The sequence below is a fragment of the Vibrio sp. MMH1-50 genome (assembly GCF_022347645.1).
Classification (GTDB): domain Bacteria; phylum Pseudomonadota; class Gammaproteobacteria; order Enterobacterales; family Vibrionaceae; genus Vibrio; species Vibrio harveyi.
This window is the reverse complement of sequence record NZ_JAKRGG010000014.1, coordinates 57,672-115,342: the sequence shown is the minus strand read 5'-3', so window position 1 is coordinate 115,342 and position 57,671 is coordinate 57,672. Positions and strand designations below refer to the sequence as shown.

Sequence of the window (57,671 nt, the reverse complement as noted above, 5' to 3'; positions counted from 1 at the left end):
TTTGCCAGACAGCAGAACGGTTTCACCAGTTTTCCACTCTTGGACTTCTTCTTTGGTGACCGTATCAAGATTAACGCGACGTGTGTTCTCGCCTGCTTCCCAAGTAATGTCTGGCCAATCTTCCAGTTTTGGCGGCGTCAACTCTGCCGGTCCCTTGCCATCAAGAGTGAAATGCACGTGGCGTGTCGCTGCACAGTTCGGGATCAAGCACACAGGTTTCGAAGCGGCGTGAGTCGGTGCAGTTTTGATTTTCACATCAACAACTGTCGTTAAACCGCCTAAGCCTTGAGCACCGATGCCAAGTTTGTTTACACGATTGAAGATATCAAGACGAAGCTCTTCTTCCGCATTTTGAGGACCACGGTCAATCAACTCTTGAATGTCGATGTGTTCCATTAGAGATTCTTTTGCCAGTACCGCTGCTTTTTCTGCAGTGCCGCCGATACCAATGCCAAGCATACCTGGAGGACACCAGCCAGCGCCCATACCTGGTAGCGTTTTCTCTACCCATTCTGCAATGTCATCTGACGGGTTCAGCATGACCATCTTAGTTTTGTTCTCAGAACCGCCACCTTTCGCAGCAATTTGAATTTCAACTTTGTCTCCAGGCACCATATTAATGTGCACGACTGCTGGCGTGTTGTCTTTGGTATTGATTCGCTTACCAGCAGGGTCCATAAGAACCGAGGCACGCAATGGGTTATCTGGGTTTGTGTAAGCCTGTCGGACACCGTCATCCACCATTTGTTGTACCGTCATATCGGTCGAGTCCCACTGGACGCCCATGCCGATGTTCACGAAACAAGTCACGATCCCCGTATCCTGACAGATCGGTCGATGACCTTCTGCCGACATACGAGAGTTAATTAGGATCTGAGCGATGGCGTCTTTTGCCGCCTGGCTCTCTTCACGGTGGTAGGCTTTTTCAAGGGCTTGAACAAAGTCTAGCGGGTGGTAGTAAGAAATATACTGTAGCGCATCAGCAACACTGCTGATGACATCCTGCGTGCGTATTACCGTCATTGCATGCCTCATTATTGTTATGCTTTGCTTCCATTATTGGCTTGGCTTCAATCGTGTTTGTTGAGCTTATTGCTCTTGATGAGCTTTGTTTTTATAAACGTTTATTTTTAAACCATGTTTTATAAACAATTGTCGAACGGCTGATATCGACACACGAGTAAATGAAGTCGCCTTCTTTTATAGTAAAACCACCTCCAAGCCTTTGTATAGAGGTAGTTTGGCTATACAAGGGTTTATGATACTCTTGCTGCCCATGACATGCCATGCAGTGAATGAACTCTTTGTCACAATTTAAACAAATGAACAACATGGATACGCAATTGCTTGATTTTAAGGCATTGGATTACGCCAACGACCTCGCTCTTTCGCTATTTTCCCGTATTGAAAGCCAACCTTGGGTGATGCTTTTACGCTCTGCCTCGCAGACGCACATCGATAGCCGGTTCGACGTATTAGTCGCAAACCCAATCGCTACCCTTGAGACAGTGAGCAGTGACACACAAGTCACCACATCAAACGAAAACTACGTTTCCCAAGATGACCCATTTTCTTTGCTAGAAGACCTTCAGCAGCGGCTACTACCACAGGTTGAAGCTGACACGAAATGGGATGTACCGTTTGTCGGTGGCGCACTGGGTTACTTCAGCTACGATTTAGGTCGTCGAGTCGAATCCATGCCTGATCTGGCAGACAAAGATTTGCGTACTCCAGACATGGCTGTAGGTTTGTATGAATGGGCGCTGATCGTTGACCACAAGCTAAACAAGGCGTGTATGGTCGGCAGAAACATCGAGCAAGCATGGCAATGGCTCAATGCGCAATCGAGCGCGGATGTTGAAGACTTCAAGCTGATTAGCGACTGGCAATCCAATATGACGCAAGCGTCCTACGCTTCTCGTTTTGAGCGTGTGCAACAGTACCTACTGAGCGGCGACTGCTACCAAATTAACTTAGCACAACGTTTTAACGCCGCCTATCAAGGCAGTGAATGGCAAGCTTACAAAAAACTGGAAGAAGCAAATCAAGCGCCTTTTTCCGCGTTCATTCGTATGCCTAAATCAGCGATTATTAGCGTGTCACCAGAGCGTTTTCTAGAGCTTAGAGATAACGTTATTGAAACCAAACCGATCAAAGGCACTCGTCCTCGCAGTCAAAATCCACATCAAGATTCCGCCAACGCGTTTGATTTACAGACCGCAGAGAAAGACCAAGCAGAGAACTTGATGATAGTCGACTTACTTCGCAACGATATTGGTCGGGTCGCGGCACCAGGTAGCGTACATGTACCGAAGCTATTTGATATTGAGAGCTTTCCCGCAGTGCATCATTTAGTGAGCACCATTCGGGCCAACTTAGATATTCGCTACTGCGCTGCAGATCTGCTTCGTGCATGTTTTCCCGGCGGTTCGATCACTGGTGCGCCGAAAGTACGGGCAATGCAAATCATTGAAGAGTTAGAACCTCATCGACGCAGCGCTTATTGTGGCAGTATTGGCTATATTTCCCGTCATGGGCGTATGGACACCAGTATTACAATCCGCACTTTGGTCGCAGAAGACAAACGGCTCTACGCATGGGCTGGTGGCGGTGTGGTCGCAGACAGTGACTGCGCTGCAGAATATCAAGAGACCCTGGATAAGCTCTCAAAGATACTACCAGCGCTCAAATCATGAGCAAAAAACCTCAATCGAAATAAACAAAGCGGCACTGCAACATAACCGTGCCGCTTCTCTTTATATGTTCTCGTGCTCTCTATTCGTCTAACCACTTACACATCATCTGCTCAATATCCGCAGCAGTATATGGTTTAGTTAGGATGTCATCCATCCCAGACTCCACGCACTTTTGTCTTTCCTCAAGGGTGGTGCCTGCTGTTAGTGCAATAATCGGTCTGTGAAAGCCATTTTCTCGAAGGTGTACCGTTGCTTCATAGCCATCCATTTCCGGCATCCGACAATCCATAAAGATCAATTCGTAATCTTTCTCTTTCACCGCATCAAGCGCTTCTAACCCATTGTTTTTCAAATCTGGAGTAATATCGAGCTTTTTCAGCATTTGAGTCACAATCACTTGGTTCATGCGAATATCATCCACCACCAACACTGAACGCCCGGACAGATCTATCTGATGACCAATTAAAACATCGCCAGCCGCTCTGCCCTGTGCTTGTCCTTGTTTCAGTGGCAATTTGACTTTAAAGATAGTGCCCTTGCGCGGCTCACTGACAAAGCTGATTTCGCCGTCCATCAAATCAACCAAATTCTTACAAATCGCAAGTCCAAGCCCAGAGCCTTCAAAACTTCGCTTGGTAGAGCGGTCGGCTTGCACAAAGGGGTCAAATAAAGCTTGCTGCGCTTCCAGCGGGATACCAATCCCAGTATCTTCCACTTCAAACAGAGCGCAGCCATCGCTCCATTCGACACGAAGCACCACACCTCCAAGATTGGTAAACTTAATCGCATTACCAATCAAATTGACCAGAATTTGCGTAATACGTTCAAAGTCTCCAATCAAGTACTCAGGAATACCCAACTTCTTATCAATAGAAAAGTGAATGCGCTTTTCCGCAGCTTTGGCTGCAAATACGCCGGTCAAAGCATTTTCTAGGTCTTTCCAAGCAAATACTTTGTTTATGATTTCCATCATACCCGCATTCATCTTACTGAAATCGAGCAAGTCGTTAATAATAACGCGTAGCAAATCGCCTGATTGACTTAGATTACCAAGGTATTGAAGCTGCTCTTCCTCCAAGGGGGTTTTACTTAACAGCTCCGCGCTGCCGAGCACACCATTTAATGGCGTTCGCAACTCATGGTTAATCATGGCAACGAATTCTTTGGTCGCCTTTTCCGATGCTTCGGCACGCTTACGTAATTCAACTTCGCGTTCTAGGCTCAAGTGACGGCTAATAACGCCATGAACTAAATCAGACACTAATACCATTTGCTTGGAAATGAATTCTTGGTCAACTTGTTCAAGATCCACGGAAAACACAAGCTCGCCTAAAATCATTGAATCGATAATAATTGGCAGGTAAAGCTTCTGCGCTTGCCAGCGAGGCTTGGCATCGATGGGCGCATCATGAGCAAGATTAAGATGACCAAATTGATGACGACGCAACGAAGATAAATGCGTATCGCTCAAATACAGGTACGCACCCGACACAACCGAATTAGATGTCAGTTGCTCCAAAAAGCTGGCAATCATGGTTTCATCAAAGGTGCTAGAAAGGAAGGTACGACCAAACTTAATCAACGTGGCATCGATTTGCTCTTCAAACTCAAACTTGCGCAAGTCGTGCTCTGACTGCATTTCCAGCTTTTTTAAGGCTACGCTCAGTTGCTGATTCGCCTCGTACAACTCTAAGCTTTTTTGCTCCAACAGTGTTTCTGCTGCTTTTCGCGATGCCACTTCTCGTTTGAGTTTCCTTTCTAATGAGGAACTTCCTGTCATATTGCCTTATTGAGCCTCCAGCCAAAAACGAACTTGGCTTCCATCTTGCGACTGATTTTGGTGCTTAATGATCACCGTTTCATCAAAGTGAGTGGCACAGCCTTTAATTAACCCCACACACACATGCGCCATGCAGCGCGCACTCCGATAATCGAACACCATCTCCGATTGAGTTTCACTGATAAAGTCAAATTGCGGTGGATTGGCATCTGGATAAAGCTTTTTCACTTCCACGTGAATAAAGTCTTCCACATGACGCACAAATTGAAACGTAGTGGAGCATTGCTGCAAGCTGGCATGGTTTGGGATTGATTTGAGCAGGTTTTGAAACACACACTCACCAAACACTTCTTGTAACTGCTCCGGTGGAATGTTGGATATTTTGCTGAGGTTGACAATCAACTTGACCAAATCACGATGATCATAACTGCCGACCGAGGTGTAGATGCCTTCATCATTAGATAAGTCGAGCACTTGGTCCAAAACTTCCAGACCAAACTTCTCTTCCACTAACTCCATGAACTCTGTGAAAATAATCCCTTTCATCGTCTTCAACTAACCTTATAGTGACGCCTTAAAATAAAGAATGGTGTATAAAGGTATAACTTTCAAATTAATATGCTTCAGCACACAGGTGTTTTCGGTAAAAGGATTGAGCATTGGTTATTGATAAATCGACATTACTGCAGAACTTCCAACTGCAAATGCCCACAGGCTATCATCGTGAGTCTTTGGGACGCTTAGCGCACTTAGAATCATTGAAGTTGAGAGAAGCGGCCGTATTGATTGGCTTTGTCGAACGTGAACAAGGTCTGCAAGTGATTTTGACCAAGCGTGCCGAGCACTTAAAGCATCATCCAGGGCAAATCAGTTTTCCTGGGGGCAAATTTGAAGATGACGATCAAGTACTTGTAAATACCGCCCTTAGAGAAGCAGAAGAGGAAATTGGTATTCATCAAACAGATATAAGGGTGTTTGGTCAGTTGCCCAAGCTACCTACTATTAGCCAGTTTAATGTGACGCCATTTTTAGCCTTTGTCTCACCAGGCTATTCGACTCAGATCGACCCAAACGAAGTCGCCGAGGTTTTTGAGGTACCAGCAGACCATATTTTGAACCCCAAAAAGCTTTACAGTACAAAATTCAAACTAAAAAACACCAGTCACCGTGTGTTTGCAATCCCCTATCAACAGCATTTCATTTGGGGAATGACAGCACAAATTATCGAATCGATGCAAAAACACATCATTTCTAACTAACTGTCTTATCAATGATAATCTTGCTTCTATAGCAAATATCATGTGCATCAATATTAATAAAAGGTTATTTTTCAAACATTCGTTCACATTAGTTTAATTTGGATTTTATATCGCAAACGCTTGCGGTGAGATAAATTTATACAATCGCCCCTTCAGATAAGTTTTTCTAATTTTACTCATTAGCAATAATCACGTGTAGCACGCCGTTTTCGTGATAAAAAGCAGGTTTTTGACATATCATTCAATAAGCTCGAGCAATACATGATTTAGATCTAATTTTCCTAGTGCAAAATCTTGCAAAATTGCTCCCGACTTATTTCCTGTTCCCAAAATGAGTAACTCAAAAATGAATACAACTACTTCTGCGGCTTCGACCGCACAATCGTCTAGTAAGTTTTCTTACAAAGACTTCACTTGGTGTCTGTCCCTGTTTGGTACAGCAGTAGGTGCAGGTGTACTTTTCCTTCCTATTAAAGCAGGTGCTGGCGGTTTCTGGCCATTAGTTATCCTAGCGCTAATCGCGGCACCAATGACTTGGTTCGCACACAAATCTCTCGCTCGTTTCGTACTTTCTGCGAAAAACCCTGAAGCGGACATCACTGACACAGTAGAAGAGCACTTCGGTAAAACTGGCGCAAACCTTATTACTTTTGCCTACTTCTTCGCTATCTACCCAATCGTACTTATCTACGGTGTTGGTATCACAAACACAGTTGACTCTTTCCTAGTCAACCAAATGGGTATGGAATCTATTCCTCGCTGGCTACTGTCTGGTGCACTTATCGCAGCAATGACAGCAGGTGTAGTATTTGGTAAAGAACTAATGCTGAAAGCAACATCAGCAATGGTTTACCCACTAGTATTTATCCTACTAGCACTTTCTTTCTACCTAATTCCTGATTGGAATACATCAATGATGGAAGTATCACCAAACTGGGGCGAAATGCCGACCATCGTTTGGCTAGCAATTCCAATCATCGTATTCTCTTTCAACCACAGCCCAATCATTTCTCAGTTCTCTAAAGAACAACGTCGTGTATACGGTGATGACGCAGTGAAGAAAACTGACGCTATCACTGGTGGCGCAGCAATGATGCTTATGGGTTTTGTAATGTTCTTCGTATTCTCTGTAGTACTTTCTCTATCTCCAGAGCAACTAGCATCTGCGCAAGAACAAAACATCTCAGTACTGTCTTACCTAGCTAACGTTCATGAGTCTCCACTTATTTCTTACATGGGTCCTCTAGTAGCGTTTGCGGCGATCACTTCTAGCTACTTTGGTCACTTCCTTGGTGCGCACGAAGGTCTAGTAGGTCTAATCAAATCTCGCTCTCAAACTCCTGTCAGCAAGATTGAAAAAGTATCGCTACTGTTCATCGTAATCACAACTTGGATCGTTGCTATCGTTAACCCAAGCATCCTAGGCATGATTGAAACAATGGGTGCACCGATGATCGCGGCAATCCTATTCTTGATGCCTGTATTCGCAATGCAGAAAGTACCAGCAATGGCGAAGTACAAAACTTCAGCACCTGTACAGATTTTCACAGCAATCTGTGGTCTTGCGGCAATTAGTTCTGTAATCTACGGCGCTCTTTAATCACTGCTGCTTTATTTAGCGTGATTAATCCAAGAATATAACGATAATAAAAAGCCTCCCAACTCTCCTTGGGAGGCTTTGTTCTGAGGTAATCGATATGATTAGTGTTTTTGACATCTATAAAATCGGTGTTGGTCCTTCAAGCTCACACACTGTAGGTCCAATGAAAGCGGGTAAAGAATTTATTGATGATCTTCGTGCAATGGGAAAACTGCGCGACATCACTAAAATCACCGTTGACGTTTATGGTTCACTATCACTGACAGGGAAAGGTCACCACACGGATATCGCGATCATCATGGGTCTTGCAGGCAACTCCCCTGAGAAAGTAGATATCGACTCTATTCCGGGCTTTATCGCTCGCGTAGAAGAAACTGAGCGCCTACCTGTTGGCATGCACTGTCATACAGTATCGTTCCCGAAAGATGGTGGTATGAACTTCCATACCACTAACCTTGAGCTACACGAAAACGGCATGCAGATCCACGCTTGGATCGATGACGAAAAAGTATACTCAAAGACTTACTACTCTATCGGCGGTGGTTTCATCGTTGATGAAGAGAATTTCGGTAAAGAAGTAGAGAACCCTATCAAGGTTCCTTACGAATACACAACGGCAGAAGAGTTAGTTCACCAGTGTAAAGAAAGCGGTCTTTCTATCAGCGCACTTGTGATGAAAAACGAACACTCTCTGCACTCTGATGAAGAGACTCGTACATACTTCGCAAACATCTGGCGCACAATGCGCGAATGTATGGATCGCGGTATGAACGAAGAAGGTATTCTGCCTGGTCCACTACGCGTACCTCGTCGTGCAGCAGCACTTCGTCAGCAACTGCTTACTTCTGAAAAGACAACTAACGATCCAATGTCGGTTGTTGACTGGGTAAACATGTTCGCTTTCGCAGTAAACGAAGAAAACGCTGCCGGTGGTCGCGTTGTTACAGCACCAACGAACGGTGCGTGTGGCATCATCCCAGCGGTACTGGCTTACTACGATAAGTTCATCCAGACAGTAACTGAAAAAGATTACATCCGTTACTTTGCGGCTTCTGGTGCAATCGGTGGTCTTTACAAGCGTAATGCATCTATCTCTGGTGCAGAAGTTGGTTGTCAGGGCGAAGTTGGCGTAGCGTGTTCGATGGCTGCAGCTGGTCTTGCTGAGCTGATGGGTGGTAGCCCTGAGCAAGTATGTATGGCAGCAGAAATTGCGATGGAACACAACCTAGGTCTAACTTGTGACCCTGTAGCGGGTCAGGTTCAGGTTCCATGTATCGAGCGTAACGGCATCGCGGCAGTAAAAGCGATCAACTCAACTCGTATGGCACTACGTCGCTCATCTGCACCTACGGTTTCTCTGGATAAGGTTATCGAAACCATGCTAGAGACCGGTAAGGACATGAACGCAAAATACCGTGAGACATCTCAAGGCGGTCTAGCAATCAAAGTGATTTGCTAATCCTCCCCTCTCAATTGAAAAGCCCGAGCACATTGCTCGGGCTTTTTTTTCGTTTCTGCATTCTTAATCCGCCGAAATACAACTAGATTGAGCTTTATAAAAAAATCTAAAATGGTCACTATATCCAGAAGTTTAGGATATGCCCGTAGAAGGTCACATACCTGATACATCAATATTGATAACGTATTCAAAAAATTAATCCTGGAGCGCAATAACACATGATTAGGTTTGAACTCGGAAACCAAATCTGCGTTTGCCTGACCGAAAAAGAACTTTCACTACAGCTCAATCATTCCATCCACTCTTCTATTCCTGTAAACCGAATCGAATATTTGATCCTTAGCACCATCGCCGCTTTTGGCAGCCTAAACGCGCCTATTAGCCAGAGGAAAATCGAAAAGAAGTTATCAGCGCAACATCATTTGATGTTGCCGGAAAATGGATTTAAGAACGCTGTTGCGTCGGTACGAAAGAAGTTCAGGCAACTGACAAAGAATCACGTAGAGGCACCTAAGTCTCTGATCGAAAACATCCACCGAAAGGGATATTTTGTGCCATACGATAGCCAACATGCACAAAAAGACGGACTTCTGCAGCAAGCGCGGATCCATCAACAAGCGACACACAGCATAAGAAGAGCAATAGGCATCTGCTTACGCAGTCGTGCGCTGTACTTGAATCTACTGTTTTTTCTCGTTTTTACTATCATCTTGTATGTTGCGATTTGCTTTTACACAATCAGTACGATTGTCAGGCAAAACTATTTTGATGATGCGATGGACTTTGCCCATGATCTGGCACAGCGTAGCTGCTTTGAGCATGAAGACCGCTTACGTGGTTTGTTCGATAATATCCAACTGGTCGAGTCCGCCTTAATGACGGACAAACACAATATTCGTTGTTTGGTGACACCAGAAGCCGTCGTGCCGGTCAACGAGAGAGACCGCAACCTTTGGCTCAATAACGAAAGTTACACCACGCATTCATTTTTCTTTGACGGCGCAGAAGTGTTGGTGCGAGTGAAAAACATCAATCTAGCGAATAGCATAGAGAGCCACATGTCGCGGATGTTTTTGTCGGGAATGAAAGTGTGTACTAACACCGGTACAGCGCTCGAAATTGGCGATACCCAGGGCAACTCGTTTTTATATAACGTCAATGATAACGGCTACAAAGAGATCTATTACGTATCCGGACCGATCACAAGCATCCTTGTTTTGAGCTTTATACTAATGTTTATTACCAGGCATAAAAAGCTGCGTTCGCTGGTCTCCTACCTATGGGCAATTCGTCAGTTCACCCTAAAGCTTGAACCTATCCATAACACATCAAATCGGCAAAATATTCACTATGAGGTACTGTCACGTTTTAAAGTTAAAAACACTCAGCGATTTATTGAACGTTTGATTGCCAATGGCTTACTGATCAATCACACCTTACTGGTGATAAAAACCGTCTATGGCGACGCAAAGTCATTACTCGCCCCCCTCAGCATCAACGTATGTCCTTCTCTTCTCATTGGGCGCAATTTTACGCGTCTTTATCGTCAGTTGTCCCAGTTAGACTGTACACTGCTGACCATCGAGATCACGGAAAATGCCTCGATGTATTACACGCGCGAGATATTTGACAACATCAGTAAGCTCAAACAGCTTGGTTGTAAAATCAGCATTGACGACTTTGGTACTGGGAATAACAATGTTGAGCTGATTAGCCACATTACTCCGAATTACCTGAAAATTGACCGTCTGTTTGTCATGAACTTAAAGCAAGACGACAAAAAGGTTGAAACTCTGCGCCAGCTAATCGCGATGGGACACACTTACCACTGCACAGTGATCGTAGAAGGTGTTGAAACTGCAGAATGCGCGCATCTACTCACCACTCTTGGCGCGCACATCCATCAAGGGTTTTATTACCCATTGTGCCGCTAGCGGCTTCTATTTATTGACAAAATCTGCACATAACCAGATTGCGTACTTTTTATATCCACAACTATAATGGCGGTATCGACTTTACCGCCTCTAAATAGATTCAGCACATGATCGCTATTAAACCAGCCAAGCTGAAAGATTTTGCCAGCTTGATGCAAATGGATGTGCACGACGATCAAAAAGGATTTTTCAAGCCCTTTGAACAGGCTTACCAACAACGCGCCAAATCGGAAGTGTTTTACACCATATTCCACGACTATTTGACTGTGGGGTATTTGGTGATTGATAAAGCATTTGCTCAACATGCGCCTTTTGCTAAACGTCATGAACTTGGGTTGACCTACCTCATGATTGATAAACGCTTTCAGCGCCAAGGGATAGGCAAAGCGACGCTGCAAAAGTTGATGGTGTATGGTTACGCTATTGATGCCGAAAGCAACTCGATATGTGCGACGATCACCAGCACCAACCAAGCGGCGATCAAACTGTTTGAGACAACTGGGTTTGAAAATACGCAAAAGACCATTTACGACGCTCAAGGTAAAGCGCTGATCATGCGCCATGCATTGAGTTAAGTCGAAAACAAACCACCGAAATAAAAAATGGGCAGTCTATATTGGACTGCCCATTTCACTTTAAACTGCCATGACTTCAGCTTGCCAGCCATAGCCAATGTATTCTTTCGCCAATTCTTCGGCAACAAACGTCGATACTACGACTTCCACCCACATGCTATGTGATCCCGCGCGATAACGCAGTTTCATCATCTTCATTGTACACCTCTCCGCAAGGTGAAAGAGGCTTAACTTGCTCGCCATTCACCCAAATGATAATAAAAAATGACCGTATCCATGCAGTTGGAGCCCTTTGCCCATACGTGCGTGAACTCTCTCCTTGAGATAAAATGGATACCGTATATGTGATTCGAAAAACTTCGAATTATTGCGGGAGCAATTTTGCAAAATGATAGGGCAAGGGTGTAGAGTAAAAATACTGCATTTATAAAAAACGATAAGATGGGCCAACTTTTATGGGCAGTGATATAGGTAACACCACCAAATCCACCAGTTTTGATGCGTTGATGATACGTCAAGCGAAGCTTTTAACGTCCGCACATGCTGACGAATGTGAAAGCTACCTCAAGCAGTTTATGCTAGAAGCCATGGAATGGTTTGAAATCGATCGTATGACAATGTTTCCCAACTCCATGCTGTTTTTCAATCAAGGGAAAACGCTTTCTGTTGCTCGCGAGCCACACCAAGTTCTGACGACTAAGCAAGTCGGGGTCGAAGATGGCGAACGCTACCTGCGCTTAATTGGTAATTCTGAGAAAACCCAGTTTTTCGATAAAAACGCTTTAGCCAACAGTGATGTAGTGGTATTGCGCATGCTGTCAGCACAAGGCGCGTGTTGCCATTACACTATTCCACTCGTCCAATTTGGTCAGCGCTGGGGCGGTCTCTCTTTTACTCTCTTTGGTAGCAACAGTTGCGGCTTATCCGAAAGCCAGCTTGAACAGGTTAGCTTCATCTCTCATATGTGGCTGTCCTTTTGGCAACATTCAAAGCTACATCGTAGTTTGCACCGTCCAGACATGAAAACCGACCAAGAAAATCACCGCATGCTACGTTTGAGTCACCGTCAATGTGACGTGCTGGGTTTGCTGGCTAAAGGATTATCAGCAAAAGAAATTGCCACAGAACTCAATCTAAGCCCAAGAACGATCGAATCTCATAAATATCGGTTGCTAGACATGCTAGAGCTGGATAGTCATGCAGATTTAGTTCAGTTTGCACTGAGAAATGGCATAGGCTATTAAACGCCCACTAATAAATTCTTGATAAAGAAAAAGGCAAGCCGTTTGGCTTGCCTTTCTTGTATGCATGCAGAAGACGATTACTCACCTTTGTAAATACAACCTGCGGTACACGTCTCTTTGATCTCTACTTTACTAAGCAGAGGTAAGCTTGGCTTAAGTTGTTGCCAAATCCATTTTGCTAGAACTTCGCTGGTTGGGTTTTCCAGACCTTCAATGTCGTTCAAATAGTAATGGTCGAGACGGTTGTAGATAGGTTTGAATGCGGCTTTGATTTCAGCAAAATCTACAACCCAACCTGTATGAGGGTCTACTTCACCTTCTACATAAAGACGAACAAGGAAAGAGTGTCCATGTAAGCGTCCACACTTATGACCTTCAGGTACGTGTGGCAAGTGGTGTGCCGCTTCGAACATAAACTCTTTGTACAATTCTGTTTTCATCTTGATTCTCAGGCTTTAAAAAGACACGCAATACTAAGGAATTCACCCTTTAATGACAACCTTTATCAATAGCGCCCGCTATGAATAGCAAGGCAAACGATAAAGCAGTAAATCATGACGTATTGAAATTGAAAACACGGGCGCCATTATCTAACCAAGTAGAAAATTTTTGGCATTAAAAGATCTTAAAAAAACACCGTGCCGTTTTTTTGTCACCACGTCAAAGTTTTGATTACACACCACTTACATCACATTTACATAACCACAAAATGTTTGGGGTCACATTCAGTTAGCCAATTCATCGCTCAAGTGCAACTAACCTCTTAATATTGTGGGGTTCGTTCCAATAACACTTATAAAAATATGCGCTCAACTATTACCTTTAAACTCCTACTCGCCCTGATCGTCGTGTTCACATGTGTTCTTGCCGTGTCCACTGGGTATCAGTACTACCAACAAAAAACACTTATTAATGATGTACTAAGCGAACAGTTACACGACAAAGCCAGTAACTACTTCGACAGCTTAAACATGATGATGCTGACAGGCACGATGTCGCAGAAAGAGACACTACGACAAAAAGCGCTGGCACAGGAAGGCATTGAACAAGTACGCGTGTTGCGTGCCGATGCCGTGTCAAAGTTTTATGGTCAAGGGCAAGCCAACCAACAACCTCTCGACGACATCGATCAACGGGCACTGAGCGGAGAATTGGTCATTGAACCCATCAGTGCTGAATGGGGTAAGGGCTTGGTCGTCGCTCTACCAATGAAATCAAGTGAGGACTATCGAGGCACAAATTGCGTGTCCTGCCATATTGCTCCTAAGGGCGAAGTGCTTGGTGCTATTCGTCTTGAATACAACATGAGTCACGTCAACACACTGATTAACAAGCAAGCCGTGTTTGCGATGGGGATCATGTCAGTGATCGCATTTGTTGGCTTCCTCATCACTATGGGACTCATCCGAAAAATCATCGTCCGCCCTATTCAAAATACATCACGCTTTATGTCTAACGTTAGTGCCAGTAAAGATCTCTCCAAGCGTTTGTCAGGCACACAAAATGATGAAGTCGGTCAATTGTCGGATTCCATCAATTCGTTTATGGATACTGTGTCAGAGAGTTTAGAACGCGTTCGAGATACCTCCCACTCTCTTGCAGACTCAGCAGGAAGGCTGACTGATGTAGCTCAATCGACCGATGAAGCTGCTGATAATCAACAAGTCGAAACCAATGAAGTGCAAACCAATATTACCGATATGCTTGAGCAACAAAGCGTGGTGGAGCAAGCGACAGTCGATGCGACAACCTTAGTTAACCATACCGTTGACGTTGCAACCACCAGCGCAGGTCAAGCCCATCATGTCAGCGAAGACATCAAGCACCTTGTGACCGATATTGATAAAGTGCGTGAGAACATTGCGACGTTAAACCAACAAACTGATGAAGTATCATCAATTCTTGGCGTGATAAAAGGCATCGCTGAGCAAACCAATTTATTGGCGCTTAACGCCGCTATTGAAGCCGCCCGAGCCGGAGAGCAAGGTCGTGGTTTTGCGGTAGTTGCCGATGAAGTGCGCAATCTTGCCTCTCGCACCGCCGAAGCCACCAGTAATATTGAGACGATTATTTCTCAGTTCCAACAAGGCAGCGAAGAGTCGTTAACATCAGTCGATACAGTGTGCGAGTTTGCTCATCAGCGCTCAGTAGATGTCGAAGCATTGTCACAGACCATGCACAATATGGTCGATGAGATGCATCAAGTACTTAAACACGCTGAAAATATCCAACATCAGACACTAACAACATCTGGGGTAAGCAAGCACATCCAAAGCAAAGTTGACACCATTACCTTACACGCAAACGAGACCTCACAATCGGCATCACACACTCGCGAGATCAGTGTCGATCTGGAACATCTTTCAGAGCGTTTGGAGTCATTACTTAACCAATTTACCCTGTCAGAGAGAGCGCAAGAGAATAAATAAGGAAATTCTCTCCTTCAAATTGAATATAAAGGTTGAAGCTGACGATTTGACAGGTAATATGTTTCGTTGAATCTAAAAAATTCTATCCAACTCAACACTTCGCTTGTTTTTTAAACAATTTTGTTGTGAGACAGGCACTTTTAAGTGTTGAGTTGAATTTTTACCTCAATGGAGAATATTGAAAACATGACTTACGCGCCTGTATCAGACGTTTTGAAAGGTCAGCTAGCAGTAGACAGTGAAGTAACTGTTCGTGGCTGGATCCGTTCACGTCGTGATTCCAAAGCTGGAATCTCTTTCCTTGCCATTTATGACGGCTCTTGTTTCGACCCGATTCAGGCCGTGGTCCCTAATAATCTTAATAATTACGACAACGAAGTACTTAAGCTAACGACTGGCTGCTCTGTTGAAGTAACTGGTAAGATTGTTGCCTCTCCTGCGAAAGGTCAAGACTTCGAACTAGCAGCAACTGACGTTAAAGTTGTTGGCTGGGTTGAAGATGCTGACACTTACCCAATGGCAAAAACTCGTCACTCTATCGAGTACCTACGCGAAGTAGCTCACCTACGTCCACGCACAAACGTGATTGGTGCAGTAGCACGCGTACGTAACTGCCTATCTCAAGCAATCCACCGCTTCTACCACGAGCAAGGTTACTTCTGGGTATCAGCGCCATTGATCACAGCTTCTGACGCAGAAGGTGCTGGTGAAATGTTCCGCGTATCTACGCTAGACATGGAAAACCTGCCTCGCACTGACGATGGTAAAGTTGACTACAACGAAGACTTCTTCGGTAAAGAGACGTTCCTAACGGTATCTGGTCAGCTAAACGCAGAAGCTTACGCTTGTGCACTAAGCAAAGTTTACACGTTTGGTCCTACTTTCCGTGCTGAAAACTCAAACACAAGCCGCCACCTAGCGGAATTCTGGATGGTTGAGCCTGAAGTTGCGTTCGCAGAACTAGACGACGTTGCAAAATTGGCTGAAGACATGCTGAAGTTTGTATTCAAAGCCGTTCTTGAAGAATGTCGTGATGACCTTGAGTTCTTTGCTCAACGTATCGACAAAGAAGCAATTACTCGCCTAGAGCAGTTTGTCTCTTCTGACTTCGCACAAGTTGACTACACAGACGCGATCCAAATCCTGCTTGATTCTGGTCGTGAATTCGAATTCCCAGTTGAATGGGGTATCGATATGTCTTCTGAGCATGAGCGCTTCCTTGCTGAAGAACACTTCAAAGCACCTGTAATCGTTAAGAACTACCCGAAAGACATCAAAGCATTCTACATGCGTGCTAACGATGACGGTAAAACAGTCGCAGCGATGGATGTACTAGCACCAGGCATCGGCGAAATCATCGGTGGTTCTCAACGTGAAGAGCGTCTCGACATCCTAGATGCACGTATGCGTGAAGTGGGTATCGATCCTGAGCACATGAGCTGGTACCGCGACCTACGTCGTTACGGCACAGTGCCACACGCAGGCTTCGGTCTAGGCTTTGAGCGTCTAGTATCTTACGTAACAGGTATGGGCAACGTTCGTGACGTGATCCCATTCCCACGTACTCCTCGCTCTGCGAACTTCTAATTACCTAGAGTGATACAGAATTAAAAAGACCTCCCAAGTGGAGGTCTTTTAGTTTGTGGCAGTTTCATCGTTTCTGTTATTTCAACTATTTCAGCGTCACACTCATTGCATTGTCGTTAACCGCACCAATCATGAGTGGCTTACCTACGTCACCCTCTTTGATTAACACTTGTGTGTTCACACTAGAGCTAGAATGCTGGGTTTTACTTTCTTGCATAGCAACAACGTCAACGAGGTAGCCCGACGACTGTTTTCTCACAAAGCCAGAAAAATCAACCTGCTCTTGATCATTGTTGATTTGGGCTTCGAACTGTTCGTTGGCTTGTATTTGAGCAACAAGCTCCGACTTTCCGTAGTGTAAGATCACCGATTCGGGCTCATCACCTTGATTAGCCGTGCAACCAAAAGTGATAGCAGACAGTGCCAGTAGCCATGCATGTTTCATAGTGTTTATTCCTAACTTCTATCTCATGAATCTAAGGCTTATTCTCATCATCTTTATCTGCCTTGGCGGCATACTTAACACCCAGTACGCACAAACCAAACATAATAAAGGGGATCACAGCCGCGGTGTATTCCGTCCACGCCATGTGAGAGAACGATTTCGCCAAAATAAGGTGCGCAAATACCAACAGAAATGCGCTAAAAATGGCAACGGCGATCAATCTTAATTCATGTTTTACCAACTGCTTTTTCATTGTCACTCCAATCATCACAATATTTCTGTATCCGATTGAAGCACAACCCAAGTAAACCACTCTGATACAGTTAGGTCAAAAAAGGATTAAACAGTTTCTTTAGTGAAGTAACTCACCCAATTTCCCCAAAGCCTGACACAGATTGTCATCAATGGGCAGAGAAGTATTCAAACGCAGATAGTCCTGATATTGCTCATCGACCGAGAACAACGCACCATGCGCAACAGTTACCTGCTGTGATAGTAAGGTGTGATGAACCGCTTTACTGCTTATCCCTTGAGGCAACTTAAGCCATAAGAAATAACCGCCAGTAGGAAGATAGTACTCAATAGATTTAGGCAAACACTCTTTCATTGTTTGCACAAACATAGCTTGGCGCTGTTCAAGCCCTTTACGCAACTTTCTTAGATGATTGTCATAGCTGTCATTTTGCAGGTAATGCGCAACTCCCTGTTGAATAGGTGCACTGCCAGATAGCGTCGACATCAGTTGAAGCTTTTGAACACGCTCGTTAAAGCGCTTGGTGATCACCCACCCCAACCGATAGCCGGGACAAAGACTTTTTGAAAGAGAGCCACAATGCAAAACGCGCTCTTGGTCATCATAGGTTTTCAGCGATGTAGGTTTCTTGTCGGAGAAATACAACTCTGCGTATACATCATCTTCAATCAGATACACATCATGTAGATTGGCAAGCTCAACAACACGTTGCTTTTGTTCGTCGCTCAACGAAGTGCCTGTTGGATTATGAAAGTTACTCATAAGCCAGCAAGCCTTAACGTTGTGCTGTGCAAAAGCTTGTTCCATCTGAGCCAAGGAATGCCCTTTCTCGGCATCTACCGAGATCTCAATGGCATTCAACCCTAGTCGTTCAATTGCTTGTAACGCACCATAAAATGTTGGCGACTCAATGACAACCGTATCCCCTGGCTCAGTAACCACTTGCAAACTGAGGTTGAGCGCTTCTAACGCGCCAGAGGTAATAACGATATCATCATGCGTTAAAGTCATGCCTTGCTGTATATAGCGCTGGGCAATCGAGCGGCGTAAAGAAGCACTACCCGGTGGTAGGTTATCTAACAAGGTATCTGGTCCCATTTTTCGCCCGGAACTGGCAAGGTTACGGTTTAGTGCTTCGAGAGGAAAAAGTGCTGGGTCAGGAAACGCGGAGCCTAGCTTTGTCGCGTTTGGCACGGTTTGTTGTTTGAGGAAATCGTACAACTCATCGTTTAGTGAAGTACGATACGCATTGTTATCAGCACCAGCAGCGTCGAGACGTTCGAGCTCAGCAGTAACAAAGTAACCCGACTGAGGTTTAGCAATCACCCAACCTTGCGCTTCGAGCAATTGATAGGCTTGTAACACAGTTCCTGTACTGACCGAATGGTTGCGGCTAGTGACACGCACGGAGGGCAACTTCTCTCCTGCTCTCCATGTATTTTGTTGAATTTGCGTTTTAAACAGCTCAGCCAGTTGGCGGTATCGGTTCATGCTTCCCTCATTTCTTACTACCGAGCGCACCTTAGCATACTTCACGCCCTGATTCCGATCTTCGACTTATCAAACTCGAAACGTAATTAATCAATCTTAGTGATATCAATTGACGTTACGAAATGAGAATTTATGTTCCATACTTTCAAAGGTATGAATATTCTACGGGAGGAAATGATGAAAATGTTTACGATGGATGACCTCTCTTATCGAGGCGTACACCAAGGGGTTCATAGCTGGGACCACCCAGAAGGCAATAACCCATATTATTGGCACCCAGATTGGTTGCACATCGCTGAGGATGCACTAGGGGTGCACCCAAAAGCAGAGCTCGATGTCCCAGAGGGTGAAGCAGCCACACCTGAGCATGCAAAGGCAGCAATTATCAAACATCTCAATGGGCAATAATATTGATTATACCCAAGTGACTTCAAGATGCGGGATTCAGTGCGCTGTCATTGATTCGAGGTCAAGGAGAACAACCGCTGCGGAATAGTTAGCTCTTTCCAAGTTGTTTGACTCAGAGGTCGAATCAACGACACGCTCCCAAAGGGCGAGGTTACTTGGGCATAAATACCTATTTTTCAGGCGGTTATTGCTAGGTGGGATCAACAAATATATCTGAATGAGAGCTGTGCAACGGAATGGATTATTTATCAACAAGATAAATAGATAGCAATCACATTAATTCCGATGACATCTGTTACATTTATAGAGTAATGGTGACGCACACCTCAACTCATGACTATGAGAGACGATAATAATGACGAAATACAACGAAAACGACATTCAATACAAAGGCGAATCTAATGGTGTTCACTCTTGGAGTACAACATCAGGTCAGCCTTACTACTGGCACCCAGATTGGTTGCACGTTGCTGAAGACGCAACGGGTTCTCATCCTAAACAAAAAATCGAAGTAGAATCCGCTGAAGCACCAACAGAAAAACATGCATTGAAAGCTATCCTTAAGCACATGAACGATTGGGCAACAGGCAAACTGTCTTCTAACCCAGACATCGAAACGAATGCACATGAATCACAAATGGATTTGAAAAAGTAATTCCTACCCTTTTTCATGTCGATGATTGAGACCAAGCCTCGCCATAGCGGGGCTTTTTTGTAAATCCTTCGCTATATCAATGTCACTTCAAGATGCTAGATTCAGAGTATTGTCACTATTCCCTCTTTACCAAAAGACAGCAAGGAAAACAGCGAAGCGGAATTGCAAGCTATATCCAAGTTGTTTGACGATGCTATTTAGTTAGCAAAGAACGTACTTCAGTGACAGGCTCCCGAAGGGCGAGTGGCTTTAGTTCACATGCTTCTTTAACAATTTTCGAATTAGCCCCCCTAGATCTTCAAATTGTTGCCTCACCTTCAAACCAAGCCATCCTCGCTGAAGCAAGCATCTCAAGGTTACTTGAGCATATACATAACAAATTTCTATCATTTATAAGAATCTATCGATAAAATTTCAGGTCTCGATTTTACTAGTGACAGATCAATCAACAGACATCAATTCCACAGTACCTCTCTCTTCTTGCTCAACTAATAGAGAAAACGATGCTGAGATTTGTCCAAAAAAGGATAACCATGGTGAATACTAACTACAATGCACCACTTACATTCCAACTTTACCTAGCTGCGGCGTTCTTTTTTGGCACATACGGTGGACGCGTCTGCCCGATGCTCAGCACGCTGAGCGTATACGAAGTGATCTTACATTGCGCGGTGGTTTTTACGTTCCTCTATCTTGTTCGCCACTTTATTCTTGTCTCACATCCTTTGATTGCACAAAACCGACAAGCCAAGCTTGATACTGTGTTGTTTACCGCTGTAAGTATTCCTTTTGCTGCGTACTATAACCTTCAATACGACTTTACCTTCGACAGCAATGTGAAAGTGTTGTTTGGTATGGCGCTCTTTGGCTTTTTAACTGGTTCTATCTTGCAACTGCAAAGCAAGCTGGTTCAATTTGACAGCCTACGTCAACAAAACCAATTTGGCTTTGCGTTATCAGGTCAGCGCCAATCCATGGTGAAACAAATGATAGGCATGATGATCGCCTTGCTCATCACCTTGACCACCATTTTGACCATGGTCGCAGTCAAAGACATTTATTGGTTGGAGCAAAACCCAGAGCAAATCACCAATGGGCTAGGCAAAATCAGCTTCATTAAAGAGTTGGTTTACATCGCACTTGTCGTCGGAGGCTATGTAATCGCGATTATGGTGCTTTGGACTCGCTTGATGCAAAAAATCTTGTTTAGCCAAGAGCAAGCTTTGCTGGAAGTGACACAAGGGAAAATTGCGCAACGTTTACCAGTTTTCCAACATGATGAGCTTGGCTCGATGGCCTGTTTAACTAACCAAATGCTCGACAGTTTGCAAGTTTCGCAAGATGAGGTCAAAGCCACGCGAGATGTTGCCATTGTCAGTTTGTCGGCATTGGCTGAATCACGTGATAATGAAACCGGTGCGCACATTATGCGCACGCAACAATATGTAAAAGTATTGGCTGAACATTTAAGCCAATTTGAACAACATTGTTCATTACTGACTCCAAATTATATCGAACTACTTTACAAATCGGCGCCGCTGCATGACGTCGGAAAAGTCGGTGTACCAGATAGCGTGTTACTAAAACCGGGAAAACTGACCGATGAAGAGTTTGAGATCATGAAAGGACATGCACAAATTGGTGCCGAAGCGCTGTCAATTGCTGAAAAACAGCTAGGAAGTAGTTCGTTTTTGCGCGTTGCTAAAGAGATTGCCCTAACACACCATGAAAAGTGGGATGGTAGTGGCTATCCAAATCAATTAAGCGGCGAGAACATCCCTTTATCCGGTCGTTTAATGGCATTAGCAGATGTGTATGACGCTCTTATTTCTAAGCGTGTATATAAGCCTGCTTTCAGCCATGACAAGGCGAAAGCCATCATCCTAGAGGGTAAAGGCAAACATTTCGATCCTCAAATCGTCGATGCATTTCTTGCAGTTGAAACCGAATTTCAACATATCGCACATCAATATCAAGATGAGCAAAACATCGCCGCTTAGCCAATTATCCCCCTCTTAAAACGCTTGTTAAGAGGGGTTTTTATATCAAAAGCCTCCGTTATGTTAGATTTCTGTTTCAAATCAAAACTTTTTTAAGTTTTCTTATCACTAACTGTTGTAACGAATATTGCTGAAAGGTATAAATGTCAGCAGACCCCTTCGATTAACATGGATGAAGATTATGTTTGAAAAAGTAGTTGCCGCTCCGGCTGACCCTATTCTTGGACTTACTGAAGAGTTTAAAAAAGATGCTCGCGCCGAAAAAATTAACCTAGGCGTTGGTATTTACAAGAACGAACAAGGTGAAACCCCTGTTCTTGCGACTGTTAAAAAAGCCGAAGCCGCACTGATTGAAACTGAAAAAACCAAATCTTACCTAACAATCGAAGGTACAGCAGAATACGGTCTAGCAGTACAAAAACTGCTTTTCGGCGCAGACGCGGAAATCGTTGCTGGCAAGCGTGCTAAAACAGCACAAGCACCAGGTGGCACAGGTGCTCTACGTGTAGCAGGTGAGTTCATTAAGCGTCAGCTTGGTGATGTGAAGATCTGGATCAGCAACCCTACTTGGGCAAACCACAATGGCGTATTCACTGCAGCTGGAATCGAAACAGCGCAATACAGCTACTACAACGCAGAAACCAAAGATAAAGACTTCGCTGCTATGGTTAACGACCTGCAAGGTGCATCTGAAGGTGACGTTGTTCTTCTGCATGGCTGCTGTCACAACCCTACAGGTATCGATCCAACAGCTGAAGAGTGGGAAACGCTGGCTAAGCTGGTTGCAGAGAAAAAACTGCTTCCTCTATTCGACTTCGCATACCAAGGCTTTGCTAAAGGTGTAGAAGAAGATGCAGCTGGTCTTCGTACTTTCGCTAAGTACAACAAAGAAATCCTAGTCGCGAGTTCTTTCTCTAAGAACTTCGGTCTATACAATGAGCGTGTTGGTGCATTCACTCTGGTTGCTGAATCAGAAGACGTTGCAACAACGGCGTTCTCACAAGTAAAAGCCATCATCCGTTCTATCTACTCTAACCCACCAGCGCACGGTAGCGCTGTTGTGACTCACATTCTTGGTGACGCAGACCTGCGCGCAGAATGGGAAGCAGAAGTAGCGGAAATGCGTGACCGAATCCAAGAGATGCGTGAACTATTCGTTGCTACTCTTAAGGCAGAAGGTGTGGATGCTGACTTCAGCTTCATCGAGCGCCAAAACGGTATGTTCTCGTTCTCTGGTCTATCCAAAGAGCAAGTAAACCGTCTGAAAGAAGAGTTCGGTATCTATATCGTAGGCTCAGGTCGTATCAGCGTTGCAGGTATGACAAAAGCAAACATGGGTCCTCTATGTAAAGGCATCGCTGCGGTTCTGTAATCGCGTCGAAAGTCACAAATTAAAAAGGTCAGCACTCGCTGACCTTTTTTGATTCTACCGCTTGTTGAAACGCCACTATACAAGGTGGCGCTACACTCCTATGAACTAATACACAAACTTAAAGCTAATTCCAACTTCATTGATGTGATCTGACGGTTGACCTTGATAATCGGTGTCACGGAACTGGTAATAAAGACCGGTACCAATCACGCGATGCCATTGGTAGTTAAAGGCAATCTTATAGTTGTTCTCGTCGACGATATCACTTCGATTCAAGTGCACTTCTGCCGTCCCCATTAGCTTTTCACTAAATAGGTAATTTGCGCCAAACGTGACGCCTTGAATAAACTCGCTATCCGAGGACAGTGTACGGTCGGTTTTATCATCAGTCGCTTTGGCTTTAATTGCGCCAAGCCCATAAATCCCGTAGATATCAAACTTCTCGTTGACGCCATAACGATAACCACCACCGAACAACAAACGGTCAATACGCAAAGTGAAATTGTCTGGGTGGAAAAATTGCGCCGAGTAGTCAACGTTAAACAGCCAGTTATCGGTAAATAGGTAATTACCGCCAAGCCCTAGAGTGGTAGCGTTAGAATTATCGAGCCACTCTTCATTCGTTGTCCCGGCACCAATGTCTAAATTAATGTGCTCGTAACCAAACTTCTCGACCTGTTCTGACTCTGAGGCAACGCCCATTAGTGGTAATGCTACAAGAGGTGCCGCGAATAATAGTCTTACCATTCTACTTCCTTCCATGAGTGTCATCCAAAACTCTTCTTTAATACGCCCATTGTATTGATTTAATTCGGCATCTTGATGACAGCGTAGCCGAATTGATGGCGATTTGCCGTGCGACTTGTCCGAATCTTATCATTGCGCACGAAAAACAGTGATCCGATAAGATTCTGTTTTAAAACTAAGTTAAGATTACCCTATCACTTGCAAACCAAAAGGCACCTTAATGGAAGCAGAACTTCTCGAGATATATAACTTTCTCGCCAAGTATCCCCCATTCAACGAGCTTCCGGAAGAAACGCTCACCAAAGTGACCGAGAACATCGAAATCTCATACTATCGTCAAGATACTCCCGTCATTCATTTCGGCGACCAGATCCACGATCTATACATGGTTCGTAGTGGCGTGGTTGAGGTCTATCGACGCAAAGGTGAACTTTACAACCGACTCGACGAGGGTGACCTTTTTGGTCAAATGGGGCTTCTGACCAACAACAAAGTTCGCTTCCCAGTAAAAGCGATAGAAGATTCCCTACTCTACTGCATTCCTCAAGACATTTTCCAAGAACTGTATGATAACTTCGACTCATTCGCTGATTTTGTTGAAGTAGAGAACAGTGCTCGTTTGCGCCAAGCAGTGTCAGAAAACAACGATGCCAATGACCTAACCACTTCTAAGGTCAAAACCTTATTAACCCGTGACGCACCGACGATTGAACGTGGACAGACGATCCAAGAAGCCGCGCAATTGATGGCGCAAGACAATGTTTCTTCATTGTTGATTGTGGACCCAGACTTTGTGCTGGACGAAGAAGACCCACAATCTCCGGTGCTAGGTATCATTACCGACCGTGATTTGTGTACCCGAGTTTTAGCCGAAGGCTTATCACCGCAAGACGATGTCTCCACGGTGATGACCACTGAGGTTATCTCACTCGATCATAACGCATACGTATATGAAGCCATGCTGACCATGTTGCGCTACAACGTGCATCATTTGCCAGTGGTTAAAGATCAAATGCCGATTGGTATTATCGAAGCTACCGATATTGTACGTTATGAATCGCAAAACTCACTGTTGCTGGTCAGTAGTATCTTCCAGCAGCAAAGCATCGAAGATTTAGCGATTGTGGCAGAAGAAGTAAAGAGCAGTTTTGTTCGCTTGGTCAACGAAGACGCCAACTCACACATGGTGGGCAGCGCGATGTCGGTGATCGGTCGCAGCTTTAAGCAACGCCTTTTAGAAATGGCAGAAGAAGAACTCGGTCCACCTCCTATCCCTTATTGCTTCCTTGCTCTTGGTTCAATGGGGCGCGACGAACAGTTGCTGGTCACTGACCAAGACAATGCAATCATCCTAGATGACACCTACAAAGAAGAGAAACACGGTAAATACTTTGAGGCTCTCGCACAATATGTCAGTGATGGTTTGAACGTATGCGGTTACAAATACTGTACTGGCGACATTATGGCGACCAACCCGATGTGGCGAATGACCCGCTCACAATGGGAAGAATGCTTTGCCGATTGGATTGATGACCCCAATCCAAAAGCGCTACTCAATGCATCCATCTTCTTTGATTTAGATGGGGTTTACGGCCGCTTAAAATGGGCAGAGCAGCTCACCAGCTTCATCGTACGTCGTGCCCGCAAGAACAATCGCTTCCTAGCCTGCTTGGCACGTAACGCATTAAATCGAACTCCACCACTTGGCTTCTTCAAAGACTTTGTGATGGAAAAAGACGGTCAGCATAAAAACTCAATCAACTTGAAACGCCGTGGTACTGCGCCATTGGTCGATCTGATCCGCGTTCATTCTCTGGCGGTAGGCTCACGTGCACAGAATTCATTTGAGCGTCTCGATGACATCATTGATGCTGGCATCTTACCAAAAGGGCGCGCACAAGATCTTAAAGACGCCATGGAGTTCATCTCAATGGTGCGTATCCGCCACCAAGCAATTGATGTTGAGTTAGGTATTGAACCAGACAACAACATTGAGCCTGAAAACTTGTCGGATTTTGAACGTCGTAATTTGAAAGATGCGTTCCAGATCCTAAGTAATGGTCAGAACTTCCTTAAGTTCCGCTATCAGGCTAGTAACAAGTTTAAGTGAGGCGTGAAGTGATAAAGAAGTTATTTCAAAAGCCGAGTATTCAGTGGCCAGTGAAGTTTCAGCAGAAACTTGAGCGTGCCACTGATGAACGCTTAGTCGCCTTTTACGGTAAAGCGCTGCCAGCACCTGAAACGCCACTATCCCAAGTGGAGTTCGTTGCGCTTGATTTTGAGACTACCGGTTTGAACCCACAAAAAAACGGCATCATCACCATTGGTTTGGTGCCGTTCGATCTCAATCGAATTTTCCTACGCCAAGCAAAGCACTGGAAGGTGCGACCACAGGAAAAACTCGATGAAGAATCAGTCATCATTCATGGTATCACTCACAGTGAACTGATTGACGCTCCCGATCTGGGTGAAATCCTCGCTCCCTTGCTAGAAAGCTTAGCGGGTAAGATTGTAGTGGTACATTACCGCCGTATCGAGCGTGAGTTTCTCGACCAAGCACTGCGCTCTCGTATTGGTGAAGGTATTGAGTTTCCAGTTCTTGATACGTTGCAAATTGAAGAAAACATTCAACAAAAAGCAGCGGGCGGTCTTTGGAACAAGCTCAAGGGCAATAAGCCAAAATCATTACGCTTAGCCCAGTCTCGCCGTCGTTATGGCTTACCAGACTATACACCGCACCATGCTCTAACCGATGCCATTGCTACAGCAGAGCTGCTGCAAGCCCAAATTGCCCATCATTATAACCCAGAGCAACCTATCAGTAGCCTGTGGTTGTAATTCGGCTTACGTTATCTTTGAGCAACAAAAAAGGAGCCATATGGCTCCTTTTTATTCAAAACAACAAAAGCTTACAGCTTAAAGCGTCTGATCTCTTGTTCTAGCTCGTGAGAAAGCTCAGACAGGTGCGCTGCTTGCTCAGCCGCCTGATGCGCTTCCACAGAAAGCTCATTCGATACGTCACGAATGCCCTCTGTATTACGAGTAATCTCAGTGGTTACTGACGCTTGCTCTTCTGCTGCTGAAGCAATTTGAGTTGCCATATCACTGATTCGCTCTACCGCAGAGTGAATTTGCGTCAGGCTAACTGCCGCAGAGTTTGCATCATCCACGCTAGTATCTGCTAGACGACGACTGTCATCCATAATACCCACCGCTTTCGCCGTAGTACCTTGCAGCATTTCGATGGTTTCTTGAATCTCTTGCGTTGAAGCGTGAGTACGTTGGCTCAACACACGAACTTCATCCGCAACCACCGCAAAACCGCGACCTTGTTCACCAGCACGCGCTGCTTCAATCGCCGCATTCAGTGCCAGTAAGTTGGTTTGTTCGGCAATACCTTGAATAGTCGAAAGAATCGTATTAATCGCGTTACCGTGCGCTTCTAGCTCTTGAATCACGTTGGTCGCGACTTGAACTTCTTGCGCTAGGTTTTGGATCGAACCTTGCGTTTGCGTTACTTGACCAGAGCCATGCACACATGCTTGTACCGCTTCTTCCGAGCTTGATGCTGTGTTGTCCGCGTTACCAGCAATCTCTTGTGTTGCTGCCGCCATTTCGTTAACCGCAGTCGCCACCATGTTGATTTCGTCTTGCTGATAAGAAATACGCTGGCTACGTTCTTCGGCTTGCTGTGCCGTTGTACGAGCTTGCTCAGACAGTGCGGACGATACGTGACTTAGTTTCGTCACCATCGTGTGCATATTGCCGACAAAACGGTTGAAGTTATCAGCCAGCTTGCCGACTTCGTCATCACTGCGCGGTTCTAGACGTTGCGTCAAGTCACCTTCACCAGAAGCAATTTCTTCCAATGCTTGTGAAACACGACCCAAATCGCGGAACAAGAAACCTACTAGCCATGAAACAGCAACAATCACGACGATAGTGATCAACACAGCGGTGATCAGCATTTCTCGTAACAATTGAGCGTGGCTTGCCTCTTCTGTTGCACGATCCATTTCAATCGCAAACATCCAATGTGTGCCAGGCACTTTACTGAAGTAGTAAAGCTTCTCTTTGCCTTTGATTGTTGCACTTTCAATCGCACCAGAGTTGGCTGCGCGCTCAATAGAATCTTTAGAAAATTCTTTAGAAAGGTCGGTGATTGGCTTAAGCGTTAGGCTCTTATTTGGATGAGCAAGGAAAGTGCCATCGTTCATATCGATCAGCATTGCATGAGCATTGTCACCTGCGTCTAGGCTGATGACGTCATTGATCAACTGGTCAATCAGTACATCTGCACCGACAACACCAATGAACTTACCGTTTTTCATTACTGGCTCAGCAATTGTCACCAACAGCGCGTTAGTGATAGCGTCTTGGTAAGCTTCTGTGATGATTTGCTTGCCTGCTGCGTTTGCGTCTTTGTACCAAGGACGCGTGCGAGGATCGTAATCAGCACGGTTACGCTCGGGATGAGAACGATACATACCACCTTCTGGTGTACCTAAGAAGATATCGTCAAAGCCACCAGCTTTACGTGCTTGTTGTAGGAAAGGCACAACGTCTTGCTCAGTTGAGTAGTCGTTGAAAGCCGTCGCAATATCTTTACGAATTGCCACCCAGTCAGAAATACCTTCTGAAGCGGCGTTACTTAGGCTTTGTGCTCGTGAATAGACACCTGAACGCGTCTGATCAAGAAGTTGACCAGCCGACAACCAAGTCAGTGCTGTTGCCATCACAACAACAGCAGAGAGGCTTGCGCCAATTAGCTTTTGTTTTAATGATAATTTCATAATTATTATAGAGGTTGGGAGAACAGTTAAGGTGGGTGAATATTACACATTTTTTAATCACTAATCACGAGATTTTACTAATAAAAATAAAACATTAACTCATTGTAAATTAATGACTTATTTCGTCATTATTTTGTCTACCGTCAGAAAAATCACACAAAAAAAGCCAGCAAAACGCTGGCTTTTTTAACTTACTAATATTTAAGTAATATTTATAAATCTTATCAATTATTGACGTTCGGTTCTCATACCCATAAGCAGGCTGACACACATCGCCAATAAAACGACGGTAAATGGCAGTGCAGTAGAAATTGCACCCGCTTGCAGCGCTTGAACAGCTTCAGAACCACCGATCCACAGTAATGCAACCGCAATCGCACCTTCCATGAATGCCCAGAATACACGCTGTAACACTGGCGCGTCGACTTTACCACCAGCGGTGATGCTGTCGATAACCAATGAGCCTGAGTCTGAAGAAGTAATAAAGAATACCAATACTAGTACGACTGCAATGATGGATAGCATGTTACCGAATGGCAATACATCGAACATTTGGAACATCGCAAGGGAAACATCAGTCAAACCATTTGCACCTAGCTCGCCCACATTATTGATCACTTGGTCGATAGCAAGACCACCGAATGTCGACATCCAAATCAAGGTAACTGCTGTCGGTACAATTAGAACCGCAGTGATGAATTCACGAACGGTACGACCGCGTGAAACTCGAGCGATAAACATACCTACAAATGGTGACCATGAGATCCACCAAGCCCAGTAGAATACTGTCCAACCTTGGAACCAAGCTTCATCAGTACGATCAAACGGATTACTCAGTGGAATAATATTCTCAACATAAGCCATCAATGTGGTTGGCACAGAGCCTAGTGTTACCGCCCAGCCGATCAAACCAACAAGGATAAGCAATAAGAAAGCAATCACCATGTTGATGTTACTGATGACTTTTACCCCGCCATCAATACCACGAACAACAGAAACAACCGCCAATAGCGTAACAACGGTGATAACGACAATTTGCAGTCCTAGTCCTGGTTCAACGCCAAAGACATGGTGAATACCACTTGCCGCTTGTTGTGCACCTAGACCTAGAGAAGTCGCCAGACCAAACAAGGTTGCCAATACCGCTAGAATATCCACGATGTGACCTGCCCAACCCCATGCGCGATCGCCCAATAACGGGTAGAAAATCGAGCGCATTGAAAGCGGCAGACCTTTGTTGTAAGTAAAGAAAGCAAGAGATAGTGCCACGACACCGTAAATCGCCCATGGGTGTAGACCCCAGTGGAACATGGTCGCACCTAGTGCTAGCTTCGCGGCTTCTGGTGTGTTTGCTTCTACACCCAACGGGGTTTCATACCAACCAGTGAAGTACGCTACTGGCTCTGCCACACTCCAGAACATCAAACCGATACCCATACCAGCAGCAAACAACATGGCCAGCCAGGACATGAATGAGTAATCAGCGACAGCATCTTTACCACCAAGGCGAATCTTACCCATTGGTGAAACGATGAGAGCTAAACAGAAGATAACGAAGATGTTACCAGAGATAATAAACAGCCAGTCAAAAGAACCGATGATTTTCCACTTAATGCCGTCGAGTGCGGTCTTAGCGGTGTGTGCGTCCAGCACAAGTGCAGCAATAAGAAACAGTGCAATGAAACCAGCACTGATACCAAAAACAGGATTATGTACGTCAAAACCCCATTTCTGGACGTTGTCTTGACCAACCGTATAGTCGGTACTGTCGATACTGTACTTATCTATACCTTTTGTCATTATTCCTCTCTTTTTATGTTCAATCTTCTTAACAAGGCATTAAAAATCATTTGAACACGATACATTTTATTTTCCATGAAAGTGGAAGATCCTACCATTTGAGGCGTTTTTGTCTATCTTTTGCTGATAAAAAATCCAATAACTTACATTTCAATCAGAAAAGTGTAGCTAAAAAAGCGGAAACAACCACAGTAATACTTAGACCACAAACATTTCTTACTATAATAATTCTAGTCGTTGCTTTTTTCCTCGCTCAATGACCTTAAAAACAATAAGGAGAGCCAAGGCAAATTATTGAAAATTGGTGTCGCGATCCCTAACGAAGCCCTTTAAATAACAGCGCATTTGAGTTAGTGTCGCCTCGTTACATGATCCCTTAATGACTGGATTACGAAATTGGAAAAGTACGAAGAAGTTTTGGTCTCGATTCGTCAGATCATCCGCGCTATTGATTTACATTCTAAGAAGTTAAGCAAAGAGTCTGGTTTGACGGCTCCTCAGCTGATCCTGATGCGTGCCATTAGTGAATTAAATAACGTCACTATCAAACAATTGTCTAGCCATACCAACATGAGTCAGGCAACGGCGACCACTATCCTTGACCGCTTAGAGCGCAACCAACTTGTTGAGCGCCGCCGCAGTGTCGAAGACAAGCGTAAAGTTCACGCGGTATTGACCGAGAAGGGACAAGAAGCCTTAAAACAGGCCCCGACGCCATTGCAAGAGCATTTTATTAGCCGCTTCCAAAAGCTGGAAGAGTGGGAACAGAGCTTGCTTTTGTCTTCTGTGCAGCGCATCTCGACCATGATGAATGCAGAAGATATTGATGTTGCCCCTATGCTTGAACTTGGCAGTATTACCAAGCCTGAATAAGTATCCCTTCGAGCGCTCTGATGTATGAAAGCATGAGGGCGCCCCTGCCTACTCTATCAATCCTGTTTCAAAAGCGTATTTCGCCAACTCAGCCGTCGAGTGCAAATCCAGTTTGTGTTTGATGTTATGGCGGTGCGTTTCTACCGTTCGATAGCTAATGTCCAACAGCGTCGCAATCTTTTTGCTGCTGTTTCCTTGCGCCACTAACTTAAGTACCGCTTCTTCCCTGCGGCTAAGTGGGTTCGGCTTTTGCGCTGCCGGGACGACATCCTGCGTAAATAAGGTCTGGGTAACGGATTCGCAAAAGTAAGTCGATCCTTGGTTCACCGTTTTTATTGCTTGCACCATTTTCTCTGCTGAAATTTCTTTCAGCATGTAACCTACCGCGCCAGCTTGCATCACCTTCATGATGTATTCACGGTTGTCGTGCATGGTGAGCATTAAAATTTTGCTCTCTGGACGCTCTTCCTTAATTACGCCAGTAGCTTCAATGCCATTCATGATTGGCATACTGATATCCATCAAGATGACATCTGGATTGAGAAGCTTTGATACTTCAATTGCCTCAAGCCCATTACTCGCCGTACCAATCACATCAATATCAGGTTCCAGTTCCAAACGCGCCATAAAACCATCAAGCACCACCTGATGGTCATCAACTATCACCACGCTAATTGGTTTATCCATAAACTAATCCATCCAAATCTAACAATACGGTGATTTCCGTCCCCAAACCGGGCTCGCTCATGAGTTCAAACTCGCCTCCGATAAACTCAACACGCTCACGCATGTTCCGCAATCCAATTCCTTGTCGGTGCACTGAAGGGTTGACCATAAAACCCGTACCGTCGTCTCGTATCAGTAATTGCAGCATATTGCCCATTTTTTGCAAAATTACTGTGACCTTTTTTGCTTTGGCGTGCTTCTCAATGTTGTTTAAAGATTCCTGAGCCACACGATACAAGGTTGTAGCCACTTCAGATTTCAACTTCACTTGCTCGGTATCAAAATGGCTATCGATGTCCATACCAGAGTGCGAATGAAAATCTTGCAATAGTGTAGAAAGCGCGGCTTCTAAGCCAATATCATCCAAGGCACTTGGTCTCAGTTGGTGAGAAATATGGCGTACTTCATTAATCGCAGTGATCAACGAGCGTTGAGATTTATCTAGGTGAGCTTTGAGCTTTTCATCTTCAATACGATGCGCCATCAAATCGAGGTGACATTTGCTCGAAACCAGCAATTGATTGATGCCATCATGGAGCTCTCTCGCCAGATGTTTTTTCTCATCTTCTTGGAACATCACCGTTTTGTGGGCAAGCTCTTTTAGGTTCTTATCCGCTAAACGATGCTCGTGTAAATTGATGGCAAGTGTCAATACGATGATCACCGCCACCGTAACCACCAGAATAATCACCACGGTGAAAAAGGTAGTCTCGATATTTTGATTGATTGCCGCACGCATATTGGCGACTTCACGGCTCACATCTTCAATATACAACCCAGTGCCAATCATCCAATCCCATTTATCAAGCCATGCCGCATAGCTCAGCTTAGGTACCACCTCCCCCGTAGAGGGCTTTTGCCATAGATATTGATGGAACCCGCCCCCAAGCTGCGCTTGATAAAGCAGAGCCTCAATCAGGTGATCGCCATTTTCATCTTGAATATGCAGTAAATTTTGTCCGACTAAGTCCGGGAGAATGGGATGAACAAGGTTCGTACCGTGCTTATCGTAGGCAAAGAAATACCCGTCTGAACCGTAACGTAAGCGGTTTAGGATCGCTTTTACGCGCGCTTTCGCGTCAGCCTCTTCAAGCATAGGATCGTTATAGATATGGGAAATGGCATCAAAGGCGAGATCTACGGTATCTTTTAGTGCCACTTCTTTGGATTGAATTAAGTTCTGATGAAAGATTTCCACCTCACGCTGCCCCAAGGTTTTCGCTTGGTAAATGGAAATCCAACTGATACTGGCTGACACCAAAACCACAGGGATCAGTGCCAACAAGATTAACTTGGCTTTGAGAGGCATCCTTTCCCTCCAATGAAACGCTGATTTGGCTTGGGGCTGTTGACCTTTCGCGATTAAAATCGGTTCGAAACATCAACAGCCCCTGATATTTAATCAGCTTAACAACTTGTCTCAAAAGGTGAAAATTTTCACATCACAATTCCTTGCTTCTTACTTGCATTAGGACATGCCATAGAATCCTGGGAAAAATAACAATGAAGCAAGTACCACAATCTGAATCGCAATGAATGGCATCACACCGCGGTAGATATCCCGAGTGGTCACGCCTGCCGGAGCCACACCTTTTAGGTAGAACAAACTAAAACCAAAAGGCGGTGTTAGGAATGAGGTCTGCAGGTTCATCGCAATCAAAATCGCAAACCAAGTCATGTTGATACCCATCAACTCGGCAACAGGTGCAATGATTGGCACGATAATGAAACAGATTTCTACGAAGTCGATGAAGAACCCAAGGATAAGGATGACTAACATGGTAATTATCAAGAAGCCCCATTTTTCACCCGGAAGTTCTAACATCCACTCTTCAACAAGGTAATCCCCCCCAGTGTACGTAAACGCCATTGAGAATGCCGTTGCCCCGAGCAAAATCGCAAAGACCATCGCGGTCACTTTTACGGTCTCTTTCGAAGCTTCATACACCATCGACCAACTAAACTGTTTGTAAAGCAACGACAATACAATTGCACCAGCCCCACCCAGTGCTGCGGACTCTGTTGGGGTAGCAATACCCGCAAAGATAGAGCCGAGAACAACAATAATCAGCGCCAACGGTGGCAGTACGGCTTTCAACGCAGTAATCACTTCTTCTTTACGACTGATAGACTCATCACGCTCGATAGGCTGGGCTGCTTCAGGGTTCAGTTTGGCGTAAATCAAAATGTAGATCACATACGCGCCCACCAGCACCAATCCCGGCCACACTGCGGCTTGGAACAAATCCCCGACTGGTACACCGAGAACATCCCCCAGAAGAATCAAAACTATGGAAGGCGGAATGATTTGACCTAACGTGCCCGACGCACAGATGGTGCCACAAGCCAATCCTTTGTCGTAATTGTACTTAAGCATCACTGGCAAGGAGATCAACCCCATTGCCACTACCGATGCACCGACTACCCCCGTTGATGCGGCAAGCAAGGCACCCACCAACACGGTTGAAATGGCAATACCACCGCGAATACCACCAAACAAACGCCCCATCGACTCAAGCAATTGCTCAGCCAATCGGGTCTTTTGCAACACTAATCCCATGAAGACAAACAGAGGTACTGCCATCAGTACCGTATTCTCCATGATGGATTGAATGCGATAAGGCATGAAAGCAAACATCTCAATGCCTTCTGCCCATACGCCAAAAATTAATGCGATGCCGCCAAAGGTGAAGGCGACAGGAAAACCAAGCAGTAGCGCAAATAACGCCACAAAAAACATCACTATACCGATCATACTGAATTCCTTTTACGACTTACCGTTGTTACCGGCATAGATAAGATGAGGGTTAACAATTTTGTTGATGGAATGAAGCAGCAAACCAACCCCGCTTACCGCCATAAACAAAAACGAAAGTGGGATCATACCTTTAATGATCCATCGGTATGGCAAACCACCCGGATCTCCGGATGTTTCGCCCAGCGCGTAACTCTCTTTGGCAAAGTCGACACCAAACCAAGCAACCAATAGGCAAAAGGGAAACAAAAAAAGTAAAGTGCCTAAAATGTCGATTATGGACTGCGCTTTGTATGACAAGCGCTCATAGAAAATATCGACGCGCACGTGCCCGCCGGATTTAATTGCGTAAGGCACACCAAGTAAAAACACGGCAGAGAAAAGGTGCCATTCCATTTCTTGAAAGGCGATCGAGACGTCATTGAACACATAGCGCATGACAACGTCGTACACCACGTTCGCTAGCAACAAAATAAATAAGATGCTGGATAACCAGCCTAGAAAATCACCGAAGCGGTTAAAGATTCGCTCAATATAAATAAGGCTTCTCATTCCGAACTCCATGGAACGTGGGGGAGATTGGCTCCGCTGGTTCGCGGAGCACTTGTTATGACCTTCTCTAAGAGAAGTTTTCTTGGGCTTCATTGGCAGGCTAAATCACTCGAAATAGCCTGCGATACGAAGTTATTGCTGAGCTTGGCTGTTTAAGTAAGCTCGGTGTGAAATGTCAGACCAAGGGCGTACTTGCTCGATGTAGCTTGCTTGTGACTCTTGGATTTCTTTCGCTAGCGCGTCTTTCTCAGCATGCTGTTTTAGCAAACGCTCGTTCGCTTCTCGCAGTGCTGAAATCACCTCAGGTGGGAAGTCTTTAACTTGTACGTCTGGGTATTCTGATTGGATAGATGCCCAGTTCTTACCACTTTCATGTTTAGACTGCGTGTACATATCGTAAGCCGCCGCTTTCATCGCTACTTGCAAGATCGCTTTTAGATCATCCGGTAGGCGTTCCCAAGTACGTTTGTTCACTAGGAACTGCAGTTCGGTACCTGGCTCATGCCAACCTGTATAGTAGTAAGGAGCAATTTTGTGGAAGCCCATACGCAAATCCAGAGATGGTCCTACCCACTCCAATGCATCAATCGTGCGTCGCTCAAGAGAAGTGTATAGCTCACCCGGTGCGATGTTTGTTGGTTTTGCACCCAGCTCTGCGAGAATTTCCCCAGCGAAACCCGGGATACGCATTTTCAGACCTTTTAGATCATCTACTGATTTGATTTCTTTCTGGAACCAACCGCCCATCTGGGTATCGGTGTTACCACCAGGGAAAGACAGCAAGTTATGCGGAGAATAAACCTTCTCCATCAACTCCATACCACCACCGTAGTAAAACCATGCGTACTGTTCTGTTGGCAACATACCGAAAGGCATAGAGGTGAAGTAAAGGGTGTTTGGTACTTTGCCTTTCCAGTAATAAGAAGCGGAATGTCCCATGTCGTACTGACCGGATTTCACCATATCAAACACGCCAAGCGGCGCTTTATGCTTGTTTGCGGAATCAATACGAATTTGTAGGCGTCCGTTTGACATTTCTTCTGCCATTTTCGCCATGTTCTTTGTTGCATCACCGAAGATAGGGAAATTCGGTCCCCAAGTCTCCGCTAGTTTCAAGCGATACACTTTATCGTCAGCAGCGTTAGCAGAAGTCGCTACAAATGCCATGGTTGCTACCATCGCTGTCGCTTTGAGTACTCGTTTCAAAGATTTTTGGATAAGACTCATCGTTCACGTCCTTTGTCACCAAGGTTATTGTTGTCATCCATTACATAAGGATTCGATATAGAAGATGGGACATTACTTGGAAGTAAGAAATGGGCATGAACACGCAACAAATCGGTGTCTATAAGCTAGGCTTAGTCGTTAGTATTACGTATTTCTGCGTAGGCGATAAGCGATCATCATGAAACAAAGTCGTAAAATCAGAATGTTATCTATTTCATTTGGAGAAAGCAGCATAGAAACCACGTACGTGGTTAACTGCGAAAGAATTTACACAGTATTTAATAAATTGTGACAAATGACGGATTTGTATCGTTAGAATGCTCAATTATGGAAGGGAAAAAGCCGCTCTTAAGGTAAAAAAATACCCCGGTCAATGCCGAGGTATTTAATGCAAAAAACAGAATTACAGCGGTAATTAAACTGCTTTATAGATAACTTTGTTACCTGCTAACTGCTCTTTTTGAACTAGGTTTTCTTCAAGAAGCTTCTTCAGTGCGCCAGTAGCCCATGATGCCGCTTTAGTGTCTTCTTGACCAGCAGCCAGACCGATACCTTTAGGGTTGATACCTTCTGCGTTTGCTACAACGATATCTAGTACTTGTTGCTGCTTAGGAGTAAGTGCAACCTCAACCGTTTTTGCTGCAGCTACTTTCTTCTCAGCTACTGCTTTTTCAGCAACAGCTTTTTTAGCAACGGAAGGTGCTGCTGCTTTCTCAACAACAGGTTTAGCCGCCTTCGGTGCTGCAACTACGTTTGCTACTGTCGCTTTAATGCGTTTTTGCAGTTTCATCTGCACTTTACGCTTATGAGCAAGTCTCATTGAATATTTCTCCAGTTCACTGCATCTCAGCAGGGATGAAAATTTGAAGCGCGTTTTATACCAAAAATCACAAACGATTTGTAGGTTTTAGCGGCGAAACGCGATGAAAAATGCGCTCATTGCATAGAACGTCTACTATTTAATCAGATAAATTGTGAACGGATTTATTGAATACTGGGTATAAAAACAGAGGTTCTTTGTTTCTGATAAGCAAGCAAATGAATATCAAAAACAAGAGTCTCAACACCATTGTTCAATGAGGCTAAAAGCATGGAAACGCGGCATCTCAGCAACTCACATTTCAAATCTGACTCCCCCATCAACAAATTGATCATGTTTATGGTTGTCACGATTACCTTATTTCTGGTTTTAATTGCTCCAGGATGGAAACAAGCCATGTTGTCGGTGATCTTGATGGCACTCATCGTTGGCTTTGCCATTGTAATGATCAAAAAGAGCCAGGTCTCTTTCACGCTCACCGCTTCTCATTTCCAGCAACATCTTTTCAAAGGCGGCTGGGTACTTCGTTGGAAAGACATTGATTCAATCGGTATTTGCACCTACGAGCAAGAAGGTTGGCATCAGCCTTTACCTTGGATTGGTATTCGCTTGAAGCACTATTCCCCTTATCTCAACTCGATCTGTCCTCGAATCGCAACGGAAATTTTATTAGGGCAACGAGCTTTGCTTTACTTAGGCGCAAGACAAAATAATTGCGAAACAAAATTTGAAGATATGGTGTTAGACCCCGCTCCATACATTAATCAAGAAGGCATGCATTACGAAGGTCTACAAGCCATGCTGGCGAATAGAATGAAGTATCAGAGGCAGTTTTACGGCTATGACGTGTTTATTTCAGCCAGTGACTTAGACCGAGAAGCTGAAGAGTTTGTAGGATTGGCTCGACGTTACTTAGCTGCCGCCGAGCCAGATGCTTAATTCAATGCGCCTTAATATAGAGGCATTTCGTCTGCAACGAATGGGTTTGTCTTGCGTTCATGACCAAACGTCGATTGTGGGCCATGCCCAGGAACGAAAGTTACATCGTTGCCGAGTGGCCACAGCTTTTCTTTGATCGAACTTATCAATGTATTGAAGTCCCCTTGAGGGAAATCTGTACGACCTACACTGCCGTTAAACAAAACATCACCAACGAAAGCAAGACGAGCTTCTTCACTGTAAAGCACAACGTGACCAGGCGTATGTCCAGGCGTATGAATAACATCTAAAGTTTGGTTGCCAAAAGAGACCTTATCGCCCTCATTTAGCCATTGATGTGGTTCAAACGCTTCAGTCAATGGGAACCCAAACATTTGACTCTGACCTTCCAAGCCTTGCAACCAGAAGTTATCCGCTTTGTGTGGCCCAACAATTTCAGTGCCACCAAGAAGAGCAGATAATGGTTCAGTGCCGCCCACATGGTCTAAGTGACCGTGTGTCAGAACTAGGTTTACAACCTCAACACCCAACTCTTTGATCAGCATTGCCAGTTGCTTTTCATCACCACCCGGGTCAACCACAATGCCCTTCATGGTTTCATCACACCAGACAATAGAACAGTTTTGAGAGAAAGATGTTACGGGAACAACTTGGTACTTCAGAGCCATAGATAACCTATACCGAATAAATTTTCGTGAAAACTGCGGCAACTATGACACTAAGCCAAAGTGACTTCAAGCGCTGAGCCATGGGTAATTAACGACTTTCTACGTCAATAAATTAAGTCTTAGGCAGGCACTACCAAGAACGTACTGCGCCGGTATCGATATGTACAAAGTTACTGCGTGGGTAATAGCCAACACCACCCGCTTTTAAACTTAATGCGGCATCACGCACGGTCGAAAGCTTGACGCCATCTAAGCGAAAATCGATCGCTTTGCCTTCCATGTGCATGCTTTTCTTTGCCACGCCAGAAGAGTTGTTGCGTAGCGATGCATTCGTTAGAGGCGAACGGTACCCTGAAATCACAATTACCTCTGCATCGGTACCTATCAGTGCTTGGATCTGACTGATTTGATCAAATAAGCGGCGGTCCATTGGATGGATTTCGTTGCGACGATGGTCACGACAAAACTTATCAAGCCGTTTAAGTTCCTCGTCCACATAAGTACTACCGTTGAAGTAGCATGACTCCAAAAGCTCACCAGTATTGAGATTATTCATCGCAAGCACACGAGGTTCATCAGGCAATGAAGCCCAAGACAAACTTGGCATCGCCGAGGCGACCACAACACCACCAGCGGTCATTTTAAGAAAATCACGACGGGAAAAATTACGACTTACCATGACAAATATACTGCTCAATTACTGTACGAGCAGCGGACATTACCGAAACCTATTTAACGCGTCAAATGCATAAACCGGTCCGGCTTGTCGCTTTTAGGCTGGATTTTTTGCTTACTTATTGAACAAAAAACAGATTTTCTTAATTGTAAATTTTCTTAAATTAAGTGTGCCCTTTACCCTTGGTCGTCGTATTGATAAATATCATCACGGTAGTAGAGCGTGCCTTCTTCTAACCACGCGGTTTGATAAATGATGTGCACTTGAATTCGCTCACTCAAAGGCACTGAGGTGTTGGAGCGACGTCCACTTTGACGTTTTTTCGCTAACCGTTCTTCAAGACCTTGCGTTTTAAAGAGCAACTCAGCAAGTTGATCAGCATGCTCAACGCGAACACACCCTGAGCTGAACGCTCTCCGATCTTGATCGAACAAGTTTTTGCTTGGAGTATCGTGTAGATAGATTGCTTGTGGGTTCGGCATATTAAACTTGTACAACCCTAAAGCATTGTGCGAACCCGATGACTGTCTCATCCGGTAAGGAAAGCTTCTTGGGTTGACCTTTGCCCAGTTAATTGTGGTTGGGTCAATGATCTCTTGCGAGGTCCATGATCGGATGATCTGGATATTATGCTCGATCAGATACATGGGATTGCGCTTCACCTTAGGGATGATGTCCTTAACCATGATCTTCCAAGGAACATTCCAAGTTGGGTTTAAGATAACGGAATCGAGCGTGCCCGTCATGATTGGGGTCTTGCGTGATGCTCTCCCCACCACTACTTTGGATTCAAACAGTGCTTGTCCTTGATGCCAGTAGGTCACTTCGTAACCGGGGACATTGACAAACACCACATTGTCACGCTCTTTTGCCCAAATCCGCGAGCGCTCTGCGTTAAGTGCTAGAGAGTGCAATCGTTGCTCAGGAGAGAAGTTGATCCAGCGAATCGTATTGGGGCCGATGATACCGTCTTGCTTCAAGCCATGAATACGTTGAAACTCCATCACCGCCAGTTCTAGGTTTTCATCATAACGTGTGGTCTCTGTGTCTAAATGACCGACTTCAACGCCCACGATTTGCATCCGCGCTATCAGGCTCGATTTATCAAATAGCTCGTCTCCGACTCTCGCCAATCTCTGCTCTTGCTGATACAAAGGGAATTCAAACTGCGCGTAAGTCGATAATGAAGCAAAGGCGGTATTAAATGATGCATCCATTTGTAGGGGGGAGCGAAGTTCGGCAAGAAACTGGTCAAGTTTGCCTACCGTGATTTCATTACTCAACAACGACAGCGTTTCGATACTTGGCGCAGGCAGTTTGACGTGAACTTTATTTGCAAATAGCCAATTGATGCCTTCTTGTGGAACTTGTTCAAGGTAGGACAAATACATGAGGAGTGAATCACTCATCACCAGATCAAAGTCAAGCTCATCACCTTGTTCGCGTACTTGTTCAATACGTCGCAGTTGGTCATCAAATTCAGAGGTCACATCCGCCAATGCCACCAGCTCAATTTGAAAGATGAGTTGATCAACATCAGTTTCATTTTCCCAGTTGAGACGGTAGTTGGTGCTTTGGTAAAGCTGATCGATGACATCTGGATAGTGGATCATCTTCTCCACAGACAACTGCTCAACCGCGCCCTCTTGCTCTGTTTGTGCAGATGCATCGGGAGAAACCACGGTTGAAAAGCTGCAAAACGGCACCAAAAGTGCCGTTATCATTATGAGTCTAGCAATCACTGAAACGATCCCTTCGTTACGTGCCATAAAAAAAGTATGGCAAATATCTCACGGGTTGCCGCTTTAAAATTAAGAATCTGCAAACGAAAATGCCAACAAGATCCTCAATAAGATGTTACTTAATGATCTTTCTAGACAATTCTCGCCCAGTGGTTATCCCATTGAACGCCGCTAGCAAAAGTATTCTTTGACTCTGTAGGTCTTTGTTCGACCACTCTCCCTGCGCCAGAGCTGACGCGAAACTCATCACCGTAAGTGACGACACCAGAAGCATCTGGTAGTGCATTCAATTCAACCAACTGTCCGGTGGATTTCGACCAAATACCGTAACAACTTCCCGGAGGTGATGTTGCTAATATCCAATCTTCTGTCGCAGCAATGCTTGCCACATAATGATTAAAACGCGCCCACTGCTCCGGTTCAGCTTGCAAATCTTGCATCTCACCACCACGCGTATGCATGGCGATCAAAGCTGGGTATTCATCCGGCTCACCACGATATTGCTGACCGCAAAGCACTGTCTCAACACCATCATGTGCAAGGTGACGAATACTCAGCTTATGATCGGGTAAAAACACTTGGTCTAATAATTCTCCTTCTTGCGAAAGATAGCTCAGACTTGGCGTCATGGTATTTAGATTAAGCGGCTCACGTCCATTCGTGTGGACGCCACCAACACCAATGGCTAAAGCACCGTCAGGCATCATGATGACTTCATGAGGTCCGAGACCAAATCCGCTCAATTCATCGATTTTTTGATACTGCCTTTGCGCATCATAAACTCCGATGATCCCTCGGCTTGTTCCCCTTTCCCCCTCAGTAGCAAATAAGTAATGACCATCATGGGAGTAAACACCATGCCCATAGAAATGGCGGTCCACTTTTGCTAACTCCAGTTTGACCATTTGCTCCGAACGATAGTCAAACACCATAAAAAAGGTGCCGGGACGACGACCAAAGACAACCGCATGACCTTGCGGGTTGGTCGCCACGCCATGACCCCGTTCAGGGATTGGCAGCGAAGACAGCGGCATGCCATGTTCATCGGCAACTACGGCAGCGTATTTGTCGCGTCCAATGATAGAGCAGCCAATCAAAGCAGGCTCGCGTGTGTTTGTTGAAGTGCAACCGAACGGCAGAACAGGGGCAGCCGCTCCAAACAAAGCGGCTTTCAGTAAGGTTCGGCGAGTTTGATCAGTCACCATCGGTTGCATTGAATCCTATAACGACACCAAGTTCGATAGCCACCTCTTCGTGGATCAGATACTTCAGTTGCTCAAGCTTGTTGTATTGTGCGAGAACCATTCGATAACCGTCTTTGGTTTGCAGCGCGGCAAACAAGCTTTTATCTTCAGGCCACGTATCCAATGCCATATCAAATTGATGAACAACACGATCAGCTAATTCACTATGCCCCTGCTCACGAAGCAATGCATCTAAACCAGAGCCGTTAGCAAGATAGAGAGCCTGTAACGCTTCAAGGTTAGCCTTCAAGTTAGACAATGAGGTTTGTGAACGCCATGATTCTGAGAAATAAGGACGCGGTTTGCCTATTTTGGCCAATGGACGGCTCAGCTTCTTCATACTGTATTCTAATTGATTAGACAGCAACGAAATGTACTCAGACTCCCACTCCGTCATGTCTAATGACTTCCATGGGTTTTGTGCCCATGAATCTGCAATGATGCTTGCTTTGTTATTAAGGTTTTCTGCAATCGCAACACTGGTAGCACACGTATTGCTATTAGTAGATAAACTCGACGCCTTGTCGTAAAGCAACCATTCCAGCGCACCCAACCCTTGTACTGTTACGCTTTGAGTCGAAATATCCTCTGCGCTCCAAATTTGGTCAGACTTCGTTAAGACCGACATTTTTCGTCCAGTCGTGTTCTTCTTGTCTGGCCAAAATTGCACATTCCAGCTCTGCTCTAATGCAGTCGCAGGTCCACGCTCTTGCCCTTGTAATGCCATCCACGCCAACATGGTTTGATGCCATTGTTGCTTAATTTGCGCATCGGCTTTCATATGTGAAGCACAGTATTCTGTGAGGCTCTGCTCTAACTTGGTTGTCTGAGTTACAAACGCCTGTGCCGCGTTAAACTCCACCTCGTATACGTTTTGTGAAATATGGCTTGTACTCTCGGGCTCAACAGAGCTTGACCCGTTTGTCGATTGGCAGCCAGCCAAACTTAACGTTGCGGCAATCGCACTCACTAACAAAGTTATTTTCATGGTTGGCTCCTTATAGAGAATTCAGGAATGCGATCAATGCATCGCGTTCTTTCTTGTTGAGCGCTAAAACGTTTTGCTTAGCCGTTTCTGCCTCGCCGCCGTGCCACAATACGGCTTCCATTAAGTTACGTGCACGACCATCATGTAAGAAGTAAGTATGACCATTCACCTCTTCGGTATAACCAATCCCCCATAACGGCGCGGTTCGCCATTCACGACCATTCGCTAGGTACTCAGGACGGTTATCTGCCAAGCCGTCACCCATGTCATGCAGAAGCATATCGGTATAAGGGTGAATAAGTTGCTCAGAAAGAGCCGGTAATTCCGGTCGCTTAGCGGTTTTTACGCTCGTCTTGTGGCAACTTTCGCAGCCAGAAGACGCAAAAATCTGCTGACCAAGCTGAACCTCGGGATCATTGATATTTCGACGTGCCGGTACTGCGAGATGTTGACTATAGAACTCAACAAAATCGAGGATATTTTTACTCACCTCTGGTTTGCCGCCATTAGGCATGTCATCACAAATCGTCTGCTTAGAAGTGCAGTTTTCGTTCGGGAACAAATGACTAGTCAGACCCACATCGCCGTTAAATGCAGCGGCGTTTTGTTGCATGAGCGTCGGTTGCCCTGCTTTCCAGCCAAATCGACCAATTGAGAAATCGTCTTTTTCGATGTCCCACACTTTATTCACTTTGCCAGAGATACCATCTTTGTTTGTATCTTGCTCGTCAGCCCAAGCCAGCAACGTTTTATCGGGAATGCTCTCCAGCAAACCAAGACCGATCATTGGCGGAGCAACACGCGCAGAGAACTCTGTATCAGGGTGCATCGCCCCATAACCTAAATCCGTAATTTGCAGCACTGGCTTTCTGAGTACGACCTTGGTGCCATCTTTAAAAGTAACTGGCACGTCGGTGTAACTGATATTGATTTTGCCTTCCGGCGTTTGATCTTGCAGTGCAAAATCTTGTAGCTGCCCACCGTAAGTTGGCTCAGGGATACCGCCATCTTTGATGTACGCTTTTTTCTGCTCCGGAGTCATTGCTGGAATACTGAGGCGCACTAGCATAGAGACCGCATGCAAATCGTCTTTTTCCGGCGGATGACCACGCCCATCTTTGATATGGCAGTTTTGGCAACCATTCGTGTTAAACAAAGGTCCCAGTCCATCGCGAGCGTCTGTTGATGCAGGCGCTTGTACCCAAGGGTTACGGAAGAAACTGTTGCCGACACTAAAGTCCAGCCGTTTGCTCATCGGCAGGTTGGCAGCAGGAAGAGAATACGCGTTAGCGCCGTCTTTTTTGACGCTGGTTTTGCCACCAGACTTAACATCATAAGCCATGGCAGAAGAAGAAAGGAGCGCGACTAGCGCAGAATATAGGTATGGCTTCATATCATTGCTCTACTAATACGACAGGTGTGATAACAACGAGCTCAAACGGCAAAAGGGCTCACGAAGAGCCCTTATTTATTATGGTTTTCTTATTAAAACTCGTGATCAGCAGTATCAGGGCTTAAGCTGTCGATACCGACGATGTTCGCCGCTCGCTCAATCGCACCTGTTTGAGCTACCAATGACATAATCGTGTCATTGACTAACGCATTGCCTTGCGTATTACCAGCTGCGATCAACTGGTCAAAGTGTTGGTTATTCTTCTCTGCAGAAGTAACCAGCTCGCCCACTTGGCTACGTGTTGTATCAAACTGCTTTTGGATCTCTTTTGCCGCTTGTTTGTCTTTTTGAGCGACTAAATCCGCAATACTTGGACCAGACAGTTCTTTTCCATCAACACCTTTGTACGTACCTGTGTAAACGTTGTAGATGCCTTGCTCATTGTAGTAATGAGAGTTATGCGTGTTGTCTGAGAAACAATCGTGCTCATCTTCAGTAGAGTTTGCCTCTAGCGCTACTTTCATACGTTCGCCCGCTAGTTCACCTAGAGACAGAGAGCCCATGCCGAACAACATCTTACGAAGACCATTATCCGCAGATTCGCTTAGAAGCTCTTCACGGTAATTACCTTTTACTTCCGAAGACCACTGCTTCTCCATCCACTCAAGATCCTGAACCAACAGATCTGCAGCCGCTTTTAGGTACTCACCACGACGGTCACAATGATCATTCGTACATTCAGAACCAACCACAAAGTCAGTATAAGCGCGCTGACCCGCACCCGCATTTGTGCCATTTAGATCTTGGCCCCAAAGTAGGAATTCAATCGCGTGGTAACCAGAAGCAACGTTTGCTTCAGAGCCACCCACTTCGTTTAGATCCGCTAGCAACTCTGGTGTAATTTTTGAAACGTCTAGCTTAGACGCACCAATTTGTAGGCTTGTGTTTGCGATGATATTTGCTGCAGCACCTTCGTTACCAAGCTCATATTGGTAATCGGAAGCGACATAGTCAATCAGACCTTCATCGAGCGGCCATGCGTTAAGCTGACCTTCCCAATCATCGACGATTGCGTTACCAAAACGGAAAACTTCAGACTGTTGGTATGGTACGCGAGCGTCAAGCCAAGCTTGTTTAACTTCTTCAAGCTTTTTCGCTGATGGGGATTCAAGAAACTCATCGATTTTTACGTCGAGTGTTTTCGCTGTAGTCACAGAATCAGCGAACACGGCGTGTGCCACGTCAGCATAATGTTCGACCACTTGTTGTTTAGTTACTGTCGCAGCAACCGTAGAACCACTGGCAATGAGGAGTGATGCAGCAATAGATTGGACTAATACTGTTTTTGCATTCATCTGAAGCATCCTTGTTGAGCATTTTAATTATCGTATTGGTAGTGCTAATTATTCTTATTTGCACTTTTGTCCCGAGATAATACAAATTTACAATTTATTTGCAACTCCAGATACAAAAAAAGCCTCATAAAAATGAGGCCTTTAACAGTCATTATTGTCAAATTTATCTTTAAGATTAAACCTTTAGGTGGTGTTTCCCGTGTGAAACCTTTGCTTTAAGATAATTTTCATTGCCATCTTTAATGTGCGCTGAAGTGTTGACAACCTCTGTAATTTCAATTCCGTATTCCGATAACTCACGGATTTTTTTAGGGTTATTAGTTACGAGACGGATTTTTCCAACCCCTAACGCCTCAAGCATTTGTGCCGCCTCGGTGAAATCGCGCAAGTCATCATCAAAGCCTAGGTGGTTGTTGGCTTCATATGTGTTCATACCCTGGCTTTGTAAACGGTACGCATCAATTTTGTTGTACAAACCGATCCCGCGACCTTCTTGGCGAAGATATAAGATAATGCCACCTGACTCACCCATTCGGTTGATGGTTTCTTCCAATTGCTCGCCACAGTCACAGCGTGAAGAGTGGAACACATCACCAGTCAGACACTCAGAGTGCATGCGCACTAAAGGCATGTCTTGTGTTTGGTCTGCTTGCTTAAAGATAATTGCTACATGCTCTTTATCCGTCTTCAGACCGCGAAAAGACAGGATTTCGGCATCAATGTTACTGTTAGCCCCGACTTTAAAATCTACTCTGGCACGTACTTCCGCCATATCTACACTCACTCGATTTATTGCTTGATGCATGTTCGTTATTGCATTCATGGGATTGTTCTCATTTGCTCTTCAACTATGGGGATTGATACCGCATTTTTCAATGTTGAGATCACAACGAGCCCTATTCTTATGTGTGACAAGCTTGGAAATCCTATCGGAATAACACCCGCTAGCCGACTTTACAATTGTTATAATATAACATTTATGACGAACTACAATAAAAAAACCCCAGACATATTTGCCTGGGGTTTAGAAAGAGTTATTAAAATCTGGCATTCAATGCGTTTGGCTTCGCTTCCATACGGCGAGCTCAATCCAGACCGCTTCGAGTTCTTGAATTTCCTCGTCGGTCAACACCGCGAGAGATGAAGTGACTTGAGGCAGTTTCGGTGACTGCAATGCACGAATCTGCGAATAAAAGTCCCTTTTTAATTGCGTTATAACTGAATCCACTGCGTACACCTATTCATTCTTTATTACTCCTCCAGCTCAATTTATATCGTTTGCTATTCGCTGAAGCATTCATAAATTCGAGAAAATGATAACATTCTGTTTGTTATGTGCACAATTTATTTTTAATAGTGGAATAACGGTCACATTAATCACGCCTTATCATTCGGATCGAATATAGGACAAAAAAGATCAAAAATAACGCCGGAAGGATCCACAGCATGGCAGTAGAATAATTAAATGGTGGTTTATATAGAACAATATTCCCATAACGAGTCACCAAATAATCTTTCACTTCTTGATCTGAATGGCCTTCATTCACCATGGTATACACTTTCAAACGCAGGTCTTTTGCAGCCTGCGCGTTTGACTCAACTAAGTTTTGGTTCTGACACTGCGGACAGCGTAATGTCTTGGCTAATCTCGTTGCGCGTTGTTGCAGTTCAATAGAATGAAACTCAAACAGATCAACATTCTGCACAATTTCTTCACTCTTTAGCGAAGAAGAAAATAACGCAAACGTGACTAGCATGAGAAATAGATAATTAAATCGAAACATTCAAATAACCTGAAAATATATCGTTCCATTTATCCGAAGTTAACTCACCTCGATATTTGATCAACACCTTGCCATTTTGATCAATCAAATACGTTTCTGGTGTTCCAATAACCCCTAGCTCAACTGCAAGCCTACCATTTGGATCACTGATCACCTCTGTGTATGGATTTCGTTTAGAGCTCAAATATTCACGAGCAGCTTGATCGTTGTCTCGATAATTCAGTCCAATAATAACGACACCAAGCTCAGCAAGTTGCAATAATTCTTCATGTTCACGCTTGCATATGCCGCACCAAGATGCCCAAACATTCAGTAATTTATACTGTTCCTTTTTAAAAACTTGCTGAGTGACGTCATTACCCGAAAGTAAAGACGTGGCGGTAAATTCAGGGATGGATAAATTGCGCTGCTGAGACAATTCGACATTCGGTCTATCTGATAACGCGATAGTCGCTACAACAGCAAATGCAATCACACTCGCGACTAACCCTGCTAGTTTAAGCGTATTTCTCGGTCGCATTGAATGCCTCTTTTCTTTTCGTCATTAATGTCGTGCACATACCTAGCACCGCTAGAATGCCGCCGATCCAGATCCACCAGATCCCAGCCCGATACTGCACTTTAATCGCATAAGCATGAATATCGACTTTATCACCTAACGTCACATAGTAATCCCCATACCACCGCGAGCGAATCGCTGGTTCGGTCATATTCATCACTCGCACAGGGTAATGGCGTTTCTCTGGCATAAAGTTGAGACGGCTACCGTCCTCAAGGCGCAGATCGATCATTCCTTGCTCGGCGGTGTAGTTTGGACCTACTCGCCACTCTATCCCATGATAGTCGATGCTAATATCAGCTCTTTGAGACGTAGTACCCGGTTCTACACGCAGATTATATTCATATGAATAGTCACTATTAAACACAGCTCCGCAACATGCTACCGCAAAGCCAATATGCGCAAACACCATTGGTAACCGCAAACGTCTATTTTCTGTTTTAAATAGCATTAAGGCATGTGACACTCCGACCCACGTTGACAATACTAGCGTGATAAGGCTTGTCAGATGAATAACGTCGACAGTAAAGATAAAAGCACACCCGACAACAAACGAGATCGCGCCTGCAGTTCCGGTTTGGGAAGCCATCGTCTGATTGATGCCTTTACTCCATTTCAGGATGGGCATTAGCACAAGAGCAACGAGCGCTAGCAGGCTTAAAGGGAAGATAAGGCTGTTAAAATACGGTGCTCCTACTGAAATATTCCCCAACCCCAAGAGTTGATAAAGCATAGGGTAAAAGGTGCCGAGAAAGACGATTGCTGTCGTCATAACGAGCAATCCAATTGCAAAATAAACGGTGTAGGCTCGGCTGGTTAATGTGCGAAGTTGAAAACGGGCGATATGTTCGCCTTTGGTGATAAGCAAGGCAAAAGTCACAATCACTAGCAGACACAGCACGCTAAGCAATACAAGACCTTTGGTTGGATCTACAGCAAATGCATGCACCGAAGTGAGCACACCAGAACGCACCACAAATGTGCCGAGAATACTCAAGCTGAATGTTGCAAAAGCTAACGCATAAGTGCTCCAAATTGCCCCCTTGTTTCTCGTCGCAATGACCCCACTATGAAGTAACGCACTACCAGTTAGCCAAGGAAGCAACGACGCATTTTCTACTGGGTCCCAGAACCACCAGCCACCCCATCCAAGTTCGTTATAAGCCCACCAAGATCCAACGATGATACCCAACGTGAGAGTGCCCCAAGCAAAAAGTACTGGACCACGTGCTGCGTTATACCATTCATGAATTGGTCGCGGACCTAACAGCGCCGCTAGAGCAAATGCCAAAATTGCCGCATAACCAACGTAGCCCAAATACAGCAAAGGTGGATGAATAATCAGCCCTACGTCTTGCAACATCGGATTCAAATCCCGCCCTTGTGTAGCCAACTCTTGCGCGTATTCAAATGGATTAGAAGTAAGGAGTGTAAACCACGCAAACACCGCAATCAGAATATTCATAATACCTAAACAATCAGCGGTGTATTGCCCACTAATAGGTAACTTGCGTGCTATGTAGGAAGCCCAAAGACTTAACGTGACCACCCAGAACAACATCGACCCTTGGTGTCCTCCCCATGCGGCAGCAATTTTAAACGCCATGGGCAATTGGCTATTAGAATGAGTGACCACGTACTCTAAGGCGAAGTTGTCCTGAATAAAACTGATGATCAATAGGGTTAAACAAACTAAAGAGGCTAAGCTGATGATGTGTGACATCGCTATTTGATGGGGCAATACCACCTTCTTATTCATGGCGCGCCTCATCCAATGCAATAATGCCGTACAAGTCGATGCGACACCGACCAGTATCAATAAGAAAAATCCCAGCTCAGCCTCCATTTTTCCTCCTTTATACGATGGTCATTTGACCGGCATAGAGAATGAAGGTACGAAGCATCAAAACCCCAACCAAACTCAAAGAAGTCACCACGAACACATAGCCACCTTTGTGACGAACTTCGGCAGGCGTCAACCAATTGAGCGTCAAAGGCATTAACATGCCGATGAGGATCACGCCTCCCCAGAACCATTGTGCCCAAAAACCCGTCGATATCGCATTCCAAGCCGCGACTTCGTTCTGACCACCGCTGAAGATCAGTCCGGTAAAGAAGGTAACTAGGACAAACAACTCAAACAATACGACTGGGCGTTCAAATCCGTGTACCCATGACACACTAGGACTGCTGGTTGGTTCTTTAAATACCAAGATACCAAACATCAAACTGGCCGCAGCACCGGAAGACAAACTTGAAAATAGGAACAAGATTGGTAGCACTGGGTTGTTGAGCATTGGGTAAGTCTTGAGTGCAGACAATAAGAAGCCTGTGTATGCAGCGAGTACAATCGCCAAGAAACCTAAGAACAATTCTACGGCATTATTCGCTTTACCTGCTTTGATCAAGACAGTATCCGCCAAATCGAGCAATTTGCTCGGCAATTTTCCTTCACAAAAACGGATGATTTGATGACGGAAAATAGTGCCAATCCACACGAACAAAACAATCATATAGACTTGGAACAGGATGACGCCCATCGACATAACTGACGTCGGGTTGTAGTAAATCATGATCTTCCAAAACTCGAGAGGTTTGGTTAAGTGGAAAATCAAAATCACTAAGCCCGAGATAATGCCAAATGGTGCTAGCCAAGCCATTGCTTTCATGATGCCATTATTCGCCGGATCACCTTCAATGACTTTGCGCTTAAGATAGAGCGCTATCATCACAGCTCCTGCCGACATGCCCGCTAAGAATAAGTAAATCGCGATGATCCAATCCCAGACTAACGAGTCAAAATGGAAAGCACTTTCAAAGCCGTTCATGATGATACCTCCCCTTTACTATGCGGAATTTTGTACAGCTTAGGTTGCGTACCCAAATGTGATTTATCGCGGTACACCACGTGGCTTTCTATCGCTTTACTCACGTCACTCGTTGGATCGTTCAGATCGCCAAATATCAGCGCTTTAGTTGGGCAAGATTCAACACAAGCTGGTTGTTTACCTTGCGCTAAATTGGTGTCTCTACAGAAGTTACATTTGTCCGCAGAATGGTCGACGGGATTAAAGAAACGCACTTGATAAGGACAAGCAGCAAGACAGTAACCACAACCGACACACTTTTCCTTGTGTACATCGACAATACCAGTCGCTTCATCTTTATAGGCAGCCCCTGTTGGGCATACATATACACAAGGAGGGTTATCACAATGCTGGCAGGACTCTCGAGTGAACTGATACTCCACGTCAGGAAATTCACCAATCGGTTCACCACGGTGAATTTTAAGGCGTGTCACGCCATCAGGCACCTTATTTACTTCTCTACAGGCATCAGTACAGGCAGTACACCCAATACAAGCGTTCTCATCATGCACCATACCTAAACGTTTACCTTGTTCACTGTCGCTGGCATAAAGAGAGGAGCTCACAACAGAGGTGCCTGCAACGCCCGTGGTCAATATCAATGCGCCGCTGCCGGCTAAAAAGTTTCTTCTCGAACATTTCATGCTATCTCTCCTCTTCTTTTGCGAGCTCAGGTTTGACGGCAAATTCAGAGTGACAATCCACGCACTGTTTGATCAGTTGCTTTCTGTCGTACGACAGCGCTTTAGTTTTGGCGGCGTGTACATCATGACAATTTGAACAAGTGAGATTTTTAGCATGCACATCATGTGTCCAGTGGCTTTCTCTTAGCTTTGTTGGTGTATGACAATCCACACACTGGCTGTTCGCTTTGAGGATCAAGCTTGGGTCTAAGAACACTTTGTCGTGCACCGCTTTCGATTGAGCCGCTGAAAACTTGATTACATCAGGCGCGCCTTCTCGATGGTCAGGACCGATATTACTATGGCAGTTGGTGCAATTAAGCTGTTTACCCTGACTGAGTAACGCTTGAGGATCATGCGAAAGGTTCAGAGTCTCTTTGGCATCCTTGTGACATTGCAGACATTTATAGTCTCTGTCACGGATTAACTCGACTTGATGACGCTCAGATTGAGCTCCATCAATTGGCTCTGAAGAAGTCGCATGGGCGGCGATGGTAAAACCATAGATGGCAAGGATGAAGAGAAATTTCAGCATTGTCTCTATGGTCAATTTTATATTGCCCATATTTTTCTTTCCTTAGCTCGATAATAATTGATAACTATTCTCAACTATTTATTTGAGCGACAATTAATTTCCTCTGAAGATATTTTCCAAATCTTCAAATGACATCAATTCTTATTTCGGAAAGCCACAACGCTAAACCTATATTTATAATACCTCTATTATTCATAAGGGGTAGAAACACCTGTTCAAAAAGCGAACTAAATCACCCTATTTTTAAAATGGTTAAAAAGCCAACCCCTTATCAAACAAGACATTAACCACTACCCCTTTAGGGGTATATAAATCTAAATATGATTGAGATCACTGGTGTAAATTGATCTAAAACAAGACAAGTTTCGCTCACTATTTCATCTCCTTAATTAACTAATAATATTAACTTTAGATCTCCGATTCTTATTTGGAATAGCTCCTCACAACGCTGCTAATAAAAACGAATATGGAGATAACACCGTGAGCATAAAACACTGGATGAGCGCACCAATCGCGGTTGCGACCTTATTCGCCAGCCAATTATTTTTGGCCGGCGCTCCGTTGGCAGCAGAAGAGAAAGGTCTCATGGACCCTCGCAATGATGCCTTTGAGCAACAACACCCTGACCAATACCACTCATGGAAAGCCACCTCTGAGAGCGAACATATTGAAGATGCCCTAGGCGAAGATCCGAACATGGTAATCTTATGGGCAGGCTATGGATTCGCGAAAGACTACAACAAGGCACGCGGTCACTTTTACGCACTCGATGATGTTCGCCAAACTCTACGTACCGGTGCACCTAGCGATGAGAAGTCCGGTCCCATGCCAATGGCGTGTTGGAGCTGTAAAAGCCCAGATGTGGCGCGTGTGATTGAAGAGCGAGGTGAAGACGGTTATTTCGAAGGGAAATGGGCACGTTTAGGCTCAGAAATCGTCAACCCGATCGGTTGTTCTGACTGTCATGACACACGCTCTGAAGAGTTTAAGAAAGGTGAGCCTGCTTTAGCATTGACCCGTCCATACGTAGAACGTGCATTCGATACAATAGGCAAAAACTTTGATCAGCAATCTCGCCTAGATAAACAAGCATCAGTATGTGCGCAATGTCACGTAGAGTACTACTTTACGGGTCCGACGAAAGCCGTCAAATTCCCATGGGACATGGGCACTACCGTTAATGACATGGAGAAATACTACGACGCGCTAAATTTCAAAGATTGGACGCATGCAGTCTCCAAGGCACCAATGTTGAAAGCACAGCACCCGGGTTACGAAACGTGGCGTGATGGTATCCATGGCAAAAACAAAGTGGTCTGCGTGGACTGTCACATGCCTAAAGTAACCAAAGAAGACGGCACAGTTTACACCGATCACAAAGTGGGTAACCCATTTGATCGTTTCGAAGACACGTGTGCGCAATGTCATACCCAAACCAAAGAACAGCTGCAAGGCATCGTTTCGACTCGCAAAGCGCAAGTACTGAACATGAAGCTCACTGCCGAGAAGCAAATCGTGGCAGCGCACTTTGAGGCAGGAGCTGCATGGAAAGCCGGGGCAACAGAAGAAGAGATGCAACCTATCCTTCAAGATATCCGCCATGCACAATGGCGTTGGGATTACGCAATTGCCTCTCATGGCGTTCATATGCACGCGCCTGAAGTGGCACTTGAAGTACTGGGTACTGCAGTCGACCGCGCAGCAGACGCCCGTACTAAGCTGGTTCGTTTACTAGCGACGAAAGGCATTACTGACCCAGTACAGATCCCTGATATTTCAACTAAGGCCAAAGCACAACAAGCTCTTGGGATGGATATGGAAAAAATGAACGCGGACAAGAAACACTTCTTAGAGACCGTGGTTCCAGATTGGGATAAAGCAGCAGCGGAGCGCGAAGCAACGTACTAATCAACTAAGATAACACCATGCAAAGTACAGGGCGCACAATGCGCCCTTTTTGTTTGATCGTAGGAAAAGACGAACTAAACCCAGCTCGCCTTATAATTAACGGCGAGGAAGTCTCGGTCTGGGCTGTATATTTGGACGTGTTTTAGGCATTTGAATGCTAGGTTTTGCTACCGGGCGTTGAACTTTTGTCTCTGGTCGCGTTTCTCTTTGTTGCACTTTTTCTTTCAATGCTTTGTCTTGCATCAACGCTGGTTCGATGCGTTCCGGACGATTCTCCCATTTAGTTTGAATCTCCTGCTTTTGTTCTTCTGGTAGCGATTGCCAGTGATCGTCAAGCTGACGTTTCATGGTGTCGATGTTGGCGGACATATCATCGTCTTTCCAATCTTCAACTTTGTCTTTGATGGATTGTTGTTGTTCTTCATCCAAACCGTTCCACCACGCTTCCAACTTCTCTTTATACTCGTCATCGTTATCACAACAACCTGGGTAGTAGTAAATCCAATAATCATCATGATCGTACCACCATGGGTCGTAGTAACCAGAAGCGTAATAAGCCGAAGATGAGGAACCGGAATGATCGGAAGAGGTACAACCCGCCAACACGGAACCGCATAGCACCGCTAATATCCCTAACGCTTTATTGTTCATTCATCACCCACTTTCCTTTTACTGCTCCAGAGGCTGTTTATCTTTCGCGGTTAATTTTAGACGCCCCTTTGGGGTAACGTTTATTGGTCACTTCTACTGCGTTTTTGGCTTCTCATAAAGACGAACTGCACATCAAAACCTCTGCTTTGTGTAAAGGCCCAACAATTCGCTGCAGAAATCAGCACGAAGGGTCAACAGCCCCCTAATTATATGCTTACAACAACTCTTTCGCTTTGTTGATTGAGTTTATGATTTGTACACGATCCAAATTAGGATCATTGGAATCTAATAATAGTACCCAGGTATCAATGGCTTCTTGAAAACGAAATGACAAAAAGTGGTCATTTGCAATCAAAGACAAAGCGGCTTCATTGTGCGGCTCGAGCTGTAAGGCTTGCTCAAGTAGCAGAGTGACTTCTTCCGTCATGGATTGTTGGTGGAGGTAATATAGTGTGGTGGCTTTCGCGGCAAGTTGGGTGGCACTAACAACGTCACTAAGCTGAATAGCATAATCAAAACAAATCAATGCTCCATCAAGCTCCCCTTCAACAAGATAGCCCTGCCCTAATTGAAACCACAATGCTGCATTATTTGGGTCTTCGCGCAACTGGTCTTGGATCTCTTGCATGATATCCCGTGCATTGGTCATACGTGACATCTCGGCTTGCATTGTTGGCGGTGGCGTTTGTCGCAAGAGTAAAAAGCTTGCACTAGTAACAACCAAAACTAAAGTACAAAGCCCAAACCATTGAGCCGGTTTGACCTTTGAAGCGCTGAGCGATAACACCACGACGAATAATCCCATCAGAGTGATGGCAACGAAGAACCAAGCAGACATAATGTACCCCACAAGCAAATATTGGTTTAGTTTACTGACTTCCTCTCAATATTGCGTTGATACAGATACAAAAAAGCCGAGCGTAATGCTCGGCTTTCAAACTTAGATGTAAAGGAAAAGATTACTCTTCTTCAGAACCTTCTGCTGCGTCATCCGCTGCTGGTGCTTCAGGCGTTTGATCTTCTGCATTTGCTTCTGTTGCTTCCGCTTCTTCGCCTTCTGGCAGTTCTACTTCTTCAACTTCATCAATACGCTGCAAACCAACCACTGACTCATCTTCAGCTGTACGGATAAGTGTTACACCTTGAGTATTACGACCAACTTGGCTAACTTCCGCAACACGTGTACGAACTAGAGTACCAGCGTCGGTGATCATCATCATCTCGTCGCCTTCTTCTACTTGTACCGCGCCAACTACTGGACCGTTACGCTCAGAAACCTTGATAGACACAACGCCCTGAGTTGCACGACCTTTCGTTGGGTATTCCGCTAGTTCAGTACGTTTACCGTAACCGTTTTGAGTAACCGTTAGGATATCGCCTTCGTTTGATGGAACGATCAAAGAAACCACTTGATCATCATCTGCTAGCTTCATACCGCGAACACCTGCCGCTGTACGACCCATTGCACGTACTTTGTCTTCGCTAAAGCGAACCACTTTACCTGCTTTAGAGAACAGCATGATATCGCTTGAACCTGTAGTGATATCAACGCCGATCAAAGAGTCATCATCACGTAGGTTAACGGCGATCAGACCGTTTGAACGTACGTTAGCAAACTGGTTCAGAGGAGTCTTCTTAACCGTACCGTCACCCGTAGCCATGAAGATAAACTTCTCTGGAGAGAACTCATCTACCGGAAGGATTGCCGTGATACGTTCACCTTCCTCAAGTGGAAGGATGTTTACGATTGGCTTACCACGTGCAGTACGAGTTGCATGAGGTAATTGGTAAACTTTCAGACGGTAAGTCTTACCACGAGTTGAGAAACACAGAATGTTATCGTGAGTATTTGCAACAAGTAGACGCTCGATGAAGTCTTCATCTTTCATCTTCGTTGCACTCTTACCTTTACCACCACGACGCTGAGCTTCGTAGTCGCTTAGGATTTGGTACTTAACATAACCTTCGTGAGACAGAGTTACTACTACGTCTTCACGAGCGATCAGCTCTTCCATGTCAATGTCATGGCTAGCTGCTGTGATTTCTGTACGACGCTCATCGCCGTAACCATCGCGAACCGCTTCAAGTTCTTCACGGATCACTTCCATCAAACGCTCAGTGCTTGCAAGGATGTGCATTAGCTCTGCAATTTCGTCCAATAGCGCTTTGTATTCATCAAGAATCTTCTCATGCTCTAGA

At 45.0% G+C, this 57,671-nt stretch carries 53 protein-coding genes (2 of these 53 cut by a window edge); 18 read left to right on the top strand and 35 right to left on the bottom strand.

Annotated features, from left to right (window positions below; genetic code table 11):
- Window positions 1–1,023, bottom strand: partial view of a fumarate hydratase gene (locus MHO32_RS13015; protein ID WP_239212391.1) — the 5' portion only. Its footprint begins 495 nt before the window's first position; only the first 1,023 of its 1,518 coding nucleotides appear in the window; it begins with the start codon at window positions 1,021–1,023; its stop codon lies beyond the left edge, outside the window.
- 308 nt (window positions 1,024–1,331) lie between these two features.
- Between MHO32_RS13015 and pabB the strand changes: the two genes are divergently transcribed.
- Complete coding sequence (gene pabB, locus MHO32_RS13010; RefSeq protein ID WP_239212389.1) at window positions 1,332–2,696, top strand: aminodeoxychorismate synthase component I; 1,365 nt, start codon at window positions 1,332–1,334, stop codon at window positions 2,694–2,696.
- 79 nt (window positions 2,697–2,775) lie between these two features.
- On the opposite strand, the gene MHO32_RS13005 is transcribed toward pabB, so the two are convergent.
- On the bottom strand, window positions 2,776–4,476 hold the full coding sequence (locus tag MHO32_RS13005) for an ATP-binding protein (protein ID WP_026138239.1): 1,701 nt from the start codon (window positions 4,474–4,476) through the stop codon (window positions 2,776–2,778).
- Between the two features lie 6 nt (window positions 4,477–4,482).
- The gene (locus MHO32_RS13000) at window positions 4,483–5,022 is read right to left on the bottom strand and encodes a heme NO-binding domain-containing protein (RefSeq protein WP_009698373.1); all 540 of its coding nucleotides are present in this window, start codon (window positions 5,020–5,022) and stop codon (window positions 4,483–4,485) included.
- Window positions 5,023–5,135: 113 nt separating this feature from the next.
- Here MHO32_RS13000 and MHO32_RS12995 point away from each other — a divergent pair, with 113 nt between their 5' ends.
- The 5 genes from MHO32_RS12995 to MHO32_RS12975 all read left to right on the top strand — a co-directional run bounded on the left by MHO32_RS12995 (window position 5,136) and on the right by MHO32_RS12975 (window position 11,303).
- Complete coding sequence (locus MHO32_RS12995) at window positions 5,136–5,735, top strand: CoA pyrophosphatase (protein WP_239212387.1); 600 nt, start codon at window positions 5,136–5,138, stop codon at window positions 5,733–5,735.
- A 346-nt stretch (window positions 5,736–6,081) separates the two neighbouring features.
- On the top strand, window positions 6,082–7,335 hold the full coding sequence (locus MHO32_RS12990; protein ID WP_005445192.1) for an aromatic amino acid transport family protein: 1,254 nt from the start codon (window positions 6,082–6,084) through the stop codon (window positions 7,333–7,335).
- Between the two features lie 97 nt (window positions 7,336–7,432).
- Complete coding sequence (locus tag MHO32_RS12985; protein ID WP_005445190.1) at window positions 7,433–8,794, top strand: L-serine ammonia-lyase; 1,362 nt, start codon at window positions 7,433–7,435, stop codon at window positions 8,792–8,794.
- A 218-nt stretch (window positions 8,795–9,012) separates the two neighbouring features.
- Window positions 9,013–10,728 (top strand): cyclic di-GMP phosphodiesterase TpdA, encoded by a 1,716-nt coding sequence (gene tpdA / locus MHO32_RS12980; RefSeq protein WP_005445187.1) that lies wholly within the window; start codon window positions 9,013–9,015, stop codon window positions 10,726–10,728.
- Window positions 10,729–10,835: 107 nt separating this feature from the next.
- A complete protein-coding gene (locus MHO32_RS12975) occupies window positions 10,836–11,303 on the top strand; it encodes a GNAT family N-acetyltransferase (RefSeq protein WP_005445185.1) in 468 nt (155 codons plus the stop codon).
- A 60-nt stretch (window positions 11,304–11,363) separates the two neighbouring features.
- Here the strand turns inward: MHO32_RS12975 and MHO32_RS12970 are convergent, their stop codons facing one another.
- Window positions 11,364–11,501 (bottom strand): hypothetical protein, encoded by a 138-nt coding sequence (locus MHO32_RS12970; RefSeq protein ID WP_005445182.1) that lies wholly within the window; start codon window positions 11,499–11,501, stop codon window positions 11,364–11,366.
- Between the two features lie 257 nt (window positions 11,502–11,758).
- Between MHO32_RS12970 and MHO32_RS12965 the strand changes: the two genes are divergently transcribed.
- Window positions 11,759–12,547: a response regulator transcription factor gene (locus MHO32_RS12965; protein WP_005445181.1), complete on the top strand. Its 789-nt coding sequence runs from the start codon at window positions 11,759–11,761 to the stop codon at window positions 12,545–12,547.
- A 77-nt stretch (window positions 12,548–12,624) separates the two neighbouring features.
- Here the strand turns inward: MHO32_RS12965 and queD are convergent, their stop codons facing one another.
- Complete coding sequence (queD, locus tag MHO32_RS12960) at window positions 12,625–12,987, bottom strand: 6-carboxytetrahydropterin synthase QueD (protein ID WP_005376896.1); 363 nt, start codon at window positions 12,985–12,987, stop codon at window positions 12,625–12,627.
- A 363-nt stretch (window positions 12,988–13,350) separates the two neighbouring features.
- Between queD and MHO32_RS12955 the strand changes: the two genes are divergently transcribed.
- Window positions 13,351–14,976 (top strand): methyl-accepting chemotaxis protein, encoded by a 1,626-nt coding sequence (locus tag MHO32_RS12955; RefSeq protein WP_239212384.1) that lies wholly within the window; start codon window positions 13,351–13,353, stop codon window positions 14,974–14,976.
- 186 nt (window positions 14,977–15,162) lie between these two features.
- Window positions 15,163–16,563, top strand: coding sequence for an asparagine--tRNA ligase (asnS, locus tag MHO32_RS12950; RefSeq protein WP_005445169.1), 1,401 nt, complete (start codon window positions 15,163–15,165; stop codon window positions 16,561–16,563).
- An 85-nt stretch (window positions 16,564–16,648) separates the two neighbouring features.
- Here the strand turns inward: asnS and MHO32_RS12945 are convergent, their stop codons facing one another.
- The 3 genes from MHO32_RS12945 to MHO32_RS12935 form a co-directional block, all read right to left on the bottom strand.
- Complete coding sequence (locus tag MHO32_RS12945) at window positions 16,649–17,008, bottom strand: hypothetical protein (protein ID WP_009703467.1); 360 nt, start codon at window positions 17,006–17,008, stop codon at window positions 16,649–16,651.
- A 31-nt stretch (window positions 17,009–17,039) separates the two neighbouring features.
- A complete protein-coding gene (locus MHO32_RS12940; RefSeq protein ID WP_017817919.1) occupies window positions 17,040–17,261 on the bottom strand; it encodes a hypothetical protein in 222 nt (73 codons plus the stop codon).
- A 99-nt stretch (window positions 17,262–17,360) separates the two neighbouring features.
- Complete coding sequence (locus tag MHO32_RS12935; RefSeq protein WP_239212382.1) at window positions 17,361–18,752, bottom strand: aminotransferase-like domain-containing protein; 1,392 nt, start codon at window positions 18,750–18,752, stop codon at window positions 17,361–17,363.
- Between the two features lie 177 nt (window positions 18,753–18,929).
- On the opposite strand from MHO32_RS12935, the gene MHO32_RS12930 reads away from it, so the two are divergent.
- The 4 genes from MHO32_RS12930 to MHO32_RS12915 all read left to right on the top strand — a co-directional run bounded on the left by MHO32_RS12930 (window position 18,930) and on the right by MHO32_RS12915 (window position 23,187).
- Complete coding sequence (locus MHO32_RS12930; protein ID WP_033008727.1) at window positions 18,930–19,160, top strand: hypothetical protein; 231 nt, start codon at window positions 18,930–18,932, stop codon at window positions 19,158–19,160.
- A 355-nt stretch (window positions 19,161–19,515) separates the two neighbouring features.
- Window positions 19,516–19,815, top strand: coding sequence for a hypothetical protein (locus MHO32_RS12925; protein WP_005445160.1), 300 nt, complete (start codon window positions 19,516–19,518; stop codon window positions 19,813–19,815).
- 533 nt (window positions 19,816–20,348) lie between these two features.
- Window positions 20,349–21,815 (top strand): HD domain-containing phosphohydrolase, encoded by a 1,467-nt coding sequence (locus MHO32_RS12920; protein WP_009698381.1) that lies wholly within the window; start codon window positions 20,349–20,351, stop codon window positions 21,813–21,815.
- Window positions 21,816–21,996: 181 nt separating this feature from the next.
- Entirely contained in the window at window positions 21,997–23,187 is a 1,191-nt protein-coding gene (locus MHO32_RS12915; RefSeq protein ID WP_009700606.1) for an amino acid aminotransferase, read from the top strand.
- A gap of 105 nt (window positions 23,188–23,292) precedes the next feature.
- Here the strand turns inward: MHO32_RS12915 and MHO32_RS12910 are convergent, their stop codons facing one another.
- Complete coding sequence (locus tag MHO32_RS12910) at window positions 23,293–23,934, bottom strand: outer membrane beta-barrel protein (protein WP_239212380.1); 642 nt, start codon at window positions 23,932–23,934, stop codon at window positions 23,293–23,295.
- A gap of 220 nt (window positions 23,935–24,154) precedes the next feature.
- Between MHO32_RS12910 and MHO32_RS12905 the strand changes: the two genes are divergently transcribed.
- The gene (locus MHO32_RS12905) at window positions 24,155–26,044 is read left to right on the top strand and encodes a DUF294 nucleotidyltransferase-like domain-containing protein (protein WP_005445155.1); all 1,890 of its coding nucleotides are present in this window, start codon (window positions 24,155–24,157) and stop codon (window positions 26,042–26,044) included.
- Window positions 26,045–26,055: 11 nt separating this feature from the next.
- Window positions 26,056–26,772, top strand: coding sequence for a 3'-5' exonuclease (locus MHO32_RS12900; RefSeq protein ID WP_033001524.1), 717 nt, complete (start codon window positions 26,056–26,058; stop codon window positions 26,770–26,772).
- A gap of 71 nt (window positions 26,773–26,843) precedes the next feature.
- On the opposite strand, the gene MHO32_RS12895 is transcribed toward MHO32_RS12900, so the two are convergent.
- The gene (locus tag MHO32_RS12895) at window positions 26,844–28,727 is read right to left on the bottom strand and encodes a methyl-accepting chemotaxis protein (RefSeq protein WP_005445153.1); all 1,884 of its coding nucleotides are present in this window, start codon (window positions 28,725–28,727) and stop codon (window positions 26,844–26,846) included.
- A 228-nt stretch (window positions 28,728–28,955) separates the two neighbouring features.
- Window positions 28,956–30,527 (bottom strand): BCCT family transporter, encoded by a 1,572-nt coding sequence (locus MHO32_RS12890; protein ID WP_005445152.1) that lies wholly within the window; start codon window positions 30,525–30,527, stop codon window positions 28,956–28,958.
- 396 nt (window positions 30,528–30,923) lie between these two features.
- Here MHO32_RS12890 and cosR point away from each other — a divergent pair, with 396 nt between their 5' ends.
- Window positions 30,924–31,400, top strand: coding sequence for a MarR family transcriptional regulator CosR (cosR, locus tag MHO32_RS12885; RefSeq protein ID WP_005445149.1), 477 nt, complete (start codon window positions 30,924–30,926; stop codon window positions 31,398–31,400).
- Window positions 31,401–31,448: 48 nt separating this feature from the next.
- Here the strand turns inward: cosR and MHO32_RS12880 are convergent, their stop codons facing one another.
- The 6 genes from MHO32_RS12880 to MHO32_RS12855 form a co-directional block, all read right to left on the bottom strand.
- Window positions 31,449–32,087, bottom strand: coding sequence for a response regulator (locus MHO32_RS12880; RefSeq protein WP_005445147.1), 639 nt, complete (start codon window positions 32,085–32,087; stop codon window positions 31,449–31,451).
- Window positions 32,080–33,435, bottom strand: coding sequence for a cache domain-containing protein (locus MHO32_RS12875; protein ID WP_239212378.1), 1,356 nt, complete (start codon window positions 33,433–33,435; stop codon window positions 32,080–32,082). The genes MHO32_RS12880 and MHO32_RS12875 overlap by 8 nt, the downstream gene beginning before the upstream one ends.
- Window positions 33,436–33,594: 159 nt before the next feature.
- The gene (locus MHO32_RS12870) at window positions 33,595–34,881 is read right to left on the bottom strand and encodes a TRAP transporter large permease (protein ID WP_005445143.1); all 1,287 of its coding nucleotides are present in this window, start codon (window positions 34,879–34,881) and stop codon (window positions 33,595–33,597) included.
- 12 nt (window positions 34,882–34,893) lie between these two features.
- Complete coding sequence (locus tag MHO32_RS12865; RefSeq protein WP_005445141.1) at window positions 34,894–35,433, bottom strand: TRAP transporter small permease subunit; 540 nt, start codon at window positions 35,431–35,433, stop codon at window positions 34,894–34,896.
- Between the two features lie 132 nt (window positions 35,434–35,565).
- Complete coding sequence (locus tag MHO32_RS12860; RefSeq protein WP_005445140.1) at window positions 35,566–36,660, bottom strand: TRAP transporter substrate-binding protein; 1,095 nt, start codon at window positions 36,658–36,660, stop codon at window positions 35,566–35,568.
- 415 nt (window positions 36,661–37,075) lie between these two features.
- Window positions 37,076–37,480 (bottom strand): hypothetical protein, encoded by a 405-nt coding sequence (locus tag MHO32_RS12855; protein ID WP_005445139.1) that lies wholly within the window; start codon window positions 37,478–37,480, stop codon window positions 37,076–37,078.
- Between the two features lie 270 nt (window positions 37,481–37,750).
- On the opposite strand from MHO32_RS12855, the gene MHO32_RS12850 reads away from it, so the two are divergent.
- Window positions 37,751–38,419: a DUF2982 domain-containing protein gene (locus tag MHO32_RS12850; protein WP_005445138.1), complete on the top strand. Its 669-nt coding sequence runs from the start codon at window positions 37,751–37,753 to the stop codon at window positions 38,417–38,419.
- Window positions 38,420–38,430: 11 nt separating this feature from the next.
- Here the strand turns inward: MHO32_RS12850 and MHO32_RS12845 are convergent, their stop codons facing one another.
- From MHO32_RS12845 to nrfB, 15 genes are all read right to left on the bottom strand, one after another.
- Window positions 38,431–39,087, bottom strand: coding sequence for an MBL fold metallo-hydrolase (locus tag MHO32_RS12845; RefSeq protein WP_005445137.1), 657 nt, complete (start codon window positions 39,085–39,087; stop codon window positions 38,431–38,433).
- A gap of 130 nt (window positions 39,088–39,217) precedes the next feature.
- A complete protein-coding gene (locus MHO32_RS12840) occupies window positions 39,218–39,766 on the bottom strand; it encodes a DUF882 domain-containing protein (RefSeq protein ID WP_005445130.1) in 549 nt (182 codons plus the stop codon).
- 173 nt (window positions 39,767–39,939) lie between these two features.
- The gene (locus tag MHO32_RS12835) at window positions 39,940–41,532 is read right to left on the bottom strand and encodes a L,D-transpeptidase family protein (protein ID WP_239212376.1); all 1,593 of its coding nucleotides are present in this window, start codon (window positions 41,530–41,532) and stop codon (window positions 39,940–39,942) included.
- Between the two features lie 104 nt (window positions 41,533–41,636).
- Entirely contained in the window at window positions 41,637–42,719 is a 1,083-nt protein-coding gene (locus MHO32_RS12830) for a DUF1513 domain-containing protein (RefSeq protein WP_050924406.1), read from the bottom strand.
- A complete protein-coding gene (locus tag MHO32_RS12825; RefSeq protein ID WP_239212367.1) occupies window positions 42,700–43,737 on the bottom strand; it encodes an imelysin family protein in 1,038 nt (345 codons plus the stop codon). Before MHO32_RS12825 ends, MHO32_RS12830 begins: the two co-directional genes overlap by 20 nt.
- Before the next feature lie 10 nt (window positions 43,738–43,747).
- Window positions 43,748–45,130, bottom strand: coding sequence for a di-heme oxidoreductase family protein (locus tag MHO32_RS12820; protein WP_029790970.1), 1,383 nt, complete (start codon window positions 45,128–45,130; stop codon window positions 43,748–43,750).
- A gap of 92 nt (window positions 45,131–45,222) precedes the next feature.
- Window positions 45,223–46,485: an imelysin family protein gene (locus MHO32_RS12815; RefSeq protein WP_005445123.1), complete on the bottom strand. Its 1,263-nt coding sequence runs from the start codon at window positions 46,483–46,485 to the stop codon at window positions 45,223–45,225.
- Window positions 46,486–46,660: 175 nt separating this feature from the next.
- A complete protein-coding gene (locus tag MHO32_RS12810) occupies window positions 46,661–47,257 on the bottom strand; it encodes a GTP cyclohydrolase II (RefSeq protein WP_005445121.1) in 597 nt (198 codons plus the stop codon).
- Between the two features lie 279 nt (window positions 47,258–47,536).
- Window positions 47,537–47,713 carry a hypothetical protein gene (locus MHO32_RS12805; RefSeq protein WP_239212365.1) on the bottom strand — a complete coding sequence of 59 codons (177 nt, stop codon included), beginning with the start codon at window positions 47,711–47,713 and terminating at the stop codon, window positions 47,537–47,539.
- Between the two features lie 145 nt (window positions 47,714–47,858).
- A complete protein-coding gene (nrfF, locus tag MHO32_RS12800) occupies window positions 47,859–48,269 on the bottom strand; it encodes a heme lyase NrfEFG subunit NrfF (protein ID WP_005445117.1) in 411 nt (136 codons plus the stop codon).
- Window positions 48,256–48,789, bottom strand: coding sequence for a DsbE family thiol:disulfide interchange protein (locus MHO32_RS12795; protein ID WP_050925943.1), 534 nt, complete (start codon window positions 48,787–48,789; stop codon window positions 48,256–48,258). Before MHO32_RS12795 ends, nrfF begins: the two co-directional genes overlap by 14 nt.
- On the bottom strand, window positions 48,767–50,674 hold the full coding sequence (locus MHO32_RS12790; protein WP_047516440.1) for a heme lyase CcmF/NrfE family subunit: 1,908 nt from the start codon (window positions 50,672–50,674) through the stop codon (window positions 48,767–48,769). The genes MHO32_RS12795 and MHO32_RS12790 overlap by 23 nt, the downstream gene beginning before the upstream one ends.
- 10 nt (window positions 50,675–50,684) lie before the next feature.
- Entirely contained in the window at window positions 50,685–51,656 is a 972-nt protein-coding gene (gene nrfD, locus MHO32_RS12785; RefSeq protein WP_005445111.1) for a cytochrome c nitrite reductase subunit NrfD, read from the bottom strand.
- The gene (gene nrfC / locus MHO32_RS12780; protein ID WP_017189460.1) at window positions 51,653–52,339 is read right to left on the bottom strand and encodes a cytochrome c nitrite reductase Fe-S protein; all 687 of its coding nucleotides are present in this window, start codon (window positions 52,337–52,339) and stop codon (window positions 51,653–51,655) included. The genes nrfD and nrfC overlap by 4 nt, the downstream gene beginning before the upstream one ends.
- Before the next feature lies 1 nt (window position 52,340).
- Window positions 52,341–52,943 carry a cytochrome c nitrite reductase pentaheme subunit gene (nrfB, locus tag MHO32_RS12775; RefSeq protein WP_017817906.1) on the bottom strand — a complete coding sequence of 201 codons (603 nt, stop codon included), beginning with the start codon at window positions 52,941–52,943 and terminating at the stop codon, window positions 52,341–52,343.
- A gap of 450 nt (window positions 52,944–53,393) precedes the next feature.
- Here nrfB and nrfA point away from each other — a divergent pair, with 450 nt between their 5' ends.
- Complete coding sequence (gene nrfA / locus MHO32_RS12770; RefSeq protein WP_005445107.1) at window positions 53,394–54,821, top strand: ammonia-forming nitrite reductase cytochrome c552 subunit; 1,428 nt, start codon at window positions 53,394–53,396, stop codon at window positions 54,819–54,821.
- A 96-nt stretch (window positions 54,822–54,917) separates the two neighbouring features.
- Here nrfA and MHO32_RS12765 read toward each other — a convergent pair whose 3' ends face one another.
- The 3 genes from MHO32_RS12765 to gyrA all read right to left on the bottom strand — a co-directional run.
- Window positions 54,918–55,472, bottom strand: coding sequence for a hypothetical protein (locus MHO32_RS12765; RefSeq protein WP_038898619.1), 555 nt, complete (start codon window positions 55,470–55,472; stop codon window positions 54,918–54,920).
- A gap of 214 nt (window positions 55,473–55,686) precedes the next feature.
- On the bottom strand, window positions 55,687–56,310 hold the full coding sequence (locus MHO32_RS12760) for a TPR domain-containing protein (RefSeq protein WP_005445105.1): 624 nt from the start codon (window positions 56,308–56,310) through the stop codon (window positions 55,687–55,689).
- A 121-nt stretch (window positions 56,311–56,431) separates the two neighbouring features.
- Window positions 56,432–57,671, bottom strand: partial view of a DNA gyrase subunit A gene (gyrA, locus tag MHO32_RS12755; protein ID WP_239212363.1) — the end only. It continues 1,400 nt past the right edge of the window; 1,240 of the gene's 2,640 nt are visible here — the last part of the coding sequence; its start codon lies beyond the right edge, outside the window; it ends in the stop codon at window positions 56,432–56,434.

What these genes read in the sequence shown, in the direction of transcription:
- pabB (WP_239212389.1), top strand. Translation starts at nt 1,332, where the DNA reads ATGGATACGCAATTGCTTGATTTTAAGGCATTGGATTACGCCAACGAC.
- MHO32_RS13005 (WP_026138239.1), bottom strand. Translation starts at nt 4,476, where the DNA reads ATGACAGGAAGTTCCTCATTAGAAAGGAAACTCAAACGAGAAGTGGCA.
- MHO32_RS13000 (WP_009698373.1), bottom strand. Translation starts at nt 5,022, where the DNA reads ATGAAAGGGATTATTTTCACAGAGTTCATGGAGTTAGTGGAAGAGAAG.
- MHO32_RS12990 (WP_005445192.1), top strand. Translation starts at nt 6,082, where the DNA reads ATGAATACAACTACTTCTGCGGCTTCGACCGCACAATCGTCTAGTAAG.
- MHO32_RS12985 (WP_005445190.1), top strand. Translation starts at nt 7,433, where the DNA reads ATGATTAGTGTTTTTGACATCTATAAAATCGGTGTTGGTCCTTCAAGC.
- tpdA (WP_005445187.1), top strand. Translation starts at nt 9,013, where the DNA reads ATGATTAGGTTTGAACTCGGAAACCAAATCTGCGTTTGCCTGACCGAA.
- MHO32_RS12975 (WP_005445185.1), top strand. Translation starts at nt 10,836, where the DNA reads ATGATCGCTATTAAACCAGCCAAGCTGAAAGATTTTGCCAGCTTGATG.
- MHO32_RS12970 (WP_005445182.1), bottom strand. Translation starts at nt 11,501, where the DNA reads ATGAAGATGATGAAACTGCGTTATCGCGCGGGATCACATAGCATGTGG.
- MHO32_RS12965 (WP_005445181.1), top strand. Translation starts at nt 11,759, where the DNA reads ATGGGCAGTGATATAGGTAACACCACCAAATCCACCAGTTTTGATGCG.
- queD (WP_005376896.1), bottom strand. Translation starts at nt 12,987, where the DNA reads ATGAAAACAGAATTGTACAAAGAGTTTATGTTCGAAGCGGCACACCAC.
- MHO32_RS12955 (WP_239212384.1), top strand. Translation starts at nt 13,351, where the DNA reads ATGCGCTCAACTATTACCTTTAAACTCCTACTCGCCCTGATCGTCGTG.
- asnS (WP_005445169.1), top strand. Translation starts at nt 15,163, where the DNA reads ATGACTTACGCGCCTGTATCAGACGTTTTGAAAGGTCAGCTAGCAGTA.
- MHO32_RS12945 (WP_009703467.1), bottom strand. Translation starts at nt 17,008, where the DNA reads ATGAAACATGCATGGCTACTGGCACTGTCTGCTATCACTTTTGGTTGC.
- MHO32_RS12940 (WP_017817919.1), bottom strand. Translation starts at nt 17,261, where the DNA reads ATGAAAAAGCAGTTGGTAAAACATGAATTAAGATTGATCGCCGTTGCC.
- MHO32_RS12935 (WP_239212382.1), bottom strand. Translation starts at nt 18,752, where the DNA reads ATGAACCGATACCGCCAACTGGCTGAGCTGTTTAAAACGCAAATTCAA.
- MHO32_RS12930 (WP_033008727.1), top strand. Translation starts at nt 18,930, where the DNA reads ATGAAAATGTTTACGATGGATGACCTCTCTTATCGAGGCGTACACCAA.
- MHO32_RS12925 (WP_005445160.1), top strand. Translation starts at nt 19,516, where the DNA reads ATGACGAAATACAACGAAAACGACATTCAATACAAAGGCGAATCTAAT.
- MHO32_RS12920 (WP_009698381.1), top strand. Translation starts at nt 20,349, where the DNA reads ATGGTGAATACTAACTACAATGCACCACTTACATTCCAACTTTACCTA.
- MHO32_RS12915 (WP_009700606.1), top strand. Translation starts at nt 21,997, where the DNA reads ATGTTTGAAAAAGTAGTTGCCGCTCCGGCTGACCCTATTCTTGGACTT.
- MHO32_RS12910 (WP_239212380.1), bottom strand. Translation starts at nt 23,934, where the DNA reads ATGGTAAGACTATTATTCGCGGCACCTCTTGTAGCATTACCACTAATG.
- MHO32_RS12905 (WP_005445155.1), top strand. Translation starts at nt 24,155, where the DNA reads ATGGAAGCAGAACTTCTCGAGATATATAACTTTCTCGCCAAGTATCCC.
- MHO32_RS12895 (WP_005445153.1), bottom strand. Translation starts at nt 28,727, where the DNA reads ATGAAATTATCATTAAAACAAAAGCTAATTGGCGCAAGCCTCTCTGCT.
- MHO32_RS12890 (WP_005445152.1), bottom strand. Translation starts at nt 30,527, where the DNA reads ATGACAAAAGGTATAGATAAGTACAGTATCGACAGTACCGACTATACG.
- MHO32_RS12880 (WP_005445147.1), bottom strand. Translation starts at nt 32,087, where the DNA reads ATGGATAAACCAATTAGCGTGGTGATAGTTGATGACCATCAGGTGGTG.
- MHO32_RS12875 (WP_239212378.1), bottom strand. Translation starts at nt 33,435, where the DNA reads ATGCCTCTCAAAGCCAAGTTAATCTTGTTGGCACTGATCCCTGTGGTT.
- MHO32_RS12870 (WP_005445143.1), bottom strand. Translation starts at nt 34,881, where the DNA reads ATGATCGGTATAGTGATGTTTTTTGTGGCGTTATTTGCGCTACTGCTT.
- MHO32_RS12865 (WP_005445141.1), bottom strand. Translation starts at nt 35,433, where the DNA reads ATGAGAAGCCTTATTTATATTGAGCGAATCTTTAACCGCTTCGGTGAT.
- MHO32_RS12860 (WP_005445140.1), bottom strand. Translation starts at nt 36,660, where the DNA reads ATGAGTCTTATCCAAAAATCTTTGAAACGAGTACTCAAAGCGACAGCG.
- MHO32_RS12855 (WP_005445139.1), bottom strand. Translation starts at nt 37,480, where the DNA reads ATGAGACTTGCTCATAAGCGTAAAGTGCAGATGAAACTGCAAAAACGC.
- MHO32_RS12850 (WP_005445138.1), top strand. Translation starts at nt 37,751, where the DNA reads ATGGAAACGCGGCATCTCAGCAACTCACATTTCAAATCTGACTCCCCC.
- MHO32_RS12845 (WP_005445137.1), bottom strand. Translation starts at nt 39,087, where the DNA reads ATGGCTCTGAAGTACCAAGTTGTTCCCGTAACATCTTTCTCTCAAAAC.
- MHO32_RS12840 (WP_005445130.1), bottom strand. Translation starts at nt 39,766, where the DNA reads ATGGTAAGTCGTAATTTTTCCCGTCGTGATTTTCTTAAAATGACCGCT.
- MHO32_RS12835 (WP_239212376.1), bottom strand. Translation starts at nt 41,532, where the DNA reads ATGGCACGTAACGAAGGGATCGTTTCAGTGATTGCTAGACTCATAATG.
- MHO32_RS12830 (WP_050924406.1), bottom strand. Translation starts at nt 42,719, where the DNA reads ATGCAACCGATGGTGACTGATCAAACTCGCCGAACCTTACTGAAAGCC.
- MHO32_RS12825 (WP_239212367.1), bottom strand. Translation starts at nt 43,737, where the DNA reads ATGAAAATAACTTTGTTAGTGAGTGCGATTGCCGCAACGTTAAGTTTG.
- MHO32_RS12820 (WP_029790970.1), bottom strand. Translation starts at nt 45,130, where the DNA reads ATGAAGCCATACCTATATTCTGCGCTAGTCGCGCTCCTTTCTTCTTCT.
- MHO32_RS12815 (WP_005445123.1), bottom strand. Translation starts at nt 46,485, where the DNA reads ATGAATGCAAAAACAGTATTAGTCCAATCTATTGCTGCATCACTCCTC.
- MHO32_RS12810 (WP_005445121.1), bottom strand. Translation starts at nt 47,257, where the DNA reads ATGGCGGAAGTACGTGCCAGAGTAGATTTTAAAGTCGGGGCTAACAGT.
- nrfF (WP_005445117.1), bottom strand. Translation starts at nt 48,269, where the DNA reads ATGTTTCGATTTAATTATCTATTTCTCATGCTAGTCACGTTTGCGTTA.
- MHO32_RS12795 (WP_050925943.1), bottom strand. Translation starts at nt 48,789, where the DNA reads ATGCGACCGAGAAATACGCTTAAACTAGCAGGGTTAGTCGCGAGTGTG.
- MHO32_RS12790 (WP_047516440.1), bottom strand. Translation starts at nt 50,674, where the DNA reads ATGGAGGCTGAGCTGGGATTTTTCTTATTGATACTGGTCGGTGTCGCA.
- nrfD (WP_005445111.1), bottom strand. Translation starts at nt 51,656, where the DNA reads ATGAACGGCTTTGAAAGTGCTTTCCATTTTGACTCGTTAGTCTGGGAT.
- nrfC (WP_017189460.1), bottom strand. Translation starts at nt 52,339, where the DNA reads ATGAAATGTTCGAGAAGAAACTTTTTAGCCGGCAGCGGCGCATTGATA.
- nrfB (WP_017817906.1), bottom strand. Translation starts at nt 52,943, where the DNA reads ATGGGCAATATAAAATTGACCATAGAGACAATGCTGAAATTTCTCTTC.
- MHO32_RS12765 (WP_038898619.1), bottom strand. Translation starts at nt 55,472, where the DNA reads ATGAACAATAAAGCGTTAGGGATATTAGCGGTGCTATGCGGTTCCGTG.
- MHO32_RS12760 (WP_005445105.1), bottom strand. Translation starts at nt 56,310, where the DNA reads ATGTCTGCTTGGTTCTTCGTTGCCATCACTCTGATGGGATTATTCGTC.